The sequence below is a fragment of the Streptomyces sp. LS-MS-L19 genome (assembly GCF_058382285.1).
In genome coordinates, this window is the sequence record NZ_JBYCLL010000001.1 from 2216654 (window position 1) to 2272507 (window position 55854).

Annotated in this window: 55 protein-coding genes and 1 riboswitch (2 of these 56 only partly in view); of the genes, 26 read left to right on the forward strand and 29 right to left on the reverse strand. The window is 72.2% G+C overall.

Features of this window, described 5'->3' with window-relative positions; genetic code table 11:
• Positions 1-136 carry the 3' end of an SDR family oxidoreductase gene (locus AC2XR2_RS09765; protein ID WP_381303365.1) on the forward strand. Its footprint begins 620 nt before the window's first position, so only the last 136 of its 756 coding nucleotides appear in the window; its start codon lies beyond the left edge, outside the window; the stop codon is at positions 134-136.
• A gap of 51 nt (positions 137-187) precedes the next feature.
• Here AC2XR2_RS09765 and amaP read toward each other — a convergent pair whose 3' ends face one another.
• Genes amaP through AC2XR2_RS09790 form a run of 5 tightly spaced genes read right to left on the reverse strand, consistent with a single transcriptional unit; the run spans position 188 to position 2531 of the window.
• The gene (gene amaP / locus AC2XR2_RS09770; RefSeq protein WP_491514805.1) at positions 188-766 is read right to left on the reverse strand and encodes an alkaline shock response membrane anchor protein AmaP; all 579 of its coding nucleotides are present in this window, start codon (positions 764-766) and stop codon (positions 188-190) included.
• A gap of 5 nt (positions 767-771) precedes the next feature.
• Complete coding sequence (locus AC2XR2_RS09775; protein ID WP_491514806.1) at positions 772-1458, reverse strand: DUF6286 domain-containing protein; 687 nt, start codon at positions 1456-1458, stop codon at positions 772-774.
• Entirely contained in the window at positions 1455-1853 is a 399-nt protein-coding gene (locus AC2XR2_RS09780) for an Asp23/Gls24 family envelope stress response protein (protein ID WP_491514807.1), read from the reverse strand. The genes AC2XR2_RS09775 and AC2XR2_RS09780 overlap by 4 nt, the downstream gene beginning before the upstream one ends.
• Positions 1850-2035 carry a hypothetical protein gene (locus AC2XR2_RS09785; protein WP_123759874.1) on the reverse strand — a complete coding sequence of 62 codons (186 nt, stop codon included), beginning with the start codon at positions 2033-2035 and terminating at the stop codon, positions 1850-1852. The genes AC2XR2_RS09780 and AC2XR2_RS09785 overlap by 4 nt, the downstream gene beginning before the upstream one ends.
• Before the next feature lie 37 nt (positions 2036-2072).
• Positions 2073-2531 carry an Asp23/Gls24 family envelope stress response protein gene (locus AC2XR2_RS09790; RefSeq protein WP_330267816.1) on the reverse strand — a complete coding sequence of 153 codons (459 nt, stop codon included), beginning with the start codon at positions 2529-2531 and terminating at the stop codon, positions 2073-2075.
• A gap of 86 nt (positions 2532-2617) precedes the next feature.
• Here AC2XR2_RS09790 and AC2XR2_RS09795 point away from each other — a divergent pair, with 86 nt between their 5' ends.
• Positions 2618-3322 (forward strand): nucleopolyhedrovirus P10 family protein, encoded by a 705-nt coding sequence (locus AC2XR2_RS09795; protein ID WP_449349463.1) that lies wholly within the window; start codon positions 2618-2620, stop codon positions 3320-3322.
• Here AC2XR2_RS09795 and AC2XR2_RS09800 read toward each other — a convergent pair.
• The 3 genes from AC2XR2_RS09800 to AC2XR2_RS09810 all read right to left on the reverse strand — a co-directional run bounded on the left by AC2XR2_RS09800 (position 3319) and on the right by AC2XR2_RS09810 (position 6418).
• Positions 3319-4131, reverse strand: coding sequence for an enoyl-CoA hydratase/isomerase family protein (locus AC2XR2_RS09800; RefSeq protein WP_491514808.1), 813 nt, complete (start codon positions 4129-4131; stop codon positions 3319-3321). The two genes, AC2XR2_RS09795 and AC2XR2_RS09800, sit on opposite strands and share 4 nt — an antisense overlap.
• Positions 4132-4247: 116 nt before the next feature.
• Positions 4248-4469 carry a helix-turn-helix domain-containing protein gene (locus AC2XR2_RS09805; protein ID WP_004002281.1) on the reverse strand — a complete coding sequence of 74 codons (222 nt, stop codon included), beginning with the start codon at positions 4467-4469 and terminating at the stop codon, positions 4248-4250.
• A gap of 350 nt (positions 4470-4819) precedes the next feature.
• Positions 4820-6418, reverse strand: coding sequence for an ABC-F family ATP-binding cassette domain-containing protein (locus AC2XR2_RS09810; protein WP_062024277.1), 1599 nt, complete (start codon positions 6416-6418; stop codon positions 4820-4822).
• Between the two features lie 262 nt (positions 6419-6680).
• Between AC2XR2_RS09810 and ypfJ the strand changes: the two genes are divergently transcribed.
• Positions 6681-7571 (forward strand): KPN_02809 family neutral zinc metallopeptidase, encoded by an 891-nt coding sequence (gene ypfJ, locus AC2XR2_RS09815; RefSeq protein WP_491514809.1) that lies wholly within the window; start codon positions 6681-6683, stop codon positions 7569-7571.
• A gap of 97 nt (positions 7572-7668) precedes the next feature.
• Positions 7669-8082: a VOC family protein gene (locus AC2XR2_RS09820; protein WP_491514810.1), complete on the forward strand. Its 414-nt coding sequence runs from the start codon at positions 7669-7671 to the stop codon at positions 8080-8082.
• 1 nt (position 8083) lies between these two features.
• On the opposite strand, the gene AC2XR2_RS09825 is transcribed toward AC2XR2_RS09820, so the two are convergent.
• The 3 genes from AC2XR2_RS09825 to AC2XR2_RS09835 all read right to left on the reverse strand — a co-directional run bounded on the left by AC2XR2_RS09825 (position 8084) and on the right by AC2XR2_RS09835 (position 12167).
• Positions 8084-9487, reverse strand: coding sequence for a hypothetical protein (locus AC2XR2_RS09825; protein ID WP_449349460.1), 1404 nt, complete (start codon positions 9485-9487; stop codon positions 8084-8086).
• A gap of 355 nt (positions 9488-9842) precedes the next feature.
• The gene (locus AC2XR2_RS09830) at positions 9843-11021 is read right to left on the reverse strand and encodes an alpha/beta hydrolase (RefSeq protein WP_491514811.1); all 1179 of its coding nucleotides are present in this window, start codon (positions 11019-11021) and stop codon (positions 9843-9845) included.
• 441 nt (positions 11022-11462) lie between these two features.
• The gene (locus AC2XR2_RS09835; protein ID WP_491514812.1) at positions 11463-12167 is read right to left on the reverse strand and encodes a class II aldolase/adducin family protein; all 705 of its coding nucleotides are present in this window, start codon (positions 12165-12167) and stop codon (positions 11463-11465) included.
• Positions 12168-12362: 195 nt separating this feature from the next.
• Between AC2XR2_RS09835 and AC2XR2_RS09840 the strand changes: the two genes are divergently transcribed.
• The 10 genes from AC2XR2_RS09840 (at position 12363) to cobI (ending at position 25968) form a co-directional block, all read left to right on the forward strand.
• Positions 12363-13112, forward strand: coding sequence for a lysozyme (locus tag AC2XR2_RS09840; RefSeq protein WP_381309169.1), 750 nt, complete (start codon positions 12363-12365; stop codon positions 13110-13112).
• A 153-nt stretch (positions 13113-13265) separates the two neighbouring features.
• Entirely contained in the window at positions 13266-14504 is a 1239-nt protein-coding gene (locus AC2XR2_RS09845) for an inorganic phosphate transporter (RefSeq protein WP_123759884.1), read from the forward strand.
• Between the two features lie 26 nt (positions 14505-14530).
• Positions 14531-14752, forward strand: coding sequence for a hypothetical protein (locus AC2XR2_RS09850; protein ID WP_037708112.1), 222 nt, complete (start codon positions 14531-14533; stop codon positions 14750-14752).
• Positions 14753-14882: 130 nt separating this feature from the next.
• Positions 14883-15022: riboswitch (cobalamin riboswitch) on the forward strand.
• 101 nt (positions 15023-15123) lie between these two features.
• Positions 15124-16068, forward strand: coding sequence for a cobalamin biosynthesis protein (locus AC2XR2_RS09855; protein WP_491514813.1), 945 nt, complete (start codon positions 15124-15126; stop codon positions 16066-16068).
• Positions 16065-17573: a cobyric acid synthase gene (locus AC2XR2_RS09860; protein ID WP_491514814.1), complete on the forward strand. Its 1509-nt coding sequence runs from the start codon at positions 16065-16067 to the stop codon at positions 17571-17573. Before AC2XR2_RS09855 ends, AC2XR2_RS09860 begins: the two co-directional genes overlap by 4 nt.
• Entirely contained in the window at positions 17570-21223 is a 3654-nt protein-coding gene (gene cobN, locus AC2XR2_RS09865) for a cobaltochelatase subunit CobN (RefSeq protein WP_491514815.1), read from the forward strand. Before AC2XR2_RS09860 ends, cobN begins: the two co-directional genes overlap by 4 nt.
• On the forward strand, positions 21220-23220 hold the full coding sequence (locus tag AC2XR2_RS09870; RefSeq protein ID WP_491514816.1) for a putative cobaltochelatase: 2001 nt from the start codon (positions 21220-21222) through the stop codon (positions 23218-23220). Before cobN ends, AC2XR2_RS09870 begins: the two co-directional genes overlap by 4 nt.
• Positions 23220-23819 (forward strand): cob(I)yrinic acid a,c-diamide adenosyltransferase, encoded by a 600-nt coding sequence (gene cobO / locus AC2XR2_RS09875; protein WP_330267802.1) that lies wholly within the window; start codon positions 23220-23222, stop codon positions 23817-23819. The genes AC2XR2_RS09870 and cobO overlap by 1 nt, the downstream gene beginning before the upstream one ends.
• Positions 23819-25237, forward strand: a complete 1419-nt coding sequence (locus tag AC2XR2_RS09880; RefSeq protein WP_491514817.1) for a cobyrinic acid a,c-diamide synthase CobB — start codon at positions 23819-23821, stop codon at positions 25235-25237. The genes cobO and AC2XR2_RS09880 overlap by 1 nt, the downstream gene beginning before the upstream one ends.
• Positions 25222-25968, forward strand: a complete 747-nt coding sequence (gene cobI, locus AC2XR2_RS09885) for a precorrin-2 C(20)-methyltransferase (protein WP_449349452.1) — start codon at positions 25222-25224, stop codon at positions 25966-25968. Before AC2XR2_RS09880 ends, cobI begins: the two co-directional genes overlap by 16 nt.
• A gap of 20 nt (positions 25969-25988) precedes the next feature.
• On the opposite strand, the gene AC2XR2_RS09890 is transcribed toward cobI, so the two are convergent.
• Positions 25989-26717 carry a ZIP family metal transporter gene (locus AC2XR2_RS09890; protein ID WP_330267799.1) on the reverse strand — a complete coding sequence of 243 codons (729 nt, stop codon included), beginning with the start codon at positions 26715-26717 and terminating at the stop codon, positions 25989-25991.
• Between the two features lie 148 nt (positions 26718-26865).
• Here AC2XR2_RS09890 and cobM point away from each other — a divergent pair, with 148 nt between their 5' ends.
• The 6 genes from cobM to cobC are packed head-to-tail and all read left to right on the forward strand — an operon-like array spanning position 26866 to position 33246.
• On the forward strand, positions 26866-27687 hold the full coding sequence (gene cobM / locus AC2XR2_RS09895) for a precorrin-4 C(11)-methyltransferase (RefSeq protein WP_123759893.1): 822 nt from the start codon (positions 26866-26868) through the stop codon (positions 27685-27687).
• Positions 27684-28985, forward strand: a complete 1302-nt coding sequence (gene cbiE, locus AC2XR2_RS09900) for a precorrin-6y C5,15-methyltransferase (decarboxylating) subunit CbiE (protein WP_491514818.1) — start codon at positions 27684-27686, stop codon at positions 28983-28985. The genes cobM and cbiE overlap by 4 nt, the downstream gene beginning before the upstream one ends.
• The gene (gene cobJ, locus AC2XR2_RS09905; RefSeq protein ID WP_491514819.1) at positions 28982-30673 is read left to right on the forward strand and encodes a precorrin-3B C(17)-methyltransferase; all 1692 of its coding nucleotides are present in this window, start codon (positions 28982-28984) and stop codon (positions 30671-30673) included. Before cbiE ends, cobJ begins: the two co-directional genes overlap by 4 nt.
• Entirely contained in the window at positions 30670-31260 is a 591-nt protein-coding gene (locus AC2XR2_RS09910) for a precorrin-8X methylmutase (protein WP_491514820.1), read from the forward strand. Before cobJ ends, AC2XR2_RS09910 begins: the two co-directional genes overlap by 4 nt.
• Positions 31257-32186 (forward strand): sirohydrochlorin chelatase, encoded by a 930-nt coding sequence (locus tag AC2XR2_RS09915; protein WP_381298810.1) that lies wholly within the window; start codon positions 31257-31259, stop codon positions 32184-32186. Before AC2XR2_RS09910 ends, AC2XR2_RS09915 begins: the two co-directional genes overlap by 4 nt.
• Complete coding sequence (gene cobC / locus AC2XR2_RS09920) at positions 32176-33246, forward strand: Rv2231c family histidinol phosphate aminotransferase CobC (RefSeq protein ID WP_491514821.1); 1071 nt, start codon at positions 32176-32178, stop codon at positions 33244-33246. Before AC2XR2_RS09915 ends, cobC begins: the two co-directional genes overlap by 11 nt.
• Positions 33247-33268: 22 nt before the next feature.
• On the opposite strand, the gene AC2XR2_RS09925 is transcribed toward cobC, so the two are convergent.
• From AC2XR2_RS09925 to AC2XR2_RS09975, 11 genes are all read right to left on the reverse strand, one after another.
• Entirely contained in the window at positions 33269-35131 is a 1863-nt protein-coding gene (locus AC2XR2_RS09925; protein WP_491514822.1) for a DUF2264 domain-containing protein, read from the reverse strand.
• Positions 35128-36192 carry a LacI family DNA-binding transcriptional regulator gene (locus AC2XR2_RS09930; protein ID WP_491518427.1) on the reverse strand — a complete coding sequence of 355 codons (1065 nt, stop codon included), beginning with the start codon at positions 36190-36192 and terminating at the stop codon, positions 35128-35130. The genes AC2XR2_RS09925 and AC2XR2_RS09930 overlap by 4 nt, the downstream gene beginning before the upstream one ends.
• A gap of 43 nt (positions 36193-36235) precedes the next feature.
• The gene (locus AC2XR2_RS09935) at positions 36236-37873 is read right to left on the reverse strand and encodes a type 2 periplasmic-binding domain-containing protein (protein WP_491514823.1); all 1638 of its coding nucleotides are present in this window, start codon (positions 37871-37873) and stop codon (positions 36236-36238) included.
• A gap of 33 nt (positions 37874-37906) precedes the next feature.
• The gene (locus AC2XR2_RS09940) at positions 37907-38794 is read right to left on the reverse strand and encodes a carbohydrate ABC transporter permease (protein ID WP_491514824.1); all 888 of its coding nucleotides are present in this window, start codon (positions 38792-38794) and stop codon (positions 37907-37909) included.
• On the reverse strand, positions 38791-39645 hold the full coding sequence (locus tag AC2XR2_RS09945; RefSeq protein ID WP_491518428.1) for an ABC transporter permease: 855 nt from the start codon (positions 39643-39645) through the stop codon (positions 38791-38793). The genes AC2XR2_RS09940 and AC2XR2_RS09945 overlap by 4 nt, the downstream gene beginning before the upstream one ends.
• Before the next feature lie 170 nt (positions 39646-39815).
• Positions 39816-40442 (reverse strand): hypothetical protein, encoded by a 627-nt coding sequence (locus tag AC2XR2_RS09950; protein WP_491514825.1) that lies wholly within the window; start codon positions 40440-40442, stop codon positions 39816-39818.
• A 160-nt stretch (positions 40443-40602) separates the two neighbouring features.
• Positions 40603-41514 carry an SCO1860 family LAETG-anchored protein gene (locus AC2XR2_RS09955; RefSeq protein ID WP_491514826.1) on the reverse strand — a complete coding sequence of 304 codons (912 nt, stop codon included), beginning with the start codon at positions 41512-41514 and terminating at the stop codon, positions 40603-40605.
• Positions 41515-41660: 146 nt separating this feature from the next.
• The gene (locus AC2XR2_RS09960) at positions 41661-42752 is read right to left on the reverse strand and encodes an amidohydrolase family protein (protein ID WP_381298804.1); all 1092 of its coding nucleotides are present in this window, start codon (positions 42750-42752) and stop codon (positions 41661-41663) included.
• Between the two features lie 96 nt (positions 42753-42848).
• Positions 42849-43634 (reverse strand): amino acid ABC transporter ATP-binding protein, encoded by a 786-nt coding sequence (locus AC2XR2_RS09965; RefSeq protein ID WP_491514827.1) that lies wholly within the window; start codon positions 43632-43634, stop codon positions 42849-42851.
• Positions 43631-44464: an amino acid ABC transporter permease gene (locus tag AC2XR2_RS09970; RefSeq protein ID WP_381298802.1), complete on the reverse strand. Its 834-nt coding sequence runs from the start codon at positions 44462-44464 to the stop codon at positions 43631-43633. Before AC2XR2_RS09970 ends, AC2XR2_RS09965 begins: the two co-directional genes overlap by 4 nt.
• On the reverse strand, positions 44461-45324 hold the full coding sequence (locus AC2XR2_RS09975; protein ID WP_330267784.1) for a transporter substrate-binding domain-containing protein: 864 nt from the start codon (positions 45322-45324) through the stop codon (positions 44461-44463). The genes AC2XR2_RS09970 and AC2XR2_RS09975 overlap by 4 nt, the downstream gene beginning before the upstream one ends.
• Positions 45325-45441: 117 nt before the next feature.
• Between AC2XR2_RS09975 and AC2XR2_RS09980 the strand changes: the two genes are divergently transcribed.
• The 6 genes from AC2XR2_RS09980 to thpD all read left to right on the forward strand — a co-directional run bounded on the left by AC2XR2_RS09980 (position 45442) and on the right by thpD (position 50679).
• Positions 45442-46542 carry a pyridoxal-phosphate-dependent aminotransferase family protein gene (locus AC2XR2_RS09980; RefSeq protein WP_491514828.1) on the forward strand — a complete coding sequence of 367 codons (1101 nt, stop codon included), beginning with the start codon at positions 45442-45444 and terminating at the stop codon, positions 46540-46542.
• A 129-nt stretch (positions 46543-46671) separates the two neighbouring features.
• Positions 46672-47190 carry a DinB family protein gene (locus AC2XR2_RS09985; protein WP_491514829.1) on the forward strand — a complete coding sequence of 173 codons (519 nt, stop codon included), beginning with the start codon at positions 46672-46674 and terminating at the stop codon, positions 47188-47190.
• A 307-nt stretch (positions 47191-47497) separates the two neighbouring features.
• Entirely contained in the window at positions 47498-48004 is a 507-nt protein-coding gene (ectA, locus tag AC2XR2_RS09990; protein ID WP_381298799.1) for a diaminobutyrate acetyltransferase, read from the forward strand.
• An 80-nt stretch (positions 48005-48084) separates the two neighbouring features.
• On the forward strand, positions 48085-49356 hold the full coding sequence (gene ectB, locus AC2XR2_RS09995) for a diaminobutyrate--2-oxoglutarate transaminase (RefSeq protein ID WP_330267781.1): 1272 nt from the start codon (positions 48085-48087) through the stop codon (positions 49354-49356).
• 28 nt (positions 49357-49384) lie between these two features.
• Positions 49385-49789 carry an ectoine synthase gene (locus AC2XR2_RS10000; RefSeq protein WP_020140787.1) on the forward strand — a complete coding sequence of 135 codons (405 nt, stop codon included), beginning with the start codon at positions 49385-49387 and terminating at the stop codon, positions 49787-49789.
• Positions 49789-50679, forward strand: coding sequence for an ectoine hydroxylase (thpD, locus tag AC2XR2_RS10005; RefSeq protein ID WP_381298798.1), 891 nt, complete (start codon positions 49789-49791; stop codon positions 50677-50679). Before AC2XR2_RS10000 ends, thpD begins: the two co-directional genes overlap by 1 nt.
• A 95-nt stretch (positions 50680-50774) precedes the next feature.
• On the opposite strand, the gene AC2XR2_RS10010 is transcribed toward thpD, so the two are convergent.
• The 6 genes from AC2XR2_RS10010 to AC2XR2_RS10035 all read right to left on the reverse strand — a co-directional run.
• Entirely contained in the window at positions 50775-51797 is a 1023-nt protein-coding gene (locus AC2XR2_RS10010; RefSeq protein WP_491514830.1) for a maleylpyruvate isomerase family mycothiol-dependent enzyme, read from the reverse strand.
• Positions 51798-51919: 122 nt separating this feature from the next.
• Entirely contained in the window at positions 51920-52528 is a 609-nt protein-coding gene (locus AC2XR2_RS10015) for a sigma-70 family RNA polymerase sigma factor (RefSeq protein WP_381298796.1), read from the reverse strand.
• Between the two features lie 58 nt (positions 52529-52586).
• Entirely contained in the window at positions 52587-53648 is a 1062-nt protein-coding gene (locus AC2XR2_RS10020; RefSeq protein ID WP_491514831.1) for an aminotransferase class V-fold PLP-dependent enzyme, read from the reverse strand.
• Between the two features lie 98 nt (positions 53649-53746).
• The gene (locus tag AC2XR2_RS10025) at positions 53747-54472 is read right to left on the reverse strand and encodes a DsbA family oxidoreductase (protein ID WP_330267776.1); all 726 of its coding nucleotides are present in this window, start codon (positions 54470-54472) and stop codon (positions 53747-53749) included.
• 105 nt (positions 54473-54577) lie between these two features.
• Complete coding sequence (locus tag AC2XR2_RS10030; protein WP_330267775.1) at positions 54578-55186, reverse strand: DUF1349 domain-containing protein; 609 nt, start codon at positions 55184-55186, stop codon at positions 54578-54580.
• A gap of 45 nt (positions 55187-55231) precedes the next feature.
• On the reverse strand, positions 55232-55854 hold the 3' end of the coding sequence (locus AC2XR2_RS10035) for an aldehyde dehydrogenase (NADP(+)) (RefSeq protein WP_449349439.1). The gene runs 907 nt beyond the window's last position; 623 of the gene's 1530 nt are visible here — the last part of the coding sequence; its start codon lies beyond the right edge, outside the window — the gene reads right to left on this strand; it ends in the stop codon at positions 55232-55234.

Below are 55854 nucleotides of genomic sequence, written 5' to 3' on the forward strand. Positions count from 1 at the left end.
GTCCCGGATTCCGTTGCGGCGGTACGGGACGCCGGAGGAGTTCGGGCGGGTGTCGGCGTTTTTGCTGTCGCCGGCTGCTTCCTATTTGACCGGCATCATGTTGCCGGTTGATGGGGGGATGCGGCATGGGTTTTAGCTGCGGGCCGGTGGGGGTTGATCGCGCAGTTCCCCGCGCCCCTGAATGCCCTTAACTGACCCTTTCTGCTTTGTGCTTCACGCCGGTCATCCTCACCTCGGCCGGGAGTGACTCCAGCCCCGCCGAGTTGCGGGCGTGGGTCAGCGCCTCTGTCGTGAGGTAGTTCAGGGCTGTTCCGGGGTCCGCGTGTGGTTCCAACTGGAGGCGTACGCGGGTCTCTGGGGCGTCCGGGCGGCCGGTCAGGTGGGCGTGGGCCCGGTGGACGCCGTCCAACTCGGCGGCCTCGCCTTCGAGTACGCCCTCCAGTGCCCGTCCCCTCAGCAGCGCGCCCTCGCCGTCGCCCGTGTCGACCCGGACCTCCGTGAGCCGGCGCCTGCGGAGGACCGCCGTCAGCCACCACAGGGTCAGGAGGACCACGAGGGCCAGTGCGGCGATGACCGTCGGCCACCACCAGCCCTCGCTGTCCCAGCGGGTGCGTTCGGCGTCGCTCAGCAGCACGTCGTTCTTGCCGTCGTGGATCCACCAGGAGGGCGGCTTCACGCCGAGGCCGACGGCGAGCACCGAGCCGCCCAGGACGAGCAGCACCAGCCCCACCAGGCCGATCAGTACGCGGTTGACGGTCCTGCGCATCGCTCTCAGCCCTTCTTCCTGGTCGTGCGGGCCACGTGCACCGACAGGGCGGGAGGCCGGGACAGGCCCAGTCCCCTGATCGCCTCGGCCAGGGCCACGTCCAGGTCGGCGCGGACGTCGTCCAGTTCGCGGAAGTGGGAGACCGCGCGGACGTCGGCCTTCTTCCGGCGCGTGCGGACCCGTACGGACTGCACGCCGGCCACCTCCATGGCCCGGTCGCGCAGGACCATGGCGGCCGCGTCGCGGTGGAGGCCGGCGCGGACGTCGGGGTGGGTGCGGTGCATCGGGAGGACCGCGCGCAGGCCGGGGGTCACGGCCAGGAGGATCAGCCACAGGCCCAGGGCCGCGGCGACGCCCGCGCCGACCAGGACCCAGGTGTCGTCCAGGGGGCGTTCGGCGAGCTGCCGGGCGAGTTCGCGGCGCCAGTGCATGGCCGGCCGGTTGGCCCGGACGGCTGCGATGTCGTAGAGGAAGACGCCCGCGGTCAGCAGGAGCAGCAGCGCGACGATGCCCGCGGGGACTCTGCGCGCCGACCAGAAGCGGCGTTCGGTGCCGCCCGTCGCGCCCTCCTGGACCGGTGGTGGTCCGTACGCGGCGGCCGACGCGGACTGGCCGCGCTCGTCCGGTTCGGCCGCCCGTTCGATGACCGGCAGTCGTTGTGTGGTGCCCTCGGAGCCCTGGGGCTCGCTCATCGCGTCCTCCCCTGTGCCACGCCGTGCGCCTGTGCCGGATGCAGCCGCTCCACCTGGACGGCGACCTCCGACACCTCCATGCCCACCAACGCGACTACCCGCTCGACCACTTGATGACGCACCTCTCGGCAACGCGTCCCGATGTCGCAGGGGTAGTCGAGTTCCAGGTGCATGCGGACGCGGGCCAGGCCGTGGTGGACGACGACGGTGGCGTACGGGGGTTCGGCCTCGGCGGGGAGGGCTCCGAGCGCCTCGCGGGCCGCCTGTCCCGCGATCTTCGCGACCACGCGGTCGGCGATACGGGTCGCGCCCCGCTCGCCGGGTGCCACGGTGGTGGCGGTCAGGGGTCTGCGAAGCTCGCCCGCCTCGCCGGTCTCGCTGTTCACGGGTGTCATCGCCGCCGGTCGTCACGGCTGCGGAAGAAGTCGCCGACCTCCAGGTCCCCCTCCAGGAACCGGCCGACCACGAAACCGATGGCGCCCAGCGCCGCCACCAGCAGAAAGGCACCGAATCCGCCGAAATACCCCGCGAAGCCCAGCGCCATGCCGGCGATCATGCCGACCACGGCCATGCTCATCGTGCGCTCCCTAAAGGTCCCTCAAGGTGTGGTGTGACTACTGGATCCGGGGTTCCGGCTCCTCGTCCTCCTCGTCGGGCAGCTTCACATCGCTCACCGCGATGTTGACCTCGACGACCTCCAGGCCGGTCATCCGTTCGACAGCGGCCACGACGTTCTCCCGGACGGCCTTGGCCACGTCCGCGATCGAGACGCCGTAGTCGACGACGATCTCCAGGTCGAGCGCGGTCTGCACCTCGCCGACCTCGGCCTTGACCCCTCGGGTCACGGACTTGGAGCCGCCGGGCACCCGGTCGCGCACGGCGCCGAAGGTGCGGCTCAGTCCGCTGCCCATGGCGTGCACGCCGAGGACGTCACGGGCCGCGAGCCCCGCGATCTTCTCCACGACCCCGTCGGCGATGGTGGTCCGGCCCCGGGTCGCCGGGTCCCCGCCGCCGCGCCTGGTGGCCTTGCGCAGCTGCGGCTCCGCCTCGGTGCTCTGTGTCATGTCGGTCATCGTCGTCACCCCTTCCGGTGGTCCTCCTTCGACCACGGTATGTGCGCCGGCGGGATCTCGCGCCGGAGATGCGGCAGGCTGGAGCAATGACGGCGGAGCAGTGGGCACGGACGGTGCGGCATCAGCTCGGGCTGGGCAGGCTGCTGCCCCTGGGTGGGCCGCGCGACGGAGCGTGGGTCTCCGAGGAGGCGGCCGCGGCGGTGCTGCGGGCCGCCGTGGAAGGGCTGCGGGACGTACGGCTGGGCGGGGTGCGCATCGGCCTCGCCGATCCGGCGGACGCCCGCGAACCCGCCGTACCGCCACCGCCGAGCGCGTTGCCGCCCGGTCCGCTGCGGCTGACGGCGGATGTCGAGGCCGCGCTGTCGCAGCCGGTGCCGGTGACGGCGGAGCGGCTGCGCTCGACGCTGGCCCGGACGGCGACCGGGGCACTGGGGCTGGAGATCGGTGAGGTGGACCTGCGGGTGACGGGTCTGTTCGACGAGGAGCCGCCTCGGGCACGGCAGCCGGAGGAGCCCCGCCTGGTGGAGCCGGCCGGCTCCGGTGACGAGGGCCGGGCGGGTGAGGCCGCGCTGGCGGTGCCCGGGGTGGCCGGACTGACCGGCCTGCTGGGACGGCCCGTGCAGATCACCGAGCGGGAGTCCGGGGGTGCGCTGCCACGCCGCCATGTCCGGGTCGAGCTGGCGGTGGACCGCCGGGCACTGGACGTGGCCCGAGCGGTCCGCGCGGAGGTGGAGCGGGCATGGCCCGATCACCCGACGGTGGCCGTGCTGGTGACGGCCGTGACGGGTTAGTCGCCTACGCCGGCCAGGTCCCGCAGTCGGCGGGTCTGGGCTGCCCGTTCGGCGGCGCGCTGCTCGTCGTAGGTGCGGTCCTGGGCTCCGCGCAGCAGGGCCTTGGTCTCGATGACCGCGTCGCGGGGGGCGGCGAGGAGCGCGGCCGCCAGGTCGTGCACCGCGCCGTCGAGCTGGTCGAGGGGTACGGCGATGTTGGCCAGGCCGGTGCTCACCGCTTCCTCGGCCGTGACGAAGCGCCCGGTGGCGCAGATCTCCAGCGCCCGGGCGTAGCCGACGAGGCCCACCAGGGGGTGGGTGCCGGTGAGGTCGGGGACCAGGCCGAGGCCGGTCTCGCGCATGGCGAACTGCACGTCGTCGGCGACGACGCGCAGGTCACAGGCGAGGGCCAGTTGGAAGCCCGCCCCGATGGCGTGCCCCTGTACGGCGGCGATGGACACGACGTCACTGCGCCGCCACCAGGTGAAGCCCTCCTGGAAGTCCGCGATGGCAGCGTCGAGTTCGGCGTCGCCACTGCGGGCGAGGTCGATGAACGACGGCTCGCCCTCGATCCCTTCGGGCGTGAACATCTGCCGGTCGAGCCCGGCGGAGAAGGACTTGCCCTCACCACGCAGGACCACGACCCGGACGGAGCCCGGCAGCAGCCGGCCGGCCTCGGCAAGGGCACGCCACAGAGCGGGGCTCTGGGCGTTGCGCTTGGCCGGGTTGGTCAGCGTCACCGTGGCGAGGGTGTCCTCGACGGTGAGCCGTACGCCGTCCTTGTCGAGCAGGGGAACTGATTCCTGGCCGTCCTGGCTGGACGTGGCCATAGGGCGCCTCCGATGCGTGCGGTCAGCAGAGCGATGCTAAGTGACTGCACAGTAACCACCCGGTCGCTCGGTCGACCGACCGGGTGGTCACCATCGAAGCCGATGGGCCGCCCGGTTCAGGACGATGCGGCCTTCTTGCCCCGCGTCGCTCCGCCACGCCCACGAAGCGTGACGCCCGATTCGCTGAGCATCCGGTGTACGAAGCCATACGAGCGGCCGGTTTCCTCGGCCAGTGCCCGAATGCTCGCACCGGAGTCGTACTTCTTCTTCAGGTCTGCCGCGAGCTTGTCGCGCGCGGCGCCGGTCACCCGGCTGCCCTTCTTCAGAGTCTCGGCCACCCGTGCCTCCTCATGGGAAGTGCGCTCTGGTCTCCTCATGATCACCCCTCCGGGCGTTCATGGCCACCCATTCGGCAAGGTCCGTAAGACAGGGTTTTGACGACAGGAGCGAGTCCCCACATACGGAATCTGTGATTCCACCCGGGCGCGTTCGTACCGCCGAACGGGTTCTTTTGTGAAGCTCCAGGTCAGAGACGCGCAGCGGCCGAGCCCTTGTCGATGAAGGGCTCGGCCGCGAAATGGATGTAGGACACACTTCGGTACGAGGAGATCTCACACAGATGATGGATCACCGGTAGGCCGAATGATCCATACGCCGTGGATCACGCTTTCGATCAAGCGGTGCTGACTTACGCGAGGGCGACGAGGTCCGCGTAGTCGGCGCCCCACAGGTCCTCGACGCCGTCCGGCAGCAGGATGATCCGCTCCGGCTGGAGCGCCTCGACGGCGCCCTCGTCGTGGGTGACCAGGACCACCGCGCCCTTGTAGGTGCGCAGCGCGCCGAGGATCTCCTCGCGGCTGGCCGGGTCGAGGTTGTTGGTGGGCTCGTCGAGGAGCAGGACGTTGGCCGAGGAGACGACCAGGGTGGCGAGGGCGAGGCGGGTCTTCTCGCCGCCGGAGAGGACCCCGGCCGGCTTGTCGACGTCGTCGCCGGAGAACAGGAAGGAGCCGAGCGTCTTGCGCACCTCGACGAGGTCGAGGTCGGGGGCCGCCGAGCGCATGTTCTCCAGGACCGTGCGCTCAGGGTCGAGGGTCTCGTGCTCCTGGGCGTAGTAGCCGAGCTTGAGGCCGTGACCGGGCACGACCGCGCCGGTGTCGGGCTGCTCGGTGCCGGCCAGCAGGCGCAGCAGGGTCGTCTTGCCCGCGCCGTTGAGGCCCAGGATGACCACCCGGGAGCCCTTGTCGATGGCCAGGTCGACGTCGGTGAAGATCTCCAGCGAGCCGTACGACTTCGACAGGCCCTCCGCCATCAGCGGGGTCTTGCCGCAGGGCGCGGGCTCGGGGAAGCGCAGCTTGGCGACCTTGTCCTGCTGGCGCACCGCCTCCAGGCCGGACAGCAGCTTGTCGGCACGCTTGGCCATGTTCTGTGCGGCGACCGTCTTGGTGGCCTTGGCGCGCATCTTGTCGGCCTGCGAGTGCAGGGCGGCGGCCTTCTTCTCGGCGTTCTGCCGCTCGCGCTTCCGGCGCTTCTCGTCGGCCTCGCGCTGCTGCTGGTAGAGCTTCCAGCCCATGTTGTAGACGTCGATCTGGGCGCGGTTGGCGTCCAGGTAGAACACCTTGTTGACGACCGTCTCGACCAGGTCGACGTCGTGGGAGATCACGATGAAGCCGCCGCGGTAGGTCTTCAGGTAGTCGCGCAGCCAGACGATCGAGTCCGCGTCGAGGTGGTTGGTGGGCTCGTCGAGGAGCAGGGTGTCGGCGTCGGAGAAGAGGATCCGGGCCAGTTCGATACGGCGGCGCTGACCACCGGAGAGGGTGTGCAGGGGCTGGCCCAGCACCCGGTCGGGGAGGTTCAGCGCGGCGGCGATGGTGGCGGCCTCGGCCTCGGCGGCGTACCCGCCCTTGGTGAGGAACTCCGTCTCCTGGCGCTCGTACTGCCTGAGGGCCTTCTCGCGGGTGGCGCCCTGGCCGTTCGCGATCCGCTGCTCGTTGTCCCGCATCTTCTTCAGCAGGACGTCGAGGCCGCGCGCGGAGAGGATGCGGTCGCGGGCGAGCACGTCGAGGTCGCCGGTGCGGGGGTCCTGGGGGAGGTAGCCGACCTCGCCGGAGCGGGTGATCTGGCCCGCGGCCGGGATGCCCTCGCCGGCGAGGCACTTGGTCAGGGTGGTCTTCCCCGCGCCGTTGCGACCGACCAGACCGATGCGGTCGCCCTTGGCGACTCGGAAGGTGGCGGACTCGATGAGGACTCGGGCGCCGGCGCGCAGCTCGATACCGGAGGCGGAGATCACGGACAGACTCCAGGGGCGGGTTGTGTGGCGGGTGGGCGGCTGAGGACGTTCCCGCCGTCTAATGCGCGAGGAGAATGGCCATGAGGCCAAGTCTAACGGGGCCGTGCAAGCACTTTTTCTGGGTTCGGGTGTTCGGTTGGTCTCGCTCCGGGTATCCGGTCGGTCCCGTCGCGGTCCCCCGTTCGGGCGAGTGGCCGAGGTCGGAGAAGGGCCGCCGGGCGAGGATGCCCTGCGGGGGCCGGTGCGCGCAGAGGGCGGTGGCATGCAGTTCGACGACGACGCCAGGCTGGACACCTCCGAGGTGCAGGATGTGCGCGGCAGCCGCATCCCCGGCGGGAGGGCGACCATCGGCGGTGGCATCGGCGGGCTGATCGTCCTGCTCCTCGGTCTCTTCCTGGGCGTCGGCCCGGACCAGCTCGACCTCACCGACGGCGGCGGACAGCCCGCCGCCACGGCCTCCGGGCTCGCGCAGGTCGAGCGGGAGTGCCGCACCGGGCAGGACGCGAACACCCGCGACGACTGCCGCATGGTGGCGGTGGTCAACAGCGTCCAGGACTACTGGGACCAGGAGTTCACCCGGCGCGGCGCCTCCTACGACCACTCCCCCACGGTCTTCTTCAGCGAGCGGGTCGGCACCGCGTGCGGCTCGGCGAGCTCGGCGGTCGGGCCGTTCTACTGCCCGGGTGACCGGAAGGTCTATCTGGACCTCGGGTTCTTCGACGAGCTGCGCTCCAAGTTCGGGGCCACGGGCGGGCCGTTCGCGCAGGCGTACGTCGTGGCCCACGAGTACGGGCACCACGTGCAGGACCTGACGGGCACGCTGAGCCGGTCGCAGGACGGGCGCACGGGCGCCGGCAGCAACGCGGTGCGGGTGGAGCTCCAGGCGGACTGCTACGCGGGCGTGTGGGCACGGCACGCGACCACGACGAAGGACGAGTCGACGGGACGGCCGCTCATCACGAGCCTGACCGACGCGGACATCACCGACGGCCTGGACGCGGCGGCGGCCGTGGGCGACGACCGGATCCAGGAGCGGTTCCAGGGGCGGGTGACACCGGAGTCGTGGACGCACGGGTCGGCCGCGCAGCGGCAGCAGTGGTTTCGGCAGGGCTACGAGTCGGGCGACACGGCCCGCTGCGACACGTTCCGCTGAGCGGCGTCCTGCCTGGTCACAGGCGATTGTCAGTGGTCGCTGCAAGACTGTTTCGCAGAGGGGACCACGGCACTCGGCTCACGAGGGAGTGATCGGCATGACGGGAACGAGCGGCACGCGTCCGAGCATCTACCCGACCCTGCTGTACGCCGACGCGAAGGCGGCGATCAAACAGCTGACGGAGGTGTTCGGGTTCACCCAGTCGTCGGTGTACGAGGGCGAGGACGGCATGGTGATGCACGCCGAACTGGTGCAGGGCAACGGCGCGGTGATGCTCGGCTCGAAGGGCCGCGGCGGCCTCTTCGACGCGGCGATGAAAGAGGCGGGCACGACCGGGGTGTACGTCGTCGTGGACGACGTCGACGCACACCACCGCCGCGCCGTGGAGCACGGCGCGGAGATCCTGATGCCCCCGACGGACCAGGACTACGGCTCCCGGGACTACATGGCCCGGGACGCCGAGGGCAATGTCTGGAGCTTCGGTACCTACGCTCCGGAGATACCCGCCTGACTCACCCTCCGGTGTGCACCTGGAAGGCGGCGCGGCGGACGGCCTTGGCGAGGGCCGGGTCGGGATGGGCGGCGGCGAGGGCGACCAGGACCTGCACGGTGCGCGGGTGGCCCACGGCCCGGACCTCGTCGAGGAGTTGGGGGACGGTCGGCTGCACGGCGGACTCCAGGTGGCGCACCAGCATCGGGGCCTCGCCGTGGTCCGCGACGGCGGCAGCCGTGTCGACCCACAGCCAGGTGGCCTCCTCCCGGGTGAGCACCTCGTGGGCGTCCTCCGGGTCGATGCCGTCGTGCTCGGCCAGCCACAGCAGGGCGTACGGCCGCAGGGTGGGCTCGTCGGCCACCGAGCGGACGTCGGGCTCGGCGGGGGCGCCGACGACCCGCAGCGCCTCGAAGGCGAGGCCGCGCAGCAGGGCGTCGTCACCGCGGGCGGCGCCGAGCAGCTCGGTGACGGCGCTGCCGACAGGGCGGGCGGCGAGCCAGGCGCGGTACTCGGCGCGGGCCGCGTTGGGGCGCAGCTGGGCGCAGCCGCGGAGCATCTCGTCGGCGGCGACCTCGATGTTGCCGGCGGGGCTCTGCGCGGCCACGCAGATCTGCTCCAGCTTGACCCACACCGCCCAGCTGCCGAGCGGGGTGAGGGTGGCCTGGCCGTCGCCGTAGGTCAGGGCGCCCACGGAGGCGAGGGCATGCAGGGCCCAGTCGAGGAGGGGGGCGAGCGGGGCGTCCTGGGGCTCCGGCGCCTCGGGCTCCGCCACGGGCTCCGGCTGGGGGCCGTAGGGGATCTCGCAGCGCTCGGTGCGCAGTTCGGTGACGCGCTGCTCCAGGAGGTCCAGGAGCTGCTCCACCGGGACGGGTCCGGCGGACAGCTGGAGGAAGGAGAGCACCTGGGGCATGGCCGAGACGACCTCGGCGACGGCGGCGGGCTCATGGCCGGTGGGTTCCGGGGAGGCGAGCGACCAGGCGTCGAAGAGGGCGACCCAGCCGCGCAGCACGGCACTGTCGTCCCGGTCCCAGGCGCGCAGCCGCCAGCCCGGGCGGGCCCGGTCCCCGTGCACCTCGACCAGGCCGGCGAGGCGGGCGGTGTCCCAGTGGGCGCGGATCTGAGCCGCGGTCAGTCCGAGGTCCGCGGCCGCGCGTTCGGCTGTCTCGTCGGAGAGCGTGCCCTTGCCGTCGCTCGCGCTGTCGCCGCCGGGCCGTAGCGCGTGGTCGGCCCAGTGGGCGAGGCGGGCCGCGTCGGCGAGGCCGGAGCGCGCCATTCTGGCCAGTTCCGCGGGGGCCGGGGTGCCCTCCGGGGGGCGGGGCGCGGGGCGGCGAGGGCGCCGCTGGTTCACGGCTGTGGGGGCGGCGGCCAGGGGTCGCGGGCGGACGAGTCGAAGCCTGGAGTCGCGCGGGATACGGGACGTCACGGGTGCAGTCTTCCGGTTGACGGTCCGAAAACCCAAACGGAATGTCACCGCGGGCGACGGGGATGGCCAACGGCGGGGCCGCGCGGAGGGGTATACGCCGAGATCAGGCCAGTGGTACGGGCTTAAACGGAACGGGTGGGACCGGGGGGTGGGAGCGGGGTGCGGGGCGGGGGTGGGAGGGCGTGGGGTAGAGCGGGGACGGGGGCGGAGCGGGCGGGGGCGGGGCGAAGTGGGAGGGGGCGGATCGGCCCTCGGCGACGTACCGCACCGGGTGCTGGAGCTCGGTTGGGCCGGGGGCGGGAGCGAGGTGGGCCGGGGGTGGCGGCTGGGGGGTCGGAACGGGGCGGGGCGGCGCTCACATCAGTGGGGTGAGGAAGCGGCGGAGGGCTTCCTCGTAGGCGCTCGGGTCGGCGTTCCACATGGCGGCGTGGGGGGCCTGGTGGACCGTGTGGAGGGTGATCCGGTCGGGGTGGGTGGCGGCGAGACGGCGGGAGAGGTCCCAGGGGGCGATCGTGTCGTCCGGGCCGTGGAAGATCAGGGTGGGGGGCGGGGGCTCCGCCGGGCCCGTGGTGTCGGTCCGGTCCTGGTGCTCGGCGTGGGTGCGGTCGGCGTACAGCCCGGCGTGGTCGCTGGGCAGGCCGGTGCGGCCCTGGGCGGCGCGGACCGCGAGCGGGAGGAGGACGCCGGGGGTGTGGCGGGCCGCGGCGAGCGCGCGCAGGGTGCGCTCCCAGCTCAGCACCGGGGAGTCCAGGACGAGTCCCTTGACGCGGTGGCGCAGACCGGAGCGGGCGGCGGCGCGCAGGGCCATCGTGGCGCCGGTGGACCAGCCGTGCAGGACGAGTTGACGGGCGCCGTGGTCGACGGCGTAGCGCATCGCCGCGTCCAGGTCGTGCCACTCGGTCTCGCCGAAGTGGTGGAGGCCGTCGGGCGGGCGGGGGGCGCCGTCGTCGCCGCGGTAGGCGGGGGCGAGGACCGGGAAACGGTGGTGGTGCAGGAACTCCAGCACGTTCAGGGCGTGTTCGCGGGTCGGGCCGAGGCCGTGGACCGCGATGACCCAGGTGTTCCGGCCGCCGGGCACGAACCAGGCGGGCAGGGGGCCGAGTTCGCCGGGGATGTCGACGTCGGCCTGGTCGAGGCCGAGGGCGGACCGCGGGTCGCCGACGTGGATGTTCGGGGTGAGCCAGACCTTGTCGCCGGGTTGCAGGGTGCCGTGGGCGACGCGTTCCAGGCGGCGGACGACGGTGTCGGCGGAGTGGGGTTCCGTGGTGAGCACGGGGCCGATGACGGCGTGTGCGGCGTCGCCTGCGAGGCCGTAGGTGCCGGGGCGGAGTGCGGCGAGGTCTCTGGTGAGGGCGATGCGGCCGGCCGCGGTGGAGTGCACGGTGAGCCTTGGTTCACCGGGCAGGGGGCGGCCGGGTGGGGCCTTCAGTCCGGCGTCGCTGGCGATTCTGCCGGCGACGATGCCGGCGGCGGCTGCGGCTGCTGCGGCGAGGGCTGTGGTGACGGCGGCGGCCGTCGGTTTGACACTGCGCACGTGATTCAGTGTCGCGGGGGGAGGGGGGTGGGGCCAGTGGGCGGGGGCCTTCGGTGTCGGTGCGGCGTGGTGGGGGCGGGCGTTTTGCGCAGTTCCCCGCGCCCCTGAGAGGCCTGCGGCGGCCCGCGCGGCTTCGGTGGGGGCGTGTGTAGCGCGTGGGGTCCGGTGGGTGGGTCGGTGCCGGGGTGGGGGGTATCCGTCCTCGGTCCGGCGGCTCGGTCGCTTATGAGGGGCCCTGTAACGGACGCCGGCCGCTGCGGGCGGACACCCCCCACCCCGTCCCCTTCGCGCCGTCGGCGGCCAACGGTGCATGGGGGCGGACGCGGGCGGCGGACGGTCCCGTCGTGGCACAGGCCAACTGCAACCCCCTAGGGGCGCGGGGAACTGCGCGACCAGCCCCCACTCACCCGCACCCGCCCCACAACCGCACCCGGCACCCCCTCAGGCGCGCTGGCCATACCCCCGCAACCGCTCCCCCGCCTCCGCCACCTGTTCCTCCGTCAGGAGATGGGGGGTCAGGCCCGGTACCGATCGGGCCGTCAGCCAGAGGTGGGACATCCATTCCAGTTGGGCCGTGCGGTCGAAGGCCTGGGACAGGCTCGTGCCGTAGGCGATCGTGCCGTGGTTCTGGAGGAGGCAGGCGGAGCGGTTGGCCAGGGCTTGGAGCATGTTCTCGGCCAACTCGTCGGTGCCGTAGGTGGCGTAGGGGGCGACCCGGACGGGGCCGCCGAGGGCGCCGGTCATGTAGTGGATGGCGGGGAGTTCGGGGACGAGCGTGGAGACGGCCGTGGCGTGCACGGCGTGGGTGTGGACGATCGCGCGGGCGTCGGTGCTGCGGTAGACGGCGAGGTGCATGGGGAGTTCGCTGGTGGGGACGAGGGTGCCGAGGACCTGGTGGCCGTCCAGGTCGACGCCTGTCACGTCGGCGGGGGTGAGGCGGTCGTAGGGGACGCCCGACGGTGTGACGAGGACCGTGTTCCCGACGCGTACCGAGACGTTGCCGGAGGTGCCGACGACCAGGCCGTCGGAGACCGTCCGGCGGGCCGTGTCCACCAACTCGGCCCAGGCCCGCGCCTCGTCGGGGCGTGCGCCGCTCCCAGGTCGGACAACCCCTGCGTCCCGCGGATCCCGCTGTTCCTCAGCCATGCCCTGATCCTGCCAGCAGGGGTGCCCAGCCGTCGTAGGGCCGGGGGGAGTGCAGGGCGGAGGCGGGGCTTCCAGAAGGGCGCATTTCTGTATACGAGCCCCTCTCTCACGTCTTGGCCGGAGATCGTCCGCGATGTGGGGATCTTCCAGTAGCCTCTGGGCTTTGTCGTGCGCGACGCCATTCCAGGGGGACACATGGCCCGTGATCGCAAGGCTGCCCGTCACCGAACCCGCGCCCTGGCCCTGTGCGCGGCCGCGCTCACCGTGGGGGGCGTGGCGCTCGCCGGGGCGCCGGCCTCGGCAGCGGGGCTGCCCAAGGGGCACGACGTCTCTTCGCATCAGAAGAACGTCGACTGGCAGAAGGCCAGGGCCCAGGGGGCCCGGTTCGTCTACGTCAAGGCGACCGAGTCGACGAACTACCGCAGTCCGCACTTCGCCCAGCAGTACGACGGGGCGCGTGAGGCGGGCCTCGTCCGCGGGGCGTACCACTTCGCGCTGCCGGACAAGTCGTCGGGCACGGCGCAGGCCGCGTACTTCGTGCGCAACGGGGGTGCCTGGTCCGCGGACGGCTGGACGCTGCCGCCCGCGCTCGACATCGAATACAACCCGTACGACAAGAAGCGCAAGTGCTACGGCCTCGGCAAGGCGAGGATGGTCGGCTGGATCAAGGCGTTCAGCGACGAGGTCAGGCGGCTGACGGGGCGGCGGCCGGTGATCTACACGACCGCCCACTGGTGGAACACCTGCACGGGCGGCAGCGGCGCCTTCGCCTCGGACCACGCGCTGTGGGTGGCCCGCTACAACGCGGCGGGCGTGGGGGCGCTGCCCGGCGGGTGGTCGTACTGGACCATCTGGCAGTACGACAACAGCGGCAGCCTGCCGGGTGACCAGAATCTCTTCAACGGGTCGGCGAGTCAGCTGAAGCGGTTCGCCAGGGGGTCGTAGCCCTGGGGCGCGTGGGTCGGGCGGGGGCGGCGGGGTTCGGCCGGGCAAATGCCTGAGATTCCGGTCACCGTGCGGCCCGCCTCAGTTCATCTTCCGTTCACTCAGGTTACCTACCTTCAACGAGCCAATGACCTCGAACGATTGCCTGGGTAAATGGAAAACTTCTCGCTGATCCTCGCGATTGTGGTCGTAACCGCACTCGCGTTCGATTTCACGAACGGTTTCCACGACACCGCCAACGCGATGGCCACCACCATCTCGACCGGTGCACTCAAGCCCAAGGTCGCGGTGGCCATGTCCGCCGTGCTGAACCTTGTGGGCGCCTTCCTCTCCGTGGAGGTCGCCAACACGATCTCCAAGGGTCTCGTCGACGAGACCGGCATCCGTCCCGAGGTCATCTTCGCCGCGTTGGTCGGCGCGATCCTCTGGAACCTCCTGACCTGGCTGGTGGGCCTGCCCTCCAGTTCCTCGCACGCCCTCATGGGCGGTCTGATCGGCGCCACCATCGCCTCGGCGGGCTTCGGCGCGGTGCACGGCGACGCGCTGGTCACCAAGGTCCTGATCCCGGCGGTCGCGGCCCCGATCGTCGCGGGCGTCGCCGCCATGCTGGCCACCCGGCTCTCCTACTCGCTGGGGAAGAAGGCCGACGGCAAGGCCGCCGCGAAGGGCTACCGCACCGGCCAGATCGCCTCGGCCGGACTGGTCTCGCTGGCCCACGGCACCAACGACGCGCAGAAGACGATGGGCATCATCACCCTCGCCCTGGTCGCCGGCGGTGCCGTCGCCCCCGACTCGGACCCGCCCACCTGGGTCATCCTCTCGGCGGGCCTCGCCATCGCGCTCGGCACCTACCTCGGCGGCTGGCGCATCATCCGCACCATGGGCAAGGGCCTGACCGACCTCCAGCCGCAGCAGGGCTTCGCCGCCCAGACCAGCGCGGCCACCGTCATCCTGGCCTCCTCCCACCTCGGCTTCTCCCTCTCCACCACGCACTCCGTGTCCGGTTCGGTGATGGGCGCGGGCCTCGGCCGCAAGGGCGGGGTCGTGCGCTGGTCCACGGCCACCCGGATGTTCGTGGCCTGGGGCCTCACCCTCCCGGCGGCCGCCCTGGTGGGCGCGCTGGCCGAGTCGGTCACCGACCTCGGTGACTGGGGCACGGCGGTCGTGGCGGTCTTCCTCGTCGCCTCCAGCGCGGCGATCTGGAAGATCTCGCGGCGCGAGGTCGTGGACGCGTCCAACGTCAACGAGACCGACGAGCCGGCCGGTGTGGTGACCCAGGCGATCGCCGCCGTGACCCCGCCGCCCGCGGGCACCGTGACCGAGGACCTCACGGCCACGATCCCGGCCCCGCCCGCCACCACGGAACCGGCCGCCCCGCCGGCCGCCGTCTGAGCCCCCGGTACTAAGGAAGCCTCACCATGCAGATCGACTGGGAAGCCCTCGGCTCCGTCTTCGGCGTCAGCCTCGTCGTCACCGTGGGCCTCGTGGCCCTGTTCACCCTCGGCGTCATGGGCCTCTCCCGCCAGGAGCGGGCCACCGCCCAGGGCGGCTCGGCCGCTCTCGCGGTCACCGGCGCCTACGCCTGCTTCGCGGCCTGCGCGGCGGCGGTGGCGTACGGGATCTATCTCATCGTGGCCTGACGGCACGTCCGTCACTCGACGGCCGGGCGGGCACGGAACCTCGGTTTCCGTGCCCGCCCGGCCGTCTTGCATGACCGGTGGTGTGGGGTTCTGCACACTCCCCCGTCGCAGGTCAACAGCAAGTTGACGGGTCTCGAAGGCCCGTGGTGGACTGCCGGAGCCATATACGGCGGCAGAAGAGGAAGCCGGTGCGAATCCGGCGCGGTCCCGCCACTGTCACCGGGGTAGACACCCCCGGGAGCCAGGAACTCTCGCCGCCGGACTCGTCGAACCAGGGCGTGGACACCCTGAGTGAGGACATGACGCGATGCTCGCCTGCCGATCCACCTGCGCCACCCGGCACTTGAACGACCCCGCGATCGGCTGACCCGGTGCGTGCCGATCGCGTTTTCGCGTACGGCGCCGCCGCCGGTCTGATCGGTGACCTCCTGCTCGGTGACCCGCGCCGCGGGCACCCGGTCGCCGTGTTCGGGCGGGCCGCCGGTGCCGTGGAGCGGGTGCTGTGGCGGGACCACCGGGGCTGGGGCGCGCTGCACACCGCCGTGTGCGTGGGCGGTGCCGTGGGGCTCGGTGCCGTGGCGCAGCGAGTCGTCCGTCCGTCCCGTACCGCTTCAGTCGCGCTGACCGCGGCCGCCACCTGGGCCGTTGTGGGCGGGACTTCGCTGGCCCGCGAGGCGCGGCTCATCGGGCGGGCGCTGGAGGCCGGGGACGTCGAGGGGGCCCGGGAGCGGCTGCCGCATCTGTGCGGGCGGGACCCGCAGGCCCTCGACGCCGACGGGATCGCCCGGGCCGTCGTGGAGTCCGTCGCCGAGAACACCTCCGACGCCGTCGTGGGGGCGCTCGTGTGGGGCGCGGTCGGCGGGGTGCCGGGGCTGCTCGGGTTCCGGGCCGTCAACACGCTGGACGCCATGGTGGGGCACAAGTCGGCCCGGTACCGGCGCTTCGGGTGGGGCTCCGCCCGCCTCGACGACCTCGTCGGGTGGCCGGGGGCGCGGCTGACCGCCGTCCTCGCGACGCTCGCCGGGGAGGATCCGCGGGGTGCCGTGCGCGCGTGGCGGGAGGACGCCGACAGGCACCCGAGCCCCAACGCCGGGCCCGTGGAGGCCTCTTTCGCGGGGGCGCTCGGGGTGCGGCTGGGCGGGACGCTCTCCTACGGGGGGCGGGTCGAGCACCGGCCCGTGCTGAATCGGGAGGGGCGCGCTGTCGCCTCGTACGACATCGAGCGTGCCGTACGGCTGTCACGGCGCGTGGGTCTGCTCGCGCTCGGTGCCGGTGCGATCGCCGCACGGCTGATCCGGAAGGGACGTAGGGCATGAGTGGGGGGCTTCTCGTCGCCGGCACCACCTCCGACGCCGGCAAGAGTGTCGTCACCGCCGGGATCTGCCGGTGGCTGGTGCGGCAGGGGGTGAAGGTCGCGCCGTTCAAGGCGCAGAACATGTCCCTCAACTCGTTCGTGACGCGGGAGGGTGCCGAGATCGGGCGGGCGCAGGCCATGCAGGCGCAGGCCTGCCGGGTCGAGCCGACGGCGCTGATGAATCCCGTGCTGCTCAAGCCCGGTGGGGAGCGGAGCAGTCAGGTCGTGCTGCTCGGCAAGCCGGTGGGAGAGATGAGCGCCCGCGGGTACCACGGGGGGCGGCAGCAGCAGTTGCTGGGGACCGTCCTCGACTGTCTCGCCGAGTTGCGGGGCACGTATGACGCGGTGATCTGTGAGGGGGCCGGCAGTCCGGCCGAGATCAATCTGCGGCGGACCGACATCGTGAACATGGGCATCGCCCGCAACGCCGGGCTGCCGGTGCTGGTGGTCGGGGACATCGACCGGGGCGGGGTCTTCGCGTCGTTCTTCGGAACCGTCGCGCTGCTGTCGCCGGAGGACCAGCGGTTGGTCGCCGGGTTCCTCGTCAACAAGTTCCGGGGGGACGTCTCGCTGCTCGAACCCGGGCTCGACATGCTGCACGGGCTCACCGGGCGGCACACCTACGGCGTGCTGCCCTTCCGGCACGGGCTCGGCATCGACGAGGAGGACGGGCTTCGGGTGTCCCTGCGAGGCACGGTCCGCGAGTCCGCCGTGAGCCCCCCGCTGGGCGAGGACGTGCTGCGGGTCGCCGTCTGCGCGATCCCTCTGATGTCCAACTTCACCGACGTGGACGCCCTGGCCGCCGAACCGGGTGTCGTGGTGCGGTTCGTGGACCGGGCGGAGGAACTGGCCGACGCCGACCTCGTCGTCGTCCCCGGGACCCGCGGCACGGTCAGGGCCCTGGAGTGGCTGCGCGAGCGGGGGCTCGCGGACGCGCTCGTCAGACGGGCCGCCGAGGGGCGGCCCGTCCTCGGGATCTGCGGCGGGTTCCAGATCCTCGGCGAGCACATCGAGGACGAGGTCGAATCACGCGCCGGTTCGGTCGACGGCCTCGGCGTGCTGCCCGTCCGCGTGCGGTTCGCGCGGGAGAAGACGCTCACCCGGCCGGTGGGTGAGGCCCTCGGGGAGCCGGTCGAGGGGTACGAGATCCATCACGGGGTCGCCTCCATAGGTGGGGGTGAGCCCTTCCTCGACGGCTGCCGGGTCGGCCAGACCTGGGGCACGCACTGGCACGGCTCGCTGGAGTCGGACGGGTTCCGGCGGGCCTTCCTGCGGGAGGTGGCGGCCGCCGCGGGCCGCCGGTTCGTACCCGCCCCCGCCACGTCGTTCGCCGCGCTGCGCGAGGAGCAGCTCGACCGGCTCGGCGACCTGATCGAACAGCACGCGGACACGGACGCGCTGTGGCGGCTCATCGAGTCCGGCGCGCCGCAAGGACTGCCTTTCATTCCACCGGGAGCGCCCGCATGAGCACAGTGTTGTTGTTGTCGACCGCCGACACGGACCTGCTGGCGGCGCGGGCCGCCGAAGGTGCGGACTACCGGATCGGCAATCCGACCCGGGTGGACGTCACGGAGGACCTGCCGGCGCTGATCGAGGGCGCGGACATCGCCGTCGTACGGCTGCTCGGCGGCAAGCGGGCCTGGGAGGACGGGCTGGCCGCACTGAAGGCGTCCGGCATCCCGACCGTGCTGCTGGGCGGGGAGTCGGTGCCGGACGCCGAGTTGATGGCGGAGTCGTCGGTGCCGGCGGGTGTGGTCGCCGAGGCGCTGAAGTACCTCGTCGAGGGCGGGCCGGGGAATCTCACCGAACTCGCGCGGTTCCTGTCCGACACCGTGCTGCTGACGGGTGAAGGGTTCGTCGAGCCGCAGAAGATGCCGGAATGGGGCATCCACGGCGACCGTCCGATCGACGCGGACCGTCCGACCGTCGGGGTGCTCTTCTACCGGGCGCATGAACTCAGCGGCAACACCGCCTTCGTGGACACCTTGTGCGAGGCGATCGAGGCGAGGGGCGCCAACGCCCTTCCCGTGTTCTGCAGCTCGCTGCGGGGGGCGGACCTCGATCTCTTCATGGTCCTCGACTCGGCCGACGCCCTCGTCGCCACCGTCCTCGCCGCCGGCGGCACCCACGCCTCGCAGGCCTCGGCCGGCGGGGACGAGGAGGCGTGGGACATCGGGGCGCTGGCCGACCTGAACGTGCCGGTGCTGCAGGGACTTTGCCTCACGTCGTCCCGCGCGGCCTGGGACGAGTCGGACGCCGCCCTCTCCCCCATGGACGCGGCCATGCAGGTCGCGATCCCGGAGTTCGACGGGCGGCTGATCACCGTGCCGTTCTCCTTCAAGGAGCAGGGGCCCGACGACGTCCCGGTGTACGTGGCCGACCCGGAGCGGGCCTCGCGCGTCGCCGGGATCGCCGTACGGCACGCGAAGTTGAAGCACAAGCCGAACGCCGAGAAGAAGCTGGCGCTGGTCTTCACCGCCTACCCGACCAAGCATTCGCGGGTCGGCAACGCGGTGGGGCTGGACACGCCCGCTTCGGCGGTGCGGGTGCTGGACGCGCTTTCTCAGGCGGGTTACGCGCTCTCGGAGTACCCGGACAACGGCGACGAGTTGATTCACCGGCTCATCAACGCCGGTGGCCATGACGTCGAGTGGCTCACCGAGGAGCAGTTGGCGTCGGCGCCCGCGCGGGTGCCGCTCGCGGACTACCGGGCGTGGTTCGACCAGCTGGACCCGTCGTTGCGGGACGCGATGCTGGAGGCGTGGGGGGAGCCGCCGGGCTCGCTGTACGTCGACGGGGACGACATCGTGCTGGCCTCCCTCCAGTTCGGGAACGTCGTGGTCATGATCCAGCCGCCACGCGGCTTCGGGGAGAACCCGATCGCGATCTACCACGACCCGGACATGCCGCCGTCGCACCACTACATGGCCGCGTACCGGTGGCTCGACAACTCCTTCGGTGCCGACGCGATCGTCCACATGGGCAAGCACGGCACGATGGAGTGGCTGCCGGGCAAGGGTCTCGGGCTGAGTGGCGGGTGCGCCCCGGACGCCGTTCTCGGTGAACTGCCGCTGATCTACCCGTTCATCGTCAACGACCCCGGCGAGGGCACGCAGGCCAAGCGGCGCGGGCACGCCACGGTCGTCGACCACCTGGTGCCGCCGATGGCGCGGGCCGACACCTACGGCGACCTGGCGAAGCTGGAGCAGCTGCTCGACGAGTACGCGCTGGTCTCCGACCTGGACCCGACGAAGGCGCCGGCCGTGCGGGCGCAGATCTGGACGCTGGTCAAGGCGGCCGAGCTCCATCACGACCTGCATGTCGAGGACCAGCCGGACGACGACGACTTCGACGAGTTCGTCATGCACATCGACGGCTATCTGTGCGAGATCAAGGACGTGCAGATCCGCGACGGGCTGCACGTCCTCGGTGGCGGGCCGGTGGACGAGGCCCGGGTCAACCTGGTGCTCGCCGTGCTGCGTGCCTCGCAGGTGTGGGGCGGGCAGGCGAACGCCCTGCCGGGGCTGCGGGCCTCGTTCGCCGCCCACTTCGGGCTGGACGAGAAGGAGTTGCTCGCCGAACCGGGTGCGCCGGTGAAGGTGCCGGTCGAGCTGTCGGACCTCGTCGAGGGCCCGTCGCGCACCGCCGCCGACGCGATCGACCTGCTGGAGCAGCTGTGCCGGCGGGTCGCGGAGGGGATGGAGGCACGGGACTGGGACGTCTCCGTCGTCCCGGCCGTCCTGCGGGGGGTGCTCGGCGTCGAACTCCCCGACGGGGTGGCCGTGTTGGAGTTCGCCTGCACGGAGGTCGTGCCGCGGCTCGCCCGTACCACCGACGAGATCGACCACATCCTCAGGGCGCTGGACGGCGGTTACGTCCCGGCGGGACCCTCCGGCTCCCCGACCCGTGGGCTCGTCAACGTCCTGCCGACCGGCCGGAACTTCTACTCCGTCGACCCCAAGGCCATCCCGTCCAGGCTGAGTTGGGAGGTCGGTCAGGCGCTCGCCGACTCGCTGGTGCAGCGGTACCTGGCCGACACCGGGGAGTACCCGAAGTCCGTCGGCCTGACGGTCTGGGGCACGTCCGCGATGCGTACGCAGGGCGACGACATCGCCGAGATCCTGGCGCTGCTCGGCTGCCGTCCGGTGTGGGACGAGGCCTCGCGGCGGGTCACCGGGTTCGAGGTGATCGGCCTGGAGGAGCTCGGGCGGCCGCGCATCGACGTGACCGTGCGAATCTCCGGCTTCTTCCGGGACGCGTTCCCGCACGTGGTGGGGCTGATCGACGACGCGGTGCGGGCCGTGGCCGAGCTGGACGAGCCCGCCTCGTCCAACTACGTGCGCGCCCACGCCGACGAGGACACCGCCGAGCACGGCGACCGACGGCGGGCCACGGCCCGGGTCTTCGGGTCCAAGCCGGGGGCGTACGGCGCCGGGCTGCTGCCGCTGATCGACGCCCGCAACTGGCGTTCGGACGCCGACCTCGCCGAGGTGTACGCGGTGTGGGGCGGCTACGCCTACGGGCGCGGGCTCGACGGGCGGGCGGCGCGCGGAGACATGGAGACCGCGTTCAGGCGGATCAACGTGGCGGCGAAGAACGTCGACACCCGGGAGCACGACCTGGTCGACGCCGACGACTACTTCCAGTACCACGGCGGCATGGTCGCCATGGTGCGTCACCTCACGGGGGCCAACCCCGAGGCGTACGTGGGTGATTCGGCGACGCCGGACCAGGTCAAGACGCGGACGCTCGGCGAGGAGACGCACCGGGTCTTCCGGGCCCGGGTGGTCAACCCGCGCTGGATGGCGGCCATGCGCCGGCACGGCTACAAGGGCGCCTTCGAGATGGCGGCGACCGTGGACTACCTCTTCGGGTACGACGCCACGGCGGGCGTGGTCGACGACTGGATGTACGAGAAGCTCAGCGCCGAGTACGTCTTCGACGCGGAGAACCGGGACTTCATGAAGAAGTCCAACCCGTGGGCGCTGCGGGGCATCACGGAACGGCTCCTGGAGGCCGCCGACCGCGGACTGTGGGCCGAGCCGGACGCGGAGACGCTGGAGCGGCTGCGGGCCACCTATCTGGAGCTGGAAGGCGACTTGGAGGGCGACCAGTGACCACCCCCTTTCCGTTCACGGCCGTTGTCGGCCAGGACGACCTGCGGCTCGCGCTGCTGCTGAACGCGGTCTCCCCGGCGGTCGGCGGGGTGCTGGTGCGGGGCGAGAAGGGCACCGCCAAGTCGACGGCGGTGCGCGCCCTTTCGGCGCTGCTGCCCGAGGTCGCGGTCGTCCCCGGCTGCCGTTTCTCCTGTGACCCCGCCGCGCCGGACCCGTCCTGCCCGGACGGCCCGCACGAGCCGGGTCCTGGCACCTCGCGGGCGTCCCGCATGGTCGAACTCCCCGTCGGCGCCTCGGAGGACCGGCTGGTCGGCGCCCTCGACATCGAGCGGGCGCTCGCGGAGGGCGTCAAGGCCTTCGAGCCGGGCCTCCTGGCGGACGCGCACCGCGGGATCCTCTACGTCGACGAGGTCAACCTCCTCCACGACCACCTGGTCGACCTGCTGCTCGACGCCGCCGCGATGGGGGCGTCGTACGTCGAGCGCGAGGGCGTCTCGGTGCGGCACGCCTCGAAGTTCCTGCTGGTCGGCACCATGAACCCCGAAGAGGGCGAGCTGCGGCCGCAGTTGCTCGACCGGTTCGGGCTGACCGTCGAGGTCGCGGCCTCGCGGGAGCCGGACCAGCGGGTGGAGGTCGTACGGCGCAGGCTCGCCTACGACGACGATCCGGCCGGTTTCGCGGCGCGTTGGGCTGCTGAGGAGGCTGCCGTACGGCAACGGATCGTCGCCGCGCGGGAGTTGTTGCCGTCGGTGCGGTTGGGCGACGGGGCGCTCCGGCAGATCGCGGCGACCTGTGCCGCGTTCGAGGTGGACGGCATGCGGGCCGACATCGTGATGGCGCGCACGGCGACCGCGCTGGCCGCGTGGGCCGGGCGGACCGATGTGCTCGCGGAGGACGTGCGCCAGGCCGCGCTGCTGGCGCTGCCGCACCGCAGGCGCCGCAACCCCTTTGACGCGCCGGGGCTGGACGAGGACAAGCTCGACGAGACGCTGGAGGAGTTCAGCGGTTCCGGGGACTCCGGGGACGACGACGAGCCGGATCCGGACGGGCCCGGCGGGGGCGGGCAGCCGCCGTCGGAGGGGCCCGAGCAGGGCGACGGTGGCTCCGGTGCCCGGCCCGAGGAGGGCGAGGGCGGTGAGCCGCAGACCGGCGGGGCCGGTTCGGGCGAGCAGTCCGCCGTACGCGCTTCGGAGCCCTTCCGTACAAAGGTGCTGAGCGTTCCCGGGCTCGGCGATGGTGCCGCCGGGCGGCGGTCGCGGGCGCGGACCGAGCACGGGCGGACGACCGGGGCGCGGCGGCCTCGAGGGGCGCTCACCAAGCTGCACCTGGCGGCCACCGTGCAGGCGGCGGCGCCGCATCAGCGGGCCCGTGGGCGGTCGGGGCGCGGTCTCGTCGTGCGGCGGGACGATCTGCGGCAGGCGACGCGGGAGGGGCGCGAGGGCAATCTCGTGCTGTTCGTCGTGGACGCCTCGGGGTCGATGGCGGCGCGGCAGCGGATGAGCGCGGTGAAGGGTGCCGTGCTGTCGCTGCTCCTCGACGCGTACCAGCGGCGGGACAAGGTGGGTCTGGTGACGTTCCGGGGTACGGCCGGGGAGGTCGCGTTGCCGCCGACCTCGTCGGTGGACGCGGCGGCGGCCCGGCTGGAGACGTTGCCCACGGGTGGGCGGACTCCGCTCGCCGCCGGGCTGCTGCGGGCGCACGAGGTGCTGCGGGTGGAACGGCTGCGGGATCCCGCCCGGCGGGCACTGGTGGTGGTCGTGACCGATGGGCGGGCCACCGGTGGGCCCGAGCCGGTCGCGCTCGCGGGGCGGGCGGCCCGGCTGTTCGCCGCGGAGGGGGTCGCCTCGGTCGTGGTCGACTGCGAGTCCGGGCCGGTGCGGCTGGGGCTGGCCGGGCAGCTCGCCGGTGAACTGGGCGGTACGGCGGTGACGTTGGACGAGTTGCGGGCCGACTCGATCGCCGGACTGGTGAAGGACGTACAGAGGAGGGCCGCGTAATGCCTCAGGGACAGCCGAGCGTCGTGCCGGACGACGGGCTGACGACCCGTCAGCGTCGTAACCGGCCGCTGGTGGTCGTGCACACCGGGATCGGGAAGGGGAAGTCCACCGCGGCCTTCGGGCTTGCGTTGCGGGCCTGGAACCAGGGGTGGCCCATCGGGGTGTTCCAGTTCGTCAAGTCGGCGAAGTGGAAGGTCGGCGAGGAGAACGCGCTGCGGGTGCTGGGGGCGTCCGGGGAGGGCGGGTCCGTCGACTGGCACAAGATGGGCGAGGGCTGGTCCTGGGTGCAGCGGGACGCCCAGATGGACAACGAGGAGAAGGCCCGGGAGGGCTGGGAGCAGGTCAAGCGGGATCTCGCCGCCGAGACGTACCGGCTGTACGTGCTCGACGAGTTCGCCTACCCGATGCACTGGGGGTGGGTCGACACGGACGAGGTCGTGGAGGTGCTGCGGAACCGGCCGGGTACGCAGCATGTCGTGATCACCGGGCGGAACGCTCCTGAGAAGCTGGTCGCCTTCGCCGATCTCGTCACCGACATGTCCAAGGTCAAGCACCCGATGGACGCGGGGCAGAAGGGGCAGCGGGGTATCGAGTGGTGATGTCCTCATCCGGTTCCGTCCCTCGGCTGGTCGTCGCCGCGCCGTCGTCCGGCAGCGGGAAGACGACGGTCGCCACGGGGTTGATGGCCGCGTTCGCCTCGCGGGGCCTTGCCGTGTCCCCGCACAAGGTGGGCCCGGACTACATCGACCCGGGGTACCACTCGCTCGCGAGCGGGCGGGTGGGGCGGAATCTCGACGCGTACCTGTGCGGGCCGGAGCTGGTGGCTCCGCTGTTCCTGCACGGGGCGCGCGGGGCTGACATCGCCGTCGTCGAGGGCGTGATGGGGATGTTCGACGGGGCCTCTGGGGAGGGTGAGCTGGCCTCCACCGCGCATGTCGCCAAGCTGTTGCGGGCGCCGGTGGTGCTGGTCGTCGACGCCTCCTCGCAGTCCCGGTCCGTGGCGGCTCTGGTGCACGGGTTCGCTTCGTGGGATCCGGAGGTGCGGGTCGGGGGCGTGATCCTGAACAAGGTCGCGTCGGATCGGCATGAGGAGCTTCTGCGGGAGGCGTTGGACTCGGCCGGCGTTCCGGTGTTCGGGGTGCTGCGGCGGGCGGCGCAGGTGGACACGCCGTCCCGGCATCTGGGGTTGGTGCCGGTCGCGGAGCGACGGGCGGCGGCGGTGGACGCGGTGGCGGCGATGGCGGAGCAGGTTGCTCAAGGGTGCGATCTGGAGGCGTTGGCCGGGCTGGCGCGGAGTGCCGGTGCGTTGTCGTGTGCGGCGTGGAATGCGGCCGAGGTCCTGGGGGCTGAGGTCCTGGGGGCTGCGCCCCCAGACCCCCGTCGGCCCGAAGGGCCTCGTCCTCAAACGCCGGACGGGCTGGTGGTCGCTGTCGCCGGCGGTCCTGCTTTCACCTTCTCCTACGCGGAACACAGCGAACTGCTCTCCGCCGCCGGGGCTGAAGTCGTCCCCTTCGATCCCCTGCGGGATGAGCAACTGCCGGACGGTACGGCCGGGTTGGTCATCGGGGGTGGGTTTCCCGAGGTGTACGCGGCCGAGTTGTCCGCCAATGAGCCGCTCAGGAAAGCCGTCGCCGCTCTCGCGGAGACCGGCGCTCCCGTAGCCGCCGAGTGTGCCGGGCTGCTGTATCTGTGCCGGGAGTTGGACGGGCGGCCCATGTGCGGGGTGCTCGATGCCGAGGCGCGGATGACGGAGACGCTCACCCTCGGGTACCGGGACGCGGTCGCCGTCAGTGACAGTGCGCTGGCCGTGGCCGGGACCCGGATGCGGGGGCACGAGTTCCACCGGACCGTCGTCGAGCCGGGGGCGGGGGATGCGGCCGCGTGGGGTGTGCGGGTGCCCCGACGGCGGCTCGAAGGTTTCGTACAGCGCGGTGTGCACGCGAGTTATCTGCACACGCACTGGGCCTCGGAGCCCGGTGTCGCCCGTCGGTTCGTGGAGAGGTGCCGGACGTCATGAGCAGCAGCAGGTTGATCGGGGTCGGGGTCGGGCCCGGGGATCCGGAGCTGGTGACCGTCAAGGGTGTCAACGCCCTGCGCGCCGCCGACGTGGTCGTCGTCCCCGTCATGGACACGGGTGAGCGCGGGCGCGCCGAGGCCACCGTGCTGCACTACGTGCCGCAGGAGAAGGTCGTCCGGGTCGTCTTCGCCCTCAACGAGCGGACCGACCACGGTCGGCGCGAGGCCGCCTGGGACGCCGCCGGGGACCGGGTCGCCGAGCTGTTGCGGGCCCACGGCTCCGTCGCCTTCGCCACCATCGGCGACCCCAACGTGTACTCCACCTTCACCTATCTCGCGCACACCGTCGGCGCGCTCGTCCCCGGCGTGGTCGTCGAGACCGTGCCCGGTATCACCGCCATGCAGGACCTCGCGGCACGTTCGGGTGCCGTGCTCACCGAGGGCACCGAGCCGCTCACGCTGGTACCGGTGACCGCCGGGGCGGCGGTGCTGAAGGACGCGCTCAACGGTCCCGGGACCGTCGTCGCCTACAAGTTCGGGCGGCAGGCCGCCGAGGTGGCCGAGGCGCTCCGGGAGACCGGGCGGATCGAGGACGCCGTATGGGGATCGGCGCTGGGGCTGGACGGCGAGTCCATCCGGTCGGCCGCCGAGCTCGACGGGGCTCCCCTGCCGTATCTCTCCACGCTCATCGCTCCCGCGCGGCGGGACGGCACCCGGGGTGGGAAATTGTGAGTCCCTTCAGAGCGCCGGGGTCAGCCCGCCAGGCCCACCACCAGCCAGATGAAGCCCACGCCCGCGACCGTGCACAGCAGGGTCGAGCGGGCGGGGTGTTCGTGGTGGGCCTCGGGGAGGATCTCGGCCGCCGCGAGATAGAGGAGCGCGCCGCCGAAGAGGCCGAGATAGCCGCCGAGCAGGGTCTCCGGGATCGTCACGAAGGTCGTGGAGGCGGCGCCGAGGACCGGGGCCACCGCGTCCGCGAACAGCATGATCAGGGCCTTGCGGCGGGCGTTCCCGTACAGGCTCGTGATCGTGTACGTGTTGAAGCCGTCCGCGAAGTCGTGGGCCACGACGGCGAGCGCTACGGCCGTGCCCATGCCGCCGCCCACCTGGAAGGCCGCGCCGATCGCCACGCCGTCCATCGCGCTGTGGCCGACCATCGCGCCGGCCGCCGTCAGGCCGACCTCGGGGACCCGGCCGTCGTGTTCCTCGCCGCCGTGCGCGGCCTGCCGGGCGGCCAGCAGGCGTTCCACCAGATGGGCCAGCAGGAAGCCGGCCACGAACAGCAGCAGGGCCGCGGGGACGCCGAAGACCTCGTCGCCGGCCGCGTGCAGCGCCTCCGGCAGCAGGTCCAGGCCGACCACACCGAGCATCAGTCCGCCGGCCAGTCCCAGGACCAGATGACGGCGGTCGGTCACCCGCTGTGCCGTCCAGCCGCCGGCCAGCGTCATCAGGAACGCGCCGAGCGCTACGAAGACCGCCATAGGGACTTGGTATCCGATCGACCCCCGTTCGCGCACATCCGACCTCCGTTCGCGCCCGTCCGGCCGTCCCGCCGACCGCATCCGTAGACCTCGCAGCCCCTTCGCAAGACCCTTTGCACCACCCTTTGTGACGAGAGGACCGATTCCCATGGCCGATGCCCCCACCGGCAAGGTGACCTTCGTCGGTGCCGGCCCCGGCGCCGCCGATCTGCTGACGTTCCGTGCCGCGCGTGCCATTGCCGAGGCCGACGTCGTGATCTGGGCCGCGAGCCTGGTGCAGGCGGAGGTCCTCGAACACGCCCGCGAGGACGCGGAGATCCTCGACTCGGCGACCATGTCGCTGGAGGACGTGGTCGCGGTGTACGAGCGGGCCCGTGAGGCCGGGCTCAAGGTCGCGCGCATCCACTCCGGCGACCCCGCCCTCTGGGGCGGCACGCAGGAGCAGCTCGACCGGTGTGCGGCGATCGGCGTGGCAACCGAGGTCGTGCCCGGGGTCTCCGCCTTCTCGGCCGTGGCCGCGCTCGCGCAGCGGGAGCTGACCATCCCGGAGGTCGCGCAGTCCGTCGTGCTCACCCGGCTCGGTGGCGGCAAGACGCCGATGCCGCCCGGCGAGGAGGTGCGGGAGTTCGCCAAGCACGGCACCACCATGGCGATCTTCCTGTCCGCCGCGCGCAGCGGGCAGCTGGTGCGGGAGCTGCTGGAGGGCGGCTATCCGACGTCCACCCCGGTCGTCGTGGCCTACCAGGCGACCTGGCCGGAGGAGCTGATGGTGCGCTGCACGATCGGGACGCTGGAGGAGACGGTCAAGGAGCACAAGCTCTGGAAGCACACGCTGTTCCTGGTGGGCCCCGCGCTGGACTCCGAGGGGACGCGGTCGCACCTGTACCACCCCGGGCACTTCCACGGGTACCGCAAGGCCGACCCTGAGGCCCGGCGGGCGCTGCGGGCTGCGAAGGGTGCCGGCACGTGATCACGGTCGTGGGTACGGGGACGGGGGCGGCGCCCGCGGAGTCCCTGGCCGGTGCGGAGCTGGTCGTGGGCGGGCGCCGGCATCTGGACGCGGCGGCGGTTCCGGCGGGTGCGGAGCGGGTCGTTCTCGGGCCGCTGGCTCCGGCCCTCGACGTCATCGAACGGCATCTCGACAAGGGGAGCCGAGTCGTGGTGCTGGCTTCCGGTGATCCCGGGTTCTTCGGGATCGTGCGGGTGCTGGCGGAGCGGTTCGGGGCGGCCGCGTTGGATGTACGGCCCGGCGTGTCCTCCGTGGCCGCCGCGTTCGCCCGGGTGGGGGTGCCGTGGGACGACGCGGTGGTGGTCAGTGCGCACGGGCGGGATCTGCGGACGGCCGTCAATGTGTGCCGGGCTCGTCCCAAGGTGGCGGTGCTCACCGGGCCGGGGGCCGGGCCAGCGGAGCTTGGTGCCGCGCTCGCAGCGGGGGGTGCCGAGGAAGGTCGTCGGGCGGGTGCGGCTGCGTCGGGGCTGGTCGCACAGTTCCCCGCGCCCCTGCGACGCGAACTCCTCGTTGCCTCTGCACTCGGTACCCGCGACGAACGCGTCGAACGCGTCACCCCCTCCGAAGCCGCCGCCCGGGACTGGGGTACGGCCGTGAGTGTCGTCCTCTGTCTCGACGAGGGGCGGACTCTCGGTGCCGTGCGCACCGTCGCCGGGCCTCCCCCCGCACCCTCGCAATGGGCCCTGGAAGAAAGCGAGTTCGCGCACCGCGACTCCATGATCACCAAGTTCGAGGTGCGGGCCCTCGCGCTCGCCCGGCTCGGGCCGCGGCTCGGGGATCTGATCTGGGACGTCGGTGCGGGGTCAGGTTCCGTGGCCGTGGAGTGTGCGCGGCTCGGGGCCGCAGTCGTCGCGGTCGAGAAAGCCGCCGACGGGGTCGAGCGGATCCGCGCCAACGCCGACGCGCACGGTGTCGACGTCCAGGTCGTGCACGGCGGTGCGCCCGACGCGCTCGGGGAGCTCGCCGACGATCCCGACGCCGTGTTCGTCGGTGGTGGCGGTCGTGAGCTGCCCGAGATCGTCGCCGTCTGTGCCCGCCGGGCCCGGCGGAGTGTCGTCGTCGCGATGGCCGCGCTCGACCGGGTGCCGGCCGTGCGCGCGGCTCTCACCGACGCCGGGTTCGACTGCGACGGCGTCCTGTTGCAGTCGTCCCGGCTCACGCCGCTGCCGGGGGACGTGACCCGGCTCGCCGCGACCAATCCGGTTTTCCTGCTGTGGGGCGTCAGAAACCCCGCGTATCGAGAGGGAGTTGCTCAGTGATCGGCCTTATTTCCGCCACCGCGGCGGGGGCGGCGGCGTGCGACCGGCTGGCCGCGGCCTGGCCGGACCGCACGCGCGCGTACGACGGACCCGTGGGGGACGCCGTGCGCCGGGCGTTCGCGGAGTGCGAGCAGCTGGTGTGTTTCCTGGCGACGGGAGCGGTCGTCCGGCTGATCGCGCCGCTGCTCGGCGACAAGGTGTCCGACCCGGGTGTGGTGTGTGTCGACGAGGGCGGCCGGTTCGCCGTGTCCCTGGTCGGCGGTCACGGCGGCGGTGCCAATGAACTCGCCCGCGAGGTCGGGGAGTTGCTGGGTGCCGAGCCTGTGGTGACGACGGCGACCGACGCGGTGGGGGTGCCGGGGCTCGACACCCTCGGGCTGCCCGTGGAGGGCGCGGTGGCGGCCGTGTCGCGGGCGCTCCTGGACGGTGAGCCCGTCGCCCTGCACAACGAGTCGGGCTGGCCGCTGCCTCCGCTGCCGGTCGCCGGACAGGGGGCGTACGGCATCCGCGTCACGGACCGGCTCGTGGAGCCCACCGAGCGGGAGGTCGTGCTGCGTCCGCCGACCCTCGTGGTCGGTGTGGGCGCCTCCAAGGGCGCGCCCGTCGACGAGGTGCTGGAGCTGATCGAGGGCGCGTTGGGCGAGGCCGGGCTGTCCCGTCGTAGCGTCGCCTCGCTCGCCACCGTGGACGCCAAGGCCGAGGAGCCGGGGATCGTGGCGGCCGCCGAGCGGCTCGGGGTGCCTCTGATCACCTGCTCCGCCGAGGAGTTGGCGGCCGTCGAGGTGCCCAACCCGTCGGACGCTCCCCTGGCCGCCGTGGGCACGCCGTCCGTCGCGGAGGCCGCCGCGTTGATCGGCGGCGGTGAACTCCTCGTCCCCAAGCGGAAGTCCACCCGTGCGGACGGCGCACCCGCCATGGCGACCTGTGCGGTCGTACGGCGTCCCGCGCGCGGCCGGCTCGCGGTCGTCGGGCTCGGTCCGGGCGCCCGGGACCTGCTGACGCCCCGCGCGAAGGCGGAACTCCGGCGCGCTTCCGTGCTGGTGGGGCTCGACCAGTACGTCGACCAGATCCGCGATCTGCTGCGGCCCGGCACCCGGGTCCTGGAGTCGGGGCTCGGGGCGGAGGAGGAGCGGGCGCGCACGGCCGTCGAGGAGGCCCGCAAGGGACAGGCGGTCGCGCTGATCGGCAGCGGGGACGCCGGGGTGTACGCGATGGCCTCCCCCGCGCTCGCCGAGGCCTCCGACGACATCGACGTGATCGGCGTCCCCGGGGTGACCGCGGCGCTCGCGGCGGCCGCGATCCTGGGTGCCCCGCTGGGCCACGACCACGTGTCCATCAGCCTGTCCGACCTGCACACCCCGTGGGAGGTCATCGAGCGGCGGGTGCGGGCGGCGGCCGAGGCGGACATCGTGGTCACCTTCTACAACCCCCGCTCCCGGGGCCGGGACTGGCAGCTCCCCAAGGCGCTGGCGATCCTCGCCGGGCACCGGGATCCGGGCACGCCGGTCGGTGTCGTACGGAACGCGTCGCGGCCGGACGAGTCCGCCCGGCTGACGACCCTGGCCGCGCTCGACCCGGCGACGGTCGACATGATGACGGTCGTGACCGTGGGCAACACGGCGACCCGTGACATCGCGGGGCGCATGGTGACCCCGCGCGGCTACCGCTGGCAGGAGGGCACCAGGTGAACCGTGTCGTCCACCCGATCGAGGTGGAGTCCTACCGGCGGCTGCGCGCCCGCCTGGACACCTCGCACTTCCCGCCGCTGACCCGGGCGGTGGTGGAGCGGGTCATCCACTCCGCCGCGGACCTGGAGTACGCCACCGATCTCGTCATGGACGAGGACGAGTTGGAGAAGGCGCACGCCGCGCTGCACTCCGGGGCGCCCGTCGTGACGGACGTGGAGATGGTCGCGGCCGGGATCACGCGCCGGGAGACCGTCTGCCGGCTGCGGGACGCCAGGTCCGGTCCGGGGCTGACCCGTTCGGCCCATGCGATACGACTCGCCCACGAGCAGGTCGGGCCGGGCGCGATCTGGGTGATCGGCAACGCCCCCACCGCGCTGGAGGAGTTGCTGACCCTGGACGCGGACCCGGCGCTCGTCATCGGGCTGCCCGTCGGTTTCGTCGGCGCGGTCGAGTCCAAGGCCGCGCTGCGCGCGAGCGGGCTGCCCGCCGTGAGCAACGTGTCCGAGAAGGGCGGTTCGGCGGTCGCCTCGGCCGCGCTCAACGCCCTGCTGTACCACCCCACTCACCCCACTGAGGAGACATCGTGACCACCCCGCCGCCCGCCCTGCTCATCGCCGGTCACGGCACCCGGGACGACGCCGGGGCCGAGGCGTTCCGCGACTTCGTCCGGCAGCTGGGGGCCCGCCGTCCCGACCTGCCCGTGGCGGGCGGCTTCATCGAGCTGTCCCCGCCGCCGCTCACCGAGGCGGTGGGCGAGCTGGTGGAGCGCGGGGTCCGCCGGTTCGCCGCGGTCCCGCTGATGCTGGTGTCCGCCGGGCACGCCAAGGGGGACATCCCGGCCGCGCTGGCCCGCGAGAAGGAGCGGCACGCGGGGATCTCGTACACCTACGGCCGTCCGCTGGGCCCGCACCCGGCGCTGCTGAACGTGCTGGAGCGCCGCCTCGACGAGGCGCTGGGCGCCACCGGGGGCCGCACGCCCCTGGACCGGGCGGACGTGACCGTGCTGCTCGTCGGCCGCGGCTCCACGGACCCGGACGCCAACGCCGAGGTGTACAAGGCGGCCCGGTTGCTGTGGGAGGGGCGCGGCTACGCGGGTGTGGAGACGGCGTTCGTGTCGCTGGCCGCGCCGGACGTGCCGAGCGGGCTCGACCGGTGTGCGGCGCTGGGGGCGAGGCGGGTCGTGGTGCTCCCCTACTTCCTGTTCACGGGGATCCTGCCGGACCGGGTGAAGCAGCAGACCGAGGGCTGGGCGGCGGCGCACCCGGAGGTCGAGGTGCGCTCGGCGGAGGTGATCGGTCCGGAGCCGGAGCTGCTCGACCTGGTGCTGGAGCGGTACGAGGAGGCCGTCAAGGGCGACCTCAGGATGAACTGCGACTCGTGCGTGTACCGCATCGCGCTGCCCGGGTTCGAGGACAAGGTGGGTCTGCCGCAGCAGCCGCACTTCCACCCGGACGACGACGGCCACCATCACCACCACGGACACCACCACGGCAGCCACTCCCATGCGCACTGACCGCGCCGGGGGCCATGACCTGCGGCACCACGGCGACGCCGAGGTGCGGGACGACGGGGCCCGGCTCACCGACCTCGCCGTGAACGTCCGCGCGGACACTCCCCCGGCATGGCTGCGGGAGCGCATCGCCGGGTCGCTGACCGGGCTCGCCGCCTATCCCGACGGGCGCGAGGCGCGGGCGGCGGTGGCGGCCCGGCACGAGGTGCCCGTGGAGCGGGTGCTGCTGACCGCGGGCGCCGCCGAGGCGTTCGTGCTGCTCGCCCGCGCCCTGACGATCCGTCATGCGGTGGTGGTGCACCCGCAGTTCACCGAGCCGGAGGCGGCGCTGCGGGATGCCGGGCACGCGGTGGAGCGGGTGCTGCTGCGGGAGGAGGACGGCTTCCGGCTGGAGGCGGCGGCCGTCCCCGAGGACGCCGACCTGGTGGTCGTCGGCAACCCGACCAACCCCACGTCGGTCCTGCATCCGGCCGCCGCGATCGCCGAACTGGCGCGTCCGGGGCGGACGTTGGTGGTGGACGAGGCGTTCCTGGACGCGGTGCCGGGCGAGCGCGAGGCCCTGGCCGGGCGCACGGACGTGCCCGGTCTGGTCGTCCTGCGCAGCCTGACGAAGACCTGGGGGCTGGCCGGTCTGAGGATCGGTTACGTCCTCGCCGCCCCGGAGACGATCGCGGACCTGGAGCGGGCCCAGCCCCTGTGGCCGGTCTCCACCCCGGCCCTCGCCGCGGCCGCGGCGTGCATGGAGCCGCGGGCCCTGGCGGAGGCCGCCCACGCGGCCCACCGGGTCGCCACCGACCGGGCCCATCTCGTCGCCGGGCTGCGGGAGTTCGCCCCGGACGGGCTCCGGGTGACCGAGCCCGCGGAGGGCCCCTTCGTCCTCGTACGACTGCCCGCGGCGGCGGCCGTACGACGGCATCTGCGCGACCTGGGTTTCGCGGTGCGGCGCGGGGACACGTTCCCGGGGCTGGGCGAGGAGTGGCTGCGGCTCGCGGTGCGGGACCGGGCTACGGTGAACCGGTTCCTTCAGGCGTTGGACCAGGCGGTGACCCTCAGCAAGGGCTGACGACCCGTATGACGGAGACGCTCTACGGCGCCACCCGCTCACTGACTCCGTCGGGGAACCGCACCCGCACGCCCCCGTCCCCGTCGACGTGCGCGCTCGCCCCGGTGTGCGGGGCGGTGCCGAGCATCACGAGGGTGACCAGCAGCGGGCCGGTGCCGTCGAGCACGGGGGTGGCCGAGTACCTCCCGTAGGCGTTGGTGTCCTCGGCCGCCACGACCGTCCCGGCGGCCTCGCCCCAGCCGTACAGCCCGACGAGGGCACTGGTCAGTCCGTCGGCGCGGCGGGCCAGCGCCCGGCCGGGCCCGGACTCGGCGGCGGGTGGCTCGGTGTCGTCGGCGACGGCCCAACCCCCTTCCCGCACCGGGGTGTTGTCTCCCGGGATCCGGTGCACGCGGATCTCCCACGGTCCGTGGACCACGCTGACCGTCTCGACGCGCCGGCCGAGTGCCTCGTGCCAGGAGGCCGCCGTACGGCCCTCGCAGCGCAGTGGGTGGATGCGGCCGCGGGGGGACGGCGTGCCGTCGGGGGCGAGCAGGGCGAGGTGGTTGTCGGGGCCGAGGGGGGTCTCGGGGGCGGTGGCGGTGGAGTAGGCGAGCTTGGAGTAGTGGGGGCCGTCGGCGTCGGTCGCGGGTGGGGGCGGGAGGCGGTCGGTGCCGTGGTTGACGAGGCGGACGATGCCGTCGGAGGCGGTCGAGTGGATCAGCCAGCCGGGGGCGGGGAGCGCGAGGACGGAGTCGGTGGTGTCGACCGGGCCGGGTTCCTCGGTGGCGGTCCACACCGGGTGGTCCGCCGGCAGCAGCAGGCCGAGGAACGCCTTGGCGGCCCAGTACGGGGAGGCGGGCCCGGAGTAGCGCTGGAGGACGCCCGGGAAGGGCCGGTACCAGCCGAGCGAGAGCAGGCCGCGTTCGTCGGGGACGCCCCGCTCGGTGAAGTGCTTCAGGGTGCCGGAGGCCAGGCGGCGGGTGACGCCGGGCGGCAGCGGGGTGGCGTCGGCGAGGGCGCCCGCCCAGAGCGGGGCGGCGGCCGCGAACCGGTAGGTGAGGGAGCGGCCCTGGTGGACGGGGGCGCCGTCGGAGCCGAAGAAGAGCTGGTGGACGGCGAGGAACTCGCGCAGCCTGGCGCGGTGCCGGGCCACGGTGTCGGGGGCGGCGCGCGGTCCCGCGATCCGGGCCCACAGCACCGGGTACAGGTGCAGCGCCCAGCCGTTGTAGTAGTCGAACTTCTTCCCGTCGCCGTCGGTGTACCAGCCGCCGCCCCGGTACCAGTCGTCCAGCCGGGCGAGTCCGGCGTCGATCTCGGCGCGGCTGTGCGGGGCGCCGACGGAGGCGAGGAACTCCTCCGTGATCACCTGGAACAGCCGCCAGTTGGAGTCGTTGGCGGTGGCCCCGACGAAGTCGCCCAGCCACGCGACCACTTGGTCCCGCACCCGGTCGTCGAGCCGGTCCCACAGCCAGGGCCGTGACTCGTGCAGCGCGAGGGCGATCGAGGCGGCCTCCACCATCGGCTGGGCCCGGTCGGCGATGGGCGGCCAGTGCTCGGGGTGGTGCGGATCGGTGCCGGCGGCGAGCCCGGTGGCGTACCGCTCGATGAGGGCGGGGCCGACCCGCCCCCCGGATCCGGCGATCCGGAAGGCGGCGAGCAGGAAGGACCGGGCGAACCCCTCGAGGCCGTCGGACCAGGCCCCGGAGTGGCTGGCCGGGCCCGGCAGCCGGTACTGGGCGAGGCCGGGGGTGGCGTAGGGCCGGAGCCCGTCGAGCAGCCGGTCGGCGAGGGCTTCCCAGTGGGCGCGGGTCCAGCCGGTGAGCGGTGAGCGGAGGGGGTCGGCGGGCGGGAGTCCGGGGAGCTGCGTCGGGTCGTCGGAGAGCGGCACATGCGGCGCGGTCATACGGGGGTGAGTCCTCCGTCGGTCGGGGGCGGGGCGACGCTTCGGCGTACGACGATGTGCGTGCCCAGCAGATGGTGGCTCCCGGCGGCCTGTTCGGGGTCGCGCAGGGCGATGCGGACGGCGGCCCGGCCGAGCTCCTCGGCGGGCGTACGGACCGTGGTGAGCGGGGGGTTGAAGTCCTCGGCGAGCGGGATGTCGTTGTAGCCGACGACGGAGAGGTCGTCCGGTACGACGAGTCCGGCGTCGGCGATCGCGCGCAGCGCGCCGGCGGCGACCATGTCGTCGCCGGCCACCACGGCTGTGAACTCCCGTGTTTCCTTCAGCAGTTCGGTCATGGCCCGGAGACCGGCCGCCCTGCCGAGGCCGCAGTCGACGACCCGCGCGGCCCCCGGTGGCAGCCCGTGCTCGGCGAGCGCGGCCCGGTATCCGGCGACGCGCGCGTCGAGGGCCGTGTTCCCGGGCAGCCCGCCGAGGAAGACGATCCGCCGGTGCCCGGCGGACAGCAGATGCGCGGTGACGGCCCGGGCGCCGGCCTCGTTGTCGAACTCGACGACCAGCGCCGGGATCTCGGGGTCGGGGGCGGGGCGGCCGCACAGCACGAGCCGGGCCCCGGTGGAGTCGAGGGCCTGCGCGTAGTGGGTCACGCGCTCGCGGTACGCGTCGTCCTCGACGACCCCGCCGACGAGGATCACCAGCCGCGCGCCCTCCTCCCGCATCAGCTGCACGAACTCCATCTCGCGCTGCGGGTCGCCGCCGGTGGCCCCGACCACGCACAGCCAGCCGCGGTCGGCGGCCTCGGCCTCGACTCCCTCGGCGACCTGGGCGTAGAAGGGGCTGGTGACCTGCCGGACCACGACGGCGGCCATCTTGCGGCCACCGCCGACCAGGGCCCGGGCGTGCGCGTTGGCGACGTAGTCGAGGTCGCGGGCGGCCCGCAGCACCCGGGCCCGGGTCGCGGCCGGCACCGGGTGGTTGCCGCTGAGTGCCCGTGAGGCCGTGGCCATCGAGACCCCGGCCCGCTCGGCGACCTCGCGGATGGTGACCCGCCCCTTGCCCGTCATGTCGTTCCCCATCCCCCGCGTCTCCTGTTCCACCGGCGGCGCCTCATGTGTTGGCGGCGTGGTCCTTCGCGAACTCCGCGGCCATTCTGTCGCCGCCCTGGGCACGCCACTTCCTGACCACCCCGTCCCACTCCGACAGCGGCAGCCGCCCGGCGACGATTCCGGTGACGGCGTCGTCGAGCATCGCCTTGAGGGTGGTGCCCTGGGCGTTCTTGGTGCGGGACTGGAGGCCGTTGGAGGCGTTGCGCAGGGCGCGCGGCACGACCTCGGTCTGCCAGGCGTGCAGGGCCCGTACGGCGTCGGGCAGGCCCGGCACGAACAGCACCTGCGGGCCTTCGGCGAGGTACTTCAGCGGCAGGTTGGTGTTGTTCTCGACCTCGCCGAGCTCGGTGGGTTCGGGTGAGCCGTCCTTGCCGCGGGTGAAGTGGGTGCCCTCGACGCCGTAGTGGACGAGCTCCCACTCCTGGCTGCCGAAGGGGGCCGCGAGGTAGTCCAGGATGCGCAGCAGGAGCTCGATCCGCTCCTTCTTGGCCCGCTTGAGGACGGTGTAGCCGAAGGAGCGGCGGGCGGCGACGATCCCGCCGGGCTCGCCGTCCACGCTGTACGGCAGCGCCGCGGCCGGGGTCAACTTGCCCTTGGACTCACGGTACTTGGGGAGGTAGGCGCCGAAGCCGTCCTGCATGGAGCCGACGGTGCCGTTGTAGTAGAGGGTGGTCAGGTCGATCTGCGAGACGGACGTCGAGTCGGGATAGTAGGAGCCGTTCTTGCGGAGCCGGGCCTGGAAGGCGATGGCCGCCTTGTAGCGTTCGTCGGCGGCGCAGTGGTGGAAGGTGCCGTCCTTGGTGACGGCCCACTCGTTGGGCGCGTGGTGGGCGGCGGCGTGCACGGCGTTGCCGAACAGGGAGCCGTTGGCGGCGCCGAGCGCGTAGGTACGGCCGCTGGTGGCCCGCCGGGCGACGGCGGCGAAGTCCTCGGAGGTCCAGCCCTCCTTCATGCCGGCGTCGGTGAACAGGCCCTGGTTGAGCCAGAGGGTGGAGCCGGGCAGCGGGCGCTCCAGCGGGATGCCGTAGATGCGGCCGCCGATGCGGCCCATGTCCTGCCAGGCGTGGGTGGGGATCCCGGCCAGGTTGGGGTAGTCGGCGACGGCCCCGCCCGAGAGGTACGGCGTGAGGTCCTCGGCCCGGCGCTGCACGAACTCGGCCTCGCGGGGCAGCACGAAGCCGGAGAACAGGTTGATGATGTCGGGCAGGGTGTCGGCGTCGCCCGCCATGACGGTGGCCATCTTCTTCTGGTAGTCGGCCTGGGAGACGATCGTGTACTCGATCCTCACACCGAGCGCCTTCTCGACGGCGGCCCAGAAGCGGTTGGCGGAGGCCGGCTTGGGCGGGGTGCCGAAGGACACCGACATGACCTTGACGGTGGAGCCGTCGCCGGGGGTGCGGGAGACGGACTTCACGAGGTCGGCGGGGTAGGCGGTGTAGCCGGCCTGGACGCCCTGCTCGGTGGCAGCGAGGTCCGGCCTGGGCCCGCTCGCGGCCTTGTACTCGGGCCAGGGGGCCAGCTTCTTGCCGGCGTTGGAGACGTCGCTGTCGCCGGAGCCGGTGGAGCAGGCGGTCAGCGCGCCGGGGACGGAGACCGCCGCGGCGGACAGGAGCAAGGTGCGTCGGGACATGCTGGGCATGGGTGGATCACCTCGTGTCGGCTTGGGTGAGCGTCAGCTCTTGATGGCGCCGGTGAGCACGCCCTTGGTGAAGTACTTCTGGAGGAAGGGGTAGATCAGCAGGATCGGCACGGTGGCGATGACGAGGACCGCCATCTGCACGGTCTGCGGGGCGGTGACGGTGCCCTCGCCGGTGGTGGCGTCGGTGAGCCCGGAACCGGCCACCACATAGGTGCGCAGCACCTGTTGGAGGGGCCAGTGGTCGCTCTCCAGGTACAGGGAGGCGTAGAACCAGGAGTTCCAGTACGCCACCGCGTAGAAGAGGCCCACGACGGCCAACGCGGCCTTGGACAGCGGCAGTACGACGGAGACCAGCACCCGGAGGTCCCCCGCGCCGTCCAGCCGCGCGGCCTCGTAGAGCTCGTCCGGGATGCCCTGGAAGAAGCCACGCAGGACGACCAGGTTGAAGACGTTCACCAGGACGGGCAGCACCAGCGAGGCGTAACTGTCCAGCAGGCCCAGCTCCTTGACCAGCAGGAAGCTCGGGATCATGCCGGGCGGGAAGAGGAACGTGAACAGGACGAGGAGGAGGACGGAGCGGCCGCCGAACACGCCGGGGCGGGCGAGGGCGTAGGCGAGGGTCACCGTGCACAGGAGGCTGAGCAGGGTGCCGGTGACCGTGACACCGACGCTCACTCCGAGGGCGTGGGTGACGATGCCGCCGTCGAGGATGTCGCGGTAGGCCTTCAGGCTCGGCTCGGTCGGCCACAGCACCCAGCCGCCGTTGTCGACGACCTCCTGGGTGGAGGCGAGCGAGGTCGACACGATGACGAGGAACGGCACGCAGACCAGCAGGACCACGGCCACGAGGGCGACCGCCTTGGCGGCCTGGGTGACGGGCTTGGGCTTCTCCATCCAGCCCGGCCGTAGGTGGCTGCTCACTTGTAGACCCCCTGTTCGCCCAGCCGGTGGGCGACCTTGTTGGCGGCGTAGACGAGGAGGGCGCCGACGACGCCCTTGAACAGCCCTGCCGCGGCGGCGAATCCGTAGTCGCCGCCGACGATGCCCTGGTAGTAGACGAAGGTGTCGATGATCTCGGAGGCCTCGGGGCCGACCGCGTCGCGCTGGAGCAGCATCTGCTCGAAGCCGACGGAGAGGATGTCACCGAGCCGCATGATCAGCAGCAGCACGATCACCGGGCGGATGGCGGGCAGGGTGACGTGCCAGAAGCGCCGCCAGGGGCCCGCCCCGTCGATCGCGGCGGCCTCGTACTGCTGCTCGTCGACCTGGGCGAGCGCGGCGAGGAAGATGATCGTGCCCCAGCCGGCGTCCTTCCAGACGACCTGGGCGACCACGAGCGGCTTGAAGGCGTCGGGGTTGCCGATGATGTCGACGGTGTGCAACCCCATGCCGTCGAGGCCCGAGTTGAGCAGTCCGGTGTCGCCGAGCAGCTGCTGGAAGAGCGCGACCACGATCACCCACGAGATGAAGTGCGGGAGATAGGCCACCGACTGCACGAAGCGGCGGACGCTGCTCCAGGTGAGGCTGTGCAGCAGCAGGGCGAGGCCGAGCGGGACCGGGAAGTAGAAGACGAGCTGGAGAACGGCGATCCAGACGGTGTTGAGCACCGAGTCCCAGAACGCGGTGTCCTCGAACATCCGCTGGAAGTTGCCGAGTCCGGTCCAGGGGCTGCCCCACAGGCCGTCGAAGGGGACGTACTCCTTGAAGGCGATGACGTTGCCGACCAGGGCGCCGTAGTGGAAGAGCAGGAAGTAGGCGAGGCCGGGCAGCATCAGCAGCACAAGGGCCCGGCTCTGGAAGCGTTTTCGTCGAACGACGGCCAAGACTCTCCCTCTTCCCGGTGGGTTGGAGCGAAGAGGAAGTTAAAACGCTTTCATGCAAGGGTCAACAGTTCTGACAAACTTGAGTGGTTGGGCGAATGAAAACGCTCTCACTCACGCTGTCACTCCGTCACGGGGCGGCGGGCCAGCAGGACGCTCGCGACGATCACCCACACCCCGGCGAGCATGAAGGCGAAGAAGCCGACCCAGGGGATGAGGACCAGGACGCCCAGCGCGATCGCGGCCCAGCTCAGCCAGCGGGGCAGCGGGGAGTCGGCGGCGCGGACCGTGGCGAATCCCGTGGCCAGCAGCATCAGGCCCATGCCGACGACGAACGGGATGAAGAAGTCCTCATTGACGGCGTTGAGCGCCTGGAGCGCCTGCGGGGTCGCCGAGGACTGGTCCGAGAGATCCAGCAGGGCCAGCGTGAGGGCCGCGCCCACCAGGAAACCGACGGCGATCAGGACACCGCCTGCGAGGACGACCCGGTGCAGCCAGCCGCCGGCCGGGAGGTCCCGGACCGCGCGGGACAGGTACGCGGCGAAGAAGACGAACAGCACCGCGGCGATGACCAGGAGATACAGACTCGTGCCGACCCGCCCCTGATGGCCGGTGTAGTAGAACCGCACCTGACGCCCCGGAGCGTCGTACTCCGGGGTGTCGCCGAGCAGAAGGAAGGCGACGAGCGTGAGGACCACGGCCGCGAGGCCGGCCAAAGGGGCGGCACGCATCGCAGGGGCTGCACGCATGGGGACCTCCTCACCCCCCACGGCAGGGCAGGCCCCCTCGACTCCCACGGTGGCAGAGATACGGCGACTGTGCCATTCGGGTGAACCGGGCGCCGATGCGGACGGTCAGGGCTCGTCATGCTTCTCGGCGGCGCCCGGCACGCGCCTGCGCTTCGTGTGGTCAGCCCCGGCGTCGGGCCGCGGCCACCGCTCCGCCGCCGGCCACCAGGAGGGCGACGGCGCCGCCCGCGAGGTACAGGGTGAGGGAGTCGCCGCCGGTTTCGGCCAGGCCCGCCTCCTTGGCGGGGCCGCCCTGGGGCTTGATCTCGTCCGGGGGCGCCGCTGACGGGGCGGGGGCCGACGGGGCGGGGGCCGACGGGGTCTCGCAGGTGGCCTTCGCGAGGGTGAGGGTGCCCTCGACCTCGGCGACGCCCAGCTTCAACGGGTTGACCGCGACGCGGAGTTCGAGTGCCGTGGCGGCGGCCGCGTCCGAGGTGGTCGCGCTCGTCGACAGGTCGAGACGGACCTCGCCGACGCCCGGGACCTTGACGTCGGTCGGACCGCCCGCGGTCACCGTGACCTTCTTGCCGAGCACGGTCACCGCGCCGAGGAGGTTCGAGGAGGCGGTCGGGGTCTTTCCGGCCTCGCAGGTCGCCTCGGAGGTGATGCCCTCGATCTCGACGAGGGACAGCAGCGGGAGGCCGGGGACGTGCACCTTCGCGTGGGCGAGCTCGGTGGTGGCCTCGGCCTTCCCGGCGGTGACCGTGGCCTTCGCGTCGGCGGTCTCGGCGGTGAGCACGCTGAACGGACGGCCGCCGTCCACGCCGTCCAACGTGGCGCTGAGGGCGGTCCGCCGGGCGCTCCGGGGTGCCTGGACCTCGTTGAGGGCGACCGCGAGCGGGACGTTCACGGTCTTGTCGAGCAGGGAGACATCCAGCCCGGTGCGCAGGACGACGGCGCTTGCCCGGCCCTGCGCGCCGGTCGCGTGCGCGGCGCTCGCGCCCCCCAGTGCCGCGGGACCGGCGGCCAGGGCGGTGGCCGCCGCCACCGTGGCGAGACGGCGTGCGGGCATGCGGAAGTTGGTGCTGTTCAAGGTGGTGGGACCCCCAGAGAGGACTGGCTCGGGACCTCGAAAGGATGTCGCACCGCTCGTCGTTCGACAGCGTTCCCCAAGGAGTTCACACGATCGTGGCGCATCCGCGCACGCTTTCGAGCGCGCCTTCACACGCCTGCCGCCTCCTACTGAACGACGCGGCCGTTGAGCACGATCCGGTCGGGGTCCGCCAGTACGCGTACGTCCGCGCGGGGGTCCTGTGCGTAGACCACGAGGTCGGCGGCGGCGCCCTCCTCCAGCCCAGGTCGTCCCAGCCAGGCGCGGGCGCCCCAGGTGGTCGCCGCGAGGGCGTCGAGCGGGGGGATGCCGGCCGTCACCAGTTCGGCCACCTCCGCCGCGACCAGGCCGTGCGGGAGCGTGCCGCCCGCGTCGGTGCCGACGAAGACCGGGATGCCGGCGTCGTAGGCGGCCCGGACGGTGTCGTAGCGCCGTTCGTGGAGTCGGCGCATGTGGGCGGACCAGCGGGGGAACCTGGACTCGCCACCGTCCGCGAGCTTCGGGAAGGTCGCGATGTTGACCAGGGTCGGGACGATCGCGACGCCCCGGGAGGCGAAGAGGGGGATCAGGTCCTCGGTGAGGCCCGTCGCGTGCTCGACGCAGTCGATGCCCGCCTCCACCAGGTCCTGGAGGGAGTTCTCGGCGAAGCAGTGCGCGGTGACGCGGGCGCCGAGGCGGTGGGCCTCCGCGATGGCCGCCTCGACCTCGGCCCGCGGCCAGCTGGGCGCCAGGTCGCCCACCTCGCGGTCGATCCAGTCCCCCACGAGCTTCACCCAGCCGTCCCCGCGCCGGGCCTCCTGGGCGACGTACGCGACGAGGTCCTCGGGCTCGATCTCCCAGGCGAAGTTCCTGATGTAGCGGCGGGTGCGGGCGATGTGCCGGCCCGCCCTGATGATCTTCGGGAGGTCCTCGCGGTCGTCGACCCAGCGGGTGTCGGAGGGGGAACCGGCGTCGCGGATCAGCAGGGTCCCGGCCTCCCGGTCGGTCAGGGCCTGCTGCTCGGCCACGTCCCGCTCGACCGGGCCGTGCGGGCCGAGGCCCACGTGGCAGTGGGCGTCGACGAGGCCGGGCAGCGCCCAGCCCGACACCGTGCGGATGTCACGGGCGGCGACGGGACGGTCGTAGGAGATCCGCCCGTCGACCACCCACAGCTCGTCCCGGATCTCCTCGGGGCCGACCAGGATCCGGCCCTTCACGTGCAGCACCGCGCGATCGCTCATGCCCCGCACCCTAGTCAGCCGGACGGCAGGTCTCCGTAGCGGGCCGCGTCGGATGCGGCCGGGCCCGCCACGCGGTGGGCGGCCCGGTCGACGGGTTCAGCTTCCCTTCTCGTCCTCCACGTTCTCCACGTCGGCCATCGCCGGGTCGAGGAGGCGGGAGAGGAAGTGCCGGGTGCGCTCGTGGCTGGGCGCGCCGATGACCCGGGCGGGGGTGCCGTCCTCGACGATCACCCCGTCGTCCATGAACACGACCCGGTCGGCGACCTCGCGGGCGAACGTCATCTCGTGGGTGACGACCATCATCGTCATGCCCTCCTGGGCGAGCATCCGCATGACCGCGAGGACGTCGCCCACCAGTTCCGGGTCGAGGGCCGAGGTCGGCTCGTCGAAGAGCATCACCTCCGGGCCCATGGACAGCGAGCGGGCGATCGCGACACGCTGCTGCTGGCCGCCGGAGAGGGAGGCGGGGTAGGCGTCGGCCTTCTCGGCGAGGCCGACCCGCTCCAGGTTCTCGGCGGCCACCCGCGCCGCCTTCGCCTTGTCCCGCTTCAGGACCCGGCGCTGCGGCAGCGTGAGGTTCTCGGTCACCGTGAGGTGCGGGAAGAGGTTGAACTGCTGGAAGACCATGCCGATACGGCGGCGTACGGCGTCGATGTCGACGTCGGGATCGGTGAGTTCGGTGCCGCCGACGAACACCTGCCCCTTGGTGGGCTCTTCGAGCAGGTTCACGCATCGCAGCAAGGTCGACTTGCCCGAGCCCGACGGGCCGATCACGCAGACGACCTCGCCCTGGCCGATCTCCAGGTCGATGCCCTTGAGGACCTCGTTGTCGCCGAACGCCTTGTACAGACCGCGTACTTCGATTTCAGCGCTGGTACTCACTTCACGGCCTCCTGGGCCTTCGCCTCCATACGGCGGACCACGAACCCGAGCGGGATCGTCACCAGCAGGTAGCACAGGCCGGCGACGAGGATCGGCGTGGAGTTGGCGGTGGTACTGGCCAGGTCGCGGCCGTACTTGGACAGTTCGCGTTCCTCCAGGGTGACGCCGAGGAACAGCACCAGCGAGGAGTCCTTGAACAGGAGGACCAACTCGTTGGTCAGGGGCGGGAGGATGATCCGGAACGCCTGCGGGATGATGATCGAGATCATGGCCCGGGCGGGCGAGAACCCGAGCGAACGGGCCGCCTCCATCTGCCCCTTGGGCACCGCCTGGATGCCCGCGCGGATCGTCTCCGCCATGTAGGCGGCCGCGACCAGGCCGAGCGCGAGGGCGACCTTGCCGTAGGTACCGCCGATGATCTCCGTGCCGGGGAACGCGAGCGGGACGGCCACGCCGATGAAGATGAAGATCAGCAGGGCGGGCAGGCCGCGGAAGATCTCGATGTAGACGCCGGCGAACCAGCGGTACGGGCCGACCGACGACAGCCGCATCAGCGCGATGACCATGCCGAGGACGAGTCCGACGACGAAGCCGGACAGCGTGTAGAGCACGGTGTTCTTCAGCGCCAGGGTGATGACGTCCGGGAACATCTGGTCGGCGATGTCGGCCTGGGCGAACTGGTTCTTCAGCCGCCCCCAGTCCGCCGAGACCGCGAAGGCGATGACGACGGCGACGAAGACGACGTACTGGATGCCGCGGGACAGGCTGCGCTTCTGACGCCTGGTCAGGCCCTTCTTGCGGGGCTGGACTTGAGTGTCGGTGGCGGTCATGAGGCGGAGGGGGACGCCGCGGACTCGTCGTAGGGACCGATCCACTTCTCGTACAGCTTCTTGTACGTGCCGTCGGCCTTGGCGTCCGCGATCGCCTTGTTGACGGCGGCGAGCAGCTTGGTGTTGCCCTTCTTCACCGTGAAGCCGTACTGCTCACCGGTGTTGATCTGCCCGGCGAGCTGGAAGGCGTCGGCGTTCGCCTTGGTCTTGAGCCAGCCCTGGACGACGGGGTAGTCGATGACGACGGCCTTGACCTGGCCGGAGCGCAGGCCGTTGAGGACGGCGTCGGAGGACTCGAAGGAGACCGGGTCGAAGCCCTGGCTCTTGGCGTAGTCCTCGCCGGTGGTCTGGGCCTGCGCGCCGAGCTTGACCTTCTTGGCCTTGGCGTCGGCGAGCGAGGTGATCCCGCTGCCCTTGTCGACGAGGAGGGCCTGGGTGGCGTCGAAGTAGGGGTCGGAGAAGTCGACGTTCTTCTTGCGTTCCTCGGTGATGGTCATGCCGGCCGCGGCCAGGTCGCACTCGCCGGAGTTGAGGAAGGCGCCGGTCTTGAAGTTCTCGAAGGGGGTGTCGAGGATCTCCTGCTTCACGCCGAGGTCCTTGGCCACAAGGTCGACGAGCGAGACGTCGAAGCCCTGGACCTTGCCGTCGATCTCCGACTGGAAGGGCGGGTACGGCAGGTGGGTACAGGTGGTGAGCTGTCCGGCCTTGACCAGTTCGACCCCGCCCGCGGCGGTCTTCGATCCGCTGCCGCCGTCGTCGGTCGAGGTGCACGCGGTCAGGAGCAGCAGTCCGGCCGTGGCGGTGGTGGCGGCCAGGAGACGGGCCTGGGTGTGGGCTCTGCGGCCGGGGACGGTGTGCACGAGGACCTCCGGTGGGGGGAACGATGTGGTCGCGGTGGGGTACGACGGGGTCGCCGGTCGGGTTGGGGCGCCGGTTACTCTCGTCACCTCTACCCCATCCGAGAAAAAGGCACCGCCGTGACACACCCGCTCCTGGACCTGGCCCCGCTGAGCGCCGCCCGCTTCGCCGAGATCGAGGACCGGGTGGCCCGGCTGCTGGACACCCGGCAGGACGTCGTGATCATGCAGGGCGAGGCGCTGCTGCCGCTGGAGGGGGCGATCCGGGGGACCGCCGGTCCGGGCACGACCGCGCTGAACGTCATCACCGGTCCGTACGGGCAGACCTTCGGGGACTGGCTGCGGGACTGCGGGGCGACGGTGATCGACCTGGCGGTGCCGTTCCACACGGCGGTGACGGCCGAGCAGATCGCCGCGGCGTTCGAGGAGCACCCGTCGATCGACTTCGTGTCGCTGGTGCACGCGGAGGCGGCGACCGGCAACACCAACCCGGTCGCGGAGATCGGAGAGGTCGTACGGCGGCGGGGTGCGCTGTTCTACCTGGACGCGGTCGCCTCCGTGGGCGCCGAGCCGGTGCTGCCGGACGCGTGGGGTGTGGACCTGTGCGTGATCGGGGCGCAGAAGGCGATGGGCGGGCCCGCGGGGGTGTCGGCGGTGTCGGTGAGCTCGCGGGCGTGGGAGCGGATGGCGGCGAACCCGGCGGCGCCGCGACGCTCCTATCTCTCCCTCCTGGACTGGAAGGAGCGCTGGATCGACGGCGGCCGTCGCGCTCTGCTGCACGCGCCGGCGCAGTTGGAGATGCTGGCGCTGGAGGCGTGCGTCGAGCGGATCGAGGCGGACGGGCTGGAGACGGTGATGGGCCGGCACCGGGGTGCGGCTGCGGCTGTGCGGGCGGGGGTACGGGTCCTGGGCGGGGGCCTTGAGCCGTATGTGCACGAGGACGGGGCGGCGGCGCCGGTCGCGACGACGGTGCGTACGCCGGGCGACGTGAACGCCGCCGAACTGGTGACGCGAGCGCTGCAACTCGATCCCACGGCTCCCTTGGCCGCGGGCGGTGGAGCCTTGTCCAAGGAGATGATCCGCGTCAACCACTATGGCCCGGACGCGACGCGGGAGGTTGTGCGTCGCTGCTTGACGGCGTTGGGGGCGGCGCTGGGTGAGACGGGCGCGGCGGTTTCCGTAGAGGGTGCGCTGCGCGCGGCGGAGGACGCTTGGCGTTGAGCGCCTTGAGGTAGTGCCACTTCGGTTCGTCGGCGGCTGCGGCTCCGTAGTGGCTCGCCGCGCAGTTCCCCGCGCCCCTGAGGGGCGCGCACCCTGGGCGGAGTTCTACCGCGCTGACACCCTGAACCCATGACCACACACACGCTTCCCGACGGGCGGCCCATCCCCCTGCTCACCGGCGACGAGCGGCCCATGCTGGAGAGCTGGCTCGACTTTCATCGGGCCACCCTTGAGCTGAAGTGCCGGGGGTTGGACGACGCGCAGGTGCGGGTCGCGGCCGCCGAGCCGTCCGCGCTCACGTTGCTCGGGCTGGTGCAGCATCTGGCCGAGGTGGAGCGGAACTGGTTCCAGCGGGTCGTCGGGGGGCTCGATCTGCCGCCCGTGTTCGACGAGCCCACCGGTTACGTCCTCGATCCGCGCCGCGGGCTCGACGAGGCGCTGGGGGTCTGGCGGCGAGAGGTCGCGCGGGGCCGGGAGGTGTGTGCGGGGCGGTCGCTCGACGGGGTCGGGCGGATCGTCGGCGGGGACATGGCCGGGGTCGAGGTCAGTCTTCGGTGGGTGTTCGTTCATATGGTGGAGGAATACGCGCGGCACAACGGGCACGCCGACATCTTGCGGGAGCGTATCGACGGGGTTACCGGGACATAATTGGCGAGGTAATTCCCGAGTTTATCGGAGCTTAGCTTCCCGTATTCTTCTGCCCGCTTTCCCTCGTCCTAAACGCAAAGATTCTGCGAACGCACAGAGGCTGAATTCGGGGAGATCTCGTGGGGGTTACACGGCTGTGACGCGTTACACACCTTGATCGAATTGCCCCATATTTGACGGGGCACAATGGGGCGTATCGGGCACTTCTCGCGCGTTGGTGCGCGCACGCGTGATAACACACCGAGCGCCCGCACGTAACCCCATCCGGCGATGCAATTTTGAATTTCCCTCGGTAAATTCAATGCGCATGACTGCCGCACAAGCAGACCTGCAAATCGACCGACCCACGGTCGCGGACGGAGCCGCGCTATGGCGGATCGCCCGCGACTCCAAGGTTCTCGACCTGAACTCGTCGTACAGCTATCTGCTGTGGTGCCGCGACTTCGCCGCCACCTCGGCCGTCGCACGGAACGACAGCGGGGAGCCGGTCGGCTTCGTCACCGGGTACGTCCGCCCGGACCGGCCCGGCACCCTGCTGGTCTGGCAGGTCGCCGTGGACTCCGCGTACCGCGGCCGCGGTCTCGCCGCCGCCCTCCTGGACGGCCTCACCGCCCGGCTCACCGCCGAGCGCGGGCTGACCACCGTGGAGACCACGATCACCCCGGGCAACACCGCCTCCGAACGGCTGTTCACCTCGTTCGCCGAACGCCGTGGCGCCGCCGTCGAGCGTGAGGTGCTGTTCGACACGAGCCTGTTCCCCGACGGGCCGCACGACCCCGAGGTCCTCTACCGCATCGGCCCCCTCTCCCCCTGACCAGGGCCGACGCGCGCAGCGGAACGACCGCCGACCGACAACCCGCACTTCTCCCCCACGCACCCGAGGAGCGATTCGTCGTGACCATCACCCAGCCCGACCTCAGCGTCTTCGAGACCCTCGAGTCCGAGGTGCGCAGCTACTGCCGCGGCTGGCCCACCGTCTTCGACCGCGCGCAGGGCAGCCGCATGTACGACGAGGACGGCCACGAGTACCTGGACTTCTTCGCCGGCGCCGGTTCACTGAACTACGGCCACAACAACCCGGTGCTGAAACGGGCGTTGATCGACTACCTGGAGCGGGACGGCGTCACGCACGGGCTCGACATGTCGACCACCGCCAAGCGCGCCTTCCTGCAGACCTTCCAGGACCTGGTGCTGCGCCCGCGCGACCTGCCGTACAAGGTCATGTTCCCGGGCCCGACGGGCACGAACGCCGTGGAGTCCGCGCTGAAGCTGGCGCGGAAGGTGAAGGGGCGCGAGGCGATCGTGTCGTTCACCAACGCCTTCCACGGGATGTCCCTCGGCTCGCTGGCCGTCACCGGCAACGCCTTCAAGCGGGCCGGCGCCGGCATCCCGCTCGTGCACGGCACCCCCATGCCGTTCGACAACTACTTCGACGGCACCGTCGAGGACTTCCTGTGGTTCGAGCGGCTCCTGGAGGACCAGGGCTCCGGTCTCAACAAGCCGGCCGCCGTGATCGTCGAGACCGTGCAGGGCGAGGGCGGCATCAACGTCGCCCGCCGCGAGTGGCTCCAGGCCCTCGCCGCGCTGTGCGAGCGGCAGGACATGCTGCTCATCGTCGACGACATCCAGATGGGCTGCGGACGGACGGGTGCCTTCTTCTCCTTCGAGGAGGCGGGCATCACCCCCGACATCGTCACCGTCTCCAAGTCCATCAGCGGATACGGCCTCCCCATGTCCCTGTGCCTGTTCAAGCCCGAGCTGGACATCTGGGAGCCGGGCGAGCACAACGGCACCTTCCGCGGCAACAACCCGGCCTTCGTCACGGCCACCGCCACCCTGGAGCAGTACTGGGCGGACGGTTCCGCGATGGAGAAGCAGACCCGCAAGCGCGGCGAGCAGGTCGAGCAGGGGCTCATCTCCATCACCGAGGAGAACCTGGCCGACATCAAGGAGTACCGCGGCCGCGGGCTGGTGTGGGGCCTGGAGTTCCACGAGAAGGCGCGCGCCGGCCGGGTGGCGCACCGGGCCTTCGAACTCGGGCTGCTCATCGAGACGTCGGGCCCCGAGAGCGAGGTCGTGAAGCTGCTCCCGGCGCTCACAATCACCCCCGACGAACTGGACGAGGGCCTCAGCATCCTCGCCCGCGCCGTACGGGAAACCGTCTGAAACACCACCTAGGAGGCATCGCAACACCGTGATCGTCCGTTCGTTCAAGGAGATCGAAGGCACCGACCGGCACGTGAAGGCCGCGTCCGGCACATGGGAGAGCAAACGCATCGTGCTCGCCAAGGAGAGGGTCGGCTTCTCCGTGCACGAGACGATCCTGTACGCGGGTACCGAGACGTCGATGTGGTACGCGAACCACATCGAGGCCGTCGTGTGCGTCGAGGGCGAGGCCGAGCTCACCGACGACGAGACCGGGCAGAAGTACACGATCACGCCCGGCACCATGTACCTCCTCGACGGGCACGAGCGGCACACCATGCGGATCAAGGAGGACTTCCGCTGCATCTGTGTGTTCAACCCGCCCGTGACCGGCCGGGAGGACCACGACGAGAACGGCGTCTACCCGCTGCTCACCGAACCCGAGGAGGTGTGATGACCGTGACCATCACCGACCTGTACCCCAGCCGCGGCACCACCGAGGTGTCGACCCCGCGCAAGGACCCGGTCGTCTGGTCGGCCCCCGGTGCGCCGGGGCCGATCGCCACGGCCGAGCTGGAGTCGTTCGAACGCGACGGCTTCCTCGCCGTCGACCAGCTCATCGGACCCGACGAAGTCCCCGTGTACCAGCGCGAGTTGGAGCGGCTCGTCACGGACCCGGAGATCCGCGCGGACGAGCGCTCGATCATCGAGCCGAAGTCCAAGGAGATCCGCTCGGTCTTCGAGGTGCACAAGATCAGCGAGGTGTTCGCGAACCTGGTGCGCGACGAGCGGGTCGTCGGCCGGGCCCGGCAGATCCTCGGCTCGGACGTCTACGTCCACCAGTCGCGGATCAACGTCAAGCCCGGTTTCGGGGCCAGCGGCTTCTACTGGCACTCCGACTTCGAGACCTGGCACGCCGAGGACGGCCTGCCCAACATGCGTACGGTGTCCGTCTCGATCGCGCTGACCGAGAACTACGACACCAACGGCGGTCTCATGATCATGCCGGGGTCGCACCGCACCTTCCTCGGGTGCGCGGGGGCCACCCCGAAGGACAACTACAAGCAGTCGCTCCAGATGCAGGACGCGGGCACGCCCTCCGACGAGGCGCTGACCGCGATGGCCTCCGAGTACGGCATCAAGCTCTTCACGGGCAAGGCCGGTTCGGCGACCTGGTTCGACTGCAACTGCATGCACGGCTCCGGCGACAACATCACGCCGTTCCCGCGCAGCAACGTGTTCATCGTGTTCAACAGTGTGGAGAACCAGGCCGTGGAACCGTTCGCGGCTCCGATCCGGCGGCCGACGTTCATCGGAGCAAGGGATTTCACTCCAGTCCGGTAGCTTGATCCCGGCCGGGGGTCCGGGGGTTGTCCCCCGGAGAATGCAGCATCGGCGCGAGGGACTTCACGCCGGTGAAGTGAGCCGGTGAGCCGGTCTCACAGCCACGACAGCGACGCGGCCGCCTCCAGTACGTTCCGTACGGCGGCCGCGTCGCCTGTCGCGTTTCGGGGCACCGCGTCCGGGGCGTACCGCCCGCCGACGAGCAGGCAGAAGTCCACGGGGTCCAGGGTGAGTTCGGCGGCCACGGGATCGCTCTGCGAACCCAGGACCCACTCGTCGCCGCCCCTGACCGCGAACAGCACGGGCGGCGCCCCGGCCCCGAGGGCTCCCCCGAGAATCCGCACGGCCAGCCGCACCAGCTGCCCCAGGTGCTCCTCGGGCGGCGGCGGTACGGCGATCCCCAGGGCGCGGCCGATGTCGTCGGTGTGGATCCACGCCTCGAAGCCGCGCACCAGGAAGTGCTCGGTGACCGGCAGCCTGATCCCCATCAACAGCGTGGTCCCGGCGGCGAGTTCGGGGTCGCGGGCGTACGGGGTGGCGAGCAGGTCGGCGGCCTGCGCGGACCAGGCGGCGACGGTCTCCTCGGGCGTACGGCCGTACTCGTGCGCGATCACCTCGGCGGTACGGCGCTCCCAGGCGGCCGCCCACTCCGCGTCCTCGTCGATCCGCGCACCCGGCACCCTCGCCCCCACACCGAGCCGCAGCGCCAAGTGCTCGTCGGCGGCGAGGAGATGGGCCAGGGTGGCGTGCACGTCCCAGTCGTGCACGACGGGCGTGGACCACCGCCCCGCCAACTCGGGCAGCAGCGCCCCGAGCGCTGCGACGGCGGCCGCGTAGGGGGCAGCGTGCCGGGCCACGCGCACCGGGGCGGACCGGGTGCGCCGGGCACGGGCGAGGAGGGCGTCGAGAGAAGACGTGGCACCACCGCCACCCGCCGCGCCGACCGGCTCCGCCGGCGGGCCGTCCAGCAGGCGTGCGGTCGTGCGTAGCCGTTCCGCCTCCGCCGTGCAGCTCTCGCAGGTGGCCAGATGTGGTCGGACCGTGTGTTCCTCAGCCGGTTCCAGGGCGCCGAAGGCCCAGGCGGCCAGCAGGTCTCGTACGCCGTCGTGATCGGTCACCGGATGCCCCCTTTCCCTGTGTTCCCCTGTCGCCGCCCCGCCACGGGCGGCGTCATGCCTGTGGAGCCCTCATGCGGGGGCCGCCCTCACGCGCCCCTGTCGTCATCTTGCCCCGGTCGCCATCATGCGCCCCTCTCCAGGGCCGGATCCGGTGGGTCGGCCAAAGTCTCCGCCAAGGTGCGCAGCGCGGTCCGCAGCCGGGTCTTCGCGGTGCCCTCGGGGATGCCGAGCTCGACGGCGGCCTGCCGGTAGGTGCGGCCGGCGAAGTAGGCGAGGTGCACCACCTCCCGCTGCGGCTGCGGGAGTTCGGCGAGGGCGGTGTGCAGTCGCAGGGCGCGTTCCCGGTCGACGACCGCCTCGGCGGGGCCGGGCGAGGCGTCCGGGATGGCGTGCAGCGCGAGGTCGTCGGCGAGGGCGTCCTTGCGGTGCCGGGCCTCGCTGCGCACCCAGTCGACGGCCCGCCGGTGGGCGAGCAGCGACAGCCAGGTGCGCAGGCTGCCCCGGCGCGCGTCGAAGGCGTACGGCCTGCTCCACAGCTGGGCGAAGACCTCCTGCGCCACGTCCTCGGCCGCGGCCCCGCTGCGGGTCACGCGCACCGCGACGGCCCGCACCAGCCCTCCGTACACGCCGTACGCCTCGGCCAGCGCGGACTCGTCGCCGTACACCAGTCGCCGGTGCAGCTCCGCGTCTGCGGGTTGCTGTACGGACGTCGTCCCGTCCGTGGACTCCACGGCACCACCACCCCTTGGTGCCTTTCCTAGCGTCCCCGGCGGCCCGGCGCCAGCGGTTTCAGTCAGACAGGGCGTCCAGAAGCCGGTCCACATCCGCGGTCGTGTTGTACAGGTGGAAGGAGGCCCGCAGGTTGCCGGCCCGGTTGGACACCTCGATGCCCGCCGCGCTCAACCCGGGCTGCCGCCCGCCGAGTCCCGGCACGGACACGATCGGCGAGCCGGGGGCGGGCAGCGGGGCGTGGCCGAGGTCCGCGAGGCCCGTGCGGAAGCGGTCCGCGAGGGCGAGGTCGTGGGCGCGCACGGCGTCCACGCCGAGTTCCTCCAGGAATTCGAGGGAACGGCGGGTTCCCGCCCAGGTGAACAGGGCCGGGCTGACGTCGAACCGCCGGGCGGAGTGGGCCAGTTCGGTGATGGGGCCGTAGCAGCTGTCCCACGGGACCTCCCCCGCGACCCAGCCCGCGAGCACCGGCTTGAGATCGCCGAAGCCCTCGGACTCCGGCGGCACGACGAGGAAGGCGGCGCCGTGCGGGCCGAGCAGCCACTTGAAGGTGGTGGAGACGGTGTAGTCGTACGACTCGGCGTCCACCGGGAGCCAGCCCGCGGCCTGGGAGAAGTCGACGTAGGTGCGGGTTCCGTGGGCCCGCGCGGCCTCCCGCAGGGCGGGCAGGTCGGCGATCCGGCCGTCGGCGGACTGTGCGGCGCTGACCGCGACGAGGGCGGTGCCGGGGCGGACGGAGTCGGCGAGCCGCTCCAGCGGCACGATCCGCACCTTGAGGTCGCCGCGGGCGTGGAAGGGGTTCACGACGGAGGTGAAGTCGTCCTCGGCGGTGAGGACTTCGGCGCCCGGCGGCAGCGAGGCGGCGACCAGACCGGAGTAGGTGGACACGGACGGGCCGGCCGCGACCCGGGCCACGGGGACACCGGCGAGGCGGGCGAAGGCGGCGCGGGACTGCTCCACGTCCTGGAACAGCGGGTCCAGCGGCCGGCCCTCGGCGCGGATCAGCGCGGCCTCCTGGAGGGCGGTCACGGTGCGGGCCGGGAGCAGACCGCTGCTCGCGGTGTTGAGGAAGGTGTTCTTCGGGGCGAACTCGGCGCGGACGAGGCTCTCGAAGGTCTCCATGGGTCCACTGTGGGGCCGTAAGACCTGTCGGTCCATTGCGATTCTTTACGTGGTTCCGCTAAGAAACGCTTATACGTCCGCGCCGACCAGCGCTTTTGTCAGTGCTGCTGCGGTACGGCGCATCCGTCGGGGCCGCAGGCCTCCGCGTCCGCGGCGCCCTGGTCGATCAGCTGGAGCGGGGAGCGGTCGCCCCAGGCCTGGGTGAGCGCCTGGGTGAAGACCTCGGCGGGCTGGGCGCCGGAGACGCCGTACTTGCGGTCCAGGACGAAGAAGGGGACGCCGTTCGCGCCGAGCTCGGCGGCCTCGCGCTCGTCGGCGCGGACGTCGTCGGCGTAGGCGGTGGGGTCGGCGAGGACCTTGCGGACCTCGTCGGCGTCGAGACCGGCCTCGACGGCGAGCTCCACGAGCCGCTCGTCGCCCTCGCTGTACAGGGACCGCTCCTCGGCGAAGTTGGCCCGGTAGAAGATCTGGATCAGCTCGTCCTGCCTGCCCTGCTCCTTGGCGAGGTGCAGGAGGCGGTGCAGGTCGAAGGTGTTGCCGTGGTCCCGGTCGCGGGTGCGGTAGGCGAGGCCCTCGGCGGCGGCCTGGGCGCCGAGGTTCTCCTCGCCGGCCTGGGCCTGGGCCTCGCTCATGCCGTACTTCTTGCTGAGCATGGCGAGCACGGGCTGCACGTCCCCCTTGGCCCGCCCCGGGTCCAGCTCGAACGACCGGTGCACGACCTCGACCCCGTCACGGTGCGGGAAGGCCTCCAGCGCCTTCTCGAAGCGGGCCTTGCCCACGTAGCACCAGGGGCAGGCGATGTCGCTCCAGATCTCGACGCGCATGGTTCGGCTCTCTCCAGGGTCGTACGGGTACGGAGACTCCCTCCGCTTCAATGGGTGAACATTCAAGCAGCGGGTTCCATTCCCCACCGCACCGTGCGGCAGCGCTCAACTTCCGTCGCGCAGGTCGGCCGGCCACTCCGGCCGGAACTCGATGTGGTCGTAGGTCACCACGCAGCCCGCGCCCATCGGGGACTGGGCCATGAAGCCGACCAGGGCCGCGCCGGTCTCCTTCTCGTCGCCCAGGGTGAACAGGCGGACGAAGGTCCAGTGCTTGCCGTCGCGGGAGGCGTGGAAGGCGAAGGCGCGGCCGGTGCGGCTGACCCGGAGCCACACCGAACTGCCGTCCACGGTGAAGGAGTTGCAGTCGTCGGAGTGGCCGCGGGTGACGACCGTGCAGACGGTGGGCACGTCCGGGGAGTTCTCCAGGCAGAGCTTGGCCCAGGCCCGCTCGCCGACGTGGACGTACAGCACCCCCGCGTCGAAGGACCCGTTGAAGCCCACGGTGACGCGGGCTATCAGCTGGAAGTCCCCCTCGGGGGAGCCGAGCAGGCGGGGCGCGTCGGAGGCCGGGTCGAGCGCCTCCCCCGTGGGCGGCACGAACCGGTCCTGCCGGGGGCCGGCCCAGCCGGAGAGAATGCCGTCCTCGTGGGCCCAGTGCCCGTCGGGGCCGTAGGTGCGGAGAGGGAAGGGGAGTTCGGGGAGTTCGACGTCCATCCTCAGAGTTTTCCAGTTCCCTCTCCGCGCCCGGCGCCCGGGTGCCTAGCGTTCGAGGTGGTTGTTGAAACGGCGGGGCAGGCCCAGCGGGTTGTCGTCCCGCAGCTCCGGCGGCAGCAGCGCCTCGGGGGCGTTCTGGTACGCCACCGGCCGCAGCCAGCGCTCGATCGCCGTACCGCCCACCGACGTGGACGTGGAGGTGGTCGCCGGGTAGGGGCCGCCGTGGTGCTGGGCGGGGGCCACCGCGACCCCGGTCGGCCAGCCGTTCACGAGGACCCGGCCGGCCAGCGGGGTCAGCTCGGCCAGGATCTCCCCGCCGCGGCCCTGGCCGGCGGCCTCCGCCTCGGACAGGTGGACCGTGGCCGTGAGGTTGCCGGGCAGCCGGGACAGAACCGTGCGCGCCTGGGCGTCGTCGTCGTAGCGGACCACCACGGTCACCGGGCCGAAGCACTCCTCCAGGAGCAGGTCGTACGCCCCCTCCTCGGTCAGCTTCTCCGCGGCGACCGTGAGGAAGCCCGCGCTGACGGTGTGCTCGCCGCCCGCCCCGGGCGTCACCGGCGACTCGACCTCGGGGAGCTGTGCGCGCTCGGCGACCCCGGCGACGAAGTTGTCCCGCATGCGGTGGTCCAGGAGGACGCCCGCGTCGGTGTTGCTGACGGCGTCGGTCA

Excerpts from the sequence above, each read along its gene's own strand:
- amaP (WP_491514805.1), bottom strand. The coding sequence starts at position 766 with ATGCGCAGGACCGTCAACCGCGTACTGATCGGCCTGGTGGGGCTGGTG.
- AC2XR2_RS09775 (WP_491514806.1), bottom strand. The coding sequence starts at position 1,458 with ATGAGCGAGCCCCAGGGCTCCGAGGGCACCACACAACGACTGCCGGTC.
- AC2XR2_RS09780 (WP_491514807.1), bottom strand. The coding sequence starts at position 1,853 with ATGACACCCGTGAACAGCGAGACCGGCGAGGCGGGCGAGCTTCGCAGA.
- AC2XR2_RS09785 (WP_123759874.1), bottom strand. The coding sequence starts at position 2,035 with ATGAGCATGGCCGTGGTCGGCATGATCGCCGGCATGGCGCTGGGCTTC.
- AC2XR2_RS09790 (WP_330267816.1), bottom strand. The coding sequence starts at position 2,531 with ATGACCGACATGACACAGAGCACCGAGGCGGAGCCGCAGCTGCGCAAG.
- AC2XR2_RS09795 (WP_449349463.1), top strand. The coding sequence starts at position 2,618 with ATGACGGCGGAGCAGTGGGCACGGACGGTGCGGCATCAGCTCGGGCTG.
- AC2XR2_RS09800 (WP_491514808.1), bottom strand. The coding sequence starts at position 4,131 with ATGGCCACGTCCAGCCAGGACGGCCAGGAATCAGTTCCCCTGCTCGAC.
- ypfJ (WP_491514809.1), top strand. The coding sequence starts at position 6,681 with ATGCAGTTCGACGACGACGCCAGGCTGGACACCTCCGAGGTGCAGGAT.
- AC2XR2_RS09820 (WP_491514810.1), top strand. The coding sequence starts at position 7,669 with ATGACGGGAACGAGCGGCACGCGTCCGAGCATCTACCCGACCCTGCTG.
- AC2XR2_RS09835 (WP_491514812.1), bottom strand. The coding sequence starts at position 12,167 with ATGGCTGAGGAACAGCGGGATCCGCGGGACGCAGGGGTTGTCCGACCT.
- AC2XR2_RS09840 (WP_381309169.1), top strand. The coding sequence starts at position 12,363 with ATGGCCCGTGATCGCAAGGCTGCCCGTCACCGAACCCGCGCCCTGGCC.
- AC2XR2_RS09845 (WP_123759884.1), top strand. The coding sequence starts at position 13,266 with ATGGAAAACTTCTCGCTGATCCTCGCGATTGTGGTCGTAACCGCACTC.
- AC2XR2_RS09850 (WP_037708112.1), top strand. The coding sequence starts at position 14,531 with ATGCAGATCGACTGGGAAGCCCTCGGCTCCGTCTTCGGCGTCAGCCTC.
- AC2XR2_RS09860 (WP_491514814.1), top strand. The coding sequence starts at position 16,065 with ATGAGTGGGGGGCTTCTCGTCGCCGGCACCACCTCCGACGCCGGCAAG.
- cobN (WP_491514815.1), top strand. The coding sequence starts at position 17,570 with ATGAGCACAGTGTTGTTGTTGTCGACCGCCGACACGGACCTGCTGGCG.
- cobO (WP_330267802.1), top strand. The coding sequence starts at position 23,220 with ATGCCTCAGGGACAGCCGAGCGTCGTGCCGGACGACGGGCTGACGACC.
- AC2XR2_RS09880 (WP_491514817.1), top strand. The coding sequence starts at position 23,819 with ATGTCCTCATCCGGTTCCGTCCCTCGGCTGGTCGTCGCCGCGCCGTCG.
- AC2XR2_RS09890 (WP_330267799.1), bottom strand. The coding sequence starts at position 26,717 with ATGGCGGTCTTCGTAGCGCTCGGCGCGTTCCTGATGACGCTGGCCGGC.
- cobM (WP_123759893.1), top strand. The coding sequence starts at position 26,866 with ATGGCCGATGCCCCCACCGGCAAGGTGACCTTCGTCGGTGCCGGCCCC.
- cobC (WP_491514821.1), top strand. The coding sequence starts at position 32,176 with ATGCGCACTGACCGCGCCGGGGGCCATGACCTGCGGCACCACGGCGAC.
- AC2XR2_RS09925 (WP_491514822.1), bottom strand. The coding sequence starts at position 35,131 with ATGACCGCGCCGCATGTGCCGCTCTCCGACGACCCGACGCAGCTCCCC.
- AC2XR2_RS09930 (WP_491518427.1), bottom strand. The coding sequence starts at position 36,192 with ATGACGGGCAAGGGGCGGGTCACCATCCGCGAGGTCGCCGAGCGGGCC.
- AC2XR2_RS09935 (WP_491514823.1), bottom strand. The coding sequence starts at position 37,873 with ATGCCCAGCATGTCCCGACGCACCTTGCTCCTGTCCGCCGCGGCGGTC.
- AC2XR2_RS09945 (WP_491518428.1), bottom strand. The coding sequence starts at position 39,645 with ATGCTGCCCGGCCTCGCCTACTTCCTGCTCTTCCACTACGGCGCCCTG.
- AC2XR2_RS09950 (WP_491514825.1), bottom strand. The coding sequence starts at position 40,442 with ATGCGTGCAGCCCCTGCGATGCGTGCCGCCCCTTTGGCCGGCCTCGCG.
- AC2XR2_RS09960 (WP_381298804.1), bottom strand. The coding sequence starts at position 42,752 with ATGAGCGATCGCGCGGTGCTGCACGTGAAGGGCCGGATCCTGGTCGGC.
- AC2XR2_RS09970 (WP_381298802.1), bottom strand. The coding sequence starts at position 44,464 with ATGACCGCCACCGACACTCAAGTCCAGCCCCGCAAGAAGGGCCTGACC.
- AC2XR2_RS09985 (WP_491514829.1), top strand. The coding sequence starts at position 46,672 with ATGACCACACACACGCTTCCCGACGGGCGGCCCATCCCCCTGCTCACC.
- ectA (WP_381298799.1), top strand. The coding sequence starts at position 47,498 with ATGACTGCCGCACAAGCAGACCTGCAAATCGACCGACCCACGGTCGCG.
- thpD (WP_381298798.1), top strand. The coding sequence starts at position 49,789 with ATGACCGTGACCATCACCGACCTGTACCCCAGCCGCGGCACCACCGAG.
- AC2XR2_RS10020 (WP_491514831.1), bottom strand. The coding sequence starts at position 53,648 with ATGGAGACCTTCGAGAGCCTCGTCCGCGCCGAGTTCGCCCCGAAGAAC.
- AC2XR2_RS10025 (WP_330267776.1), bottom strand. The coding sequence starts at position 54,472 with ATGCGCGTCGAGATCTGGAGCGACATCGCCTGCCCCTGGTGCTACGTG.
- AC2XR2_RS10030 (WP_330267775.1), bottom strand. The coding sequence starts at position 55,186 with ATGGACGTCGAACTCCCCGAACTCCCCTTCCCTCTCCGCACCTACGGC.